At 46.2% G+C, this 57,671-nt stretch carries 40 protein-coding genes, 1 tRNA gene and 5 pseudogenes (2 of these 46 running past the window's edge); 31 read left to right on the forward strand and 15 right to left on the reverse strand.

Going from position 1 to position 57,671, the window contains the following annotated elements:
• On the forward strand, nucleotides 1-1,721 hold the 3' portion of the coding sequence (locus D0A34_08590; protein ID UNU18924.1) for a polysaccharide biosynthesis tyrosine autokinase. The gene continues 637 nt to the left of window position 1, outside the view; only the last 1,721 of its 2,358 coding nucleotides appear in the window; the start codon falls outside the window, past its left edge; the stop codon is at nucleotides 1,719-1,721.
• Between the two features lie 215 nt (nucleotides 1,722-1,936).
• Here D0A34_08590 and D0A34_08595 read toward each other — a convergent pair whose 3' ends face one another.
• Nucleotides 1,937-4,396: a CBS domain-containing protein gene (locus tag D0A34_08595; GenBank protein UNU18925.1), complete on the reverse strand. Its 2,460-nt coding sequence runs from the start codon at nucleotides 4,394-4,396 to the stop codon at nucleotides 1,937-1,939.
• 268 nt (nucleotides 4,397-4,664) lie between these two features.
• On the opposite strand from D0A34_08595, the gene D0A34_08600 reads away from it, so the two are divergent.
• From D0A34_08600 to D0A34_08660, 13 genes are all read left to right on the forward strand, one after another.
• Nucleotides 4,665-5,339, forward strand: a complete 675-nt coding sequence (locus D0A34_08600) for a HEAT repeat domain-containing protein (protein ID UNU18926.1) — start codon at nucleotides 4,665-4,667, stop codon at nucleotides 5,337-5,339.
• Between the two features lie 177 nt (nucleotides 5,340-5,516).
• Complete coding sequence (locus D0A34_08605) at nucleotides 5,517-5,771, forward strand: hypothetical protein (protein UNU18927.1); 255 nt, start codon at nucleotides 5,517-5,519, stop codon at nucleotides 5,769-5,771.
• A gap of 237 nt (nucleotides 5,772-6,008) precedes the next feature.
• The gene (locus D0A34_08610; GenBank protein UNU18928.1) at nucleotides 6,009-7,124 is read left to right on the forward strand and encodes an inorganic phosphate transporter; all 1,116 of its coding nucleotides are present in this window, start codon (nucleotides 6,009-6,011) and stop codon (nucleotides 7,122-7,124) included.
• Nucleotides 7,125-7,263: 139 nt separating this feature from the next.
• Nucleotides 7,264-7,605, forward strand: a complete 342-nt coding sequence (locus D0A34_08615) for an ArsR family transcriptional regulator (GenBank protein ID UNU18929.1) — start codon at nucleotides 7,264-7,266, stop codon at nucleotides 7,603-7,605.
• A 104-nt stretch (nucleotides 7,606-7,709) separates the two neighbouring features.
• Entirely contained in the window at nucleotides 7,710-8,414 is a 705-nt protein-coding gene (locus tag D0A34_08620) for an aquaporin (GenBank protein ID UNU18930.1), read from the forward strand.
• A 7-nt stretch (nucleotides 8,415-8,421) separates the two neighbouring features.
• Nucleotides 8,422-9,081 (forward strand): arsenical resistance protein ArsH, encoded by a 660-nt coding sequence (arsH, locus tag D0A34_08625; GenBank protein UNU18931.1) that lies wholly within the window; start codon nucleotides 8,422-8,424, stop codon nucleotides 9,079-9,081.
• Between the two features lie 57 nt (nucleotides 9,082-9,138).
• Nucleotides 9,139-9,534: an arsenate reductase, glutathione/glutaredoxin type gene (gene arsC / locus D0A34_08630; GenBank protein UNU18932.1), complete on the forward strand. Its 396-nt coding sequence runs from the start codon at nucleotides 9,139-9,141 to the stop codon at nucleotides 9,532-9,534.
• A gap of 230 nt (nucleotides 9,535-9,764) precedes the next feature.
• The gene (locus tag D0A34_08635; protein UNU22223.1) at nucleotides 9,765-10,751 is read left to right on the forward strand and encodes a radical SAM/Cys-rich domain protein; all 987 of its coding nucleotides are present in this window, start codon (nucleotides 9,765-9,767) and stop codon (nucleotides 10,749-10,751) included.
• A 154-nt stretch (nucleotides 10,752-10,905) separates the two neighbouring features.
• The gene (locus D0A34_08640; protein ID UNU18933.1) at nucleotides 10,906-11,631 is read left to right on the forward strand and encodes a TVP38/TMEM64 family protein; all 726 of its coding nucleotides are present in this window, start codon (nucleotides 10,906-10,908) and stop codon (nucleotides 11,629-11,631) included.
• 295 nt (nucleotides 11,632-11,926) lie between these two features.
• The gene (locus D0A34_08645; protein UNU18934.1) at nucleotides 11,927-14,491 is read left to right on the forward strand and encodes a GAF domain-containing protein; all 2,565 of its coding nucleotides are present in this window, start codon (nucleotides 11,927-11,929) and stop codon (nucleotides 14,489-14,491) included.
• A gap of 233 nt (nucleotides 14,492-14,724) precedes the next feature.
• Nucleotides 14,725-15,624 (forward strand): class I SAM-dependent methyltransferase, encoded by a 900-nt coding sequence (locus D0A34_08650; GenBank protein ID UNU18935.1) that lies wholly within the window; start codon nucleotides 14,725-14,727, stop codon nucleotides 15,622-15,624.
• Between the two features lie 64 nt (nucleotides 15,625-15,688).
• The gene (locus D0A34_08655) at nucleotides 15,689-16,417 is read left to right on the forward strand and encodes an HAD family phosphatase (GenBank protein UNU18936.1); all 729 of its coding nucleotides are present in this window, start codon (nucleotides 15,689-15,691) and stop codon (nucleotides 16,415-16,417) included.
• A gap of 120 nt (nucleotides 16,418-16,537) precedes the next feature.
• A tRNA-Ala gene (locus D0A34_08660) sits at nucleotides 16,538-16,610 on the forward strand.
• A gap of 62 nt (nucleotides 16,611-16,672) precedes the next feature.
• Here D0A34_08660 and D0A34_08665 read toward each other — a convergent pair.
• The 3 genes and pseudogenes from D0A34_08665 to D0A34_08675 form a co-directional block, all read right to left on the reverse strand.
• Nucleotides 16,673-18,586, reverse strand: coding sequence for a HAMP domain-containing protein (locus D0A34_08665; protein UNU18937.1), 1,914 nt, complete (start codon nucleotides 18,584-18,586; stop codon nucleotides 16,673-16,675).
• A gap of 148 nt (nucleotides 18,587-18,734) precedes the next feature.
• Complete coding sequence (phnD, locus tag D0A34_08670) at nucleotides 18,735-19,625, reverse strand: phosphate/phosphite/phosphonate ABC transporter substrate-binding protein (protein UNU18938.1); 891 nt, start codon at nucleotides 19,623-19,625, stop codon at nucleotides 18,735-18,737.
• Between the two features lie 132 nt (nucleotides 19,626-19,757).
• A pseudogene (locus D0A34_08675) lies at nucleotides 19,758-20,185 on the reverse strand (hypothetical protein).
• Nucleotides 20,186-20,813: 628 nt separating this feature from the next.
• Between D0A34_08675 and urtA the strand changes: the two are divergent.
• The 6 genes from urtA to urtE all read left to right on the forward strand — a co-directional run bounded on the left by urtA (nucleotide 20,814) and on the right by urtE (nucleotide 27,351).
• Nucleotides 20,814-22,133, forward strand: a complete 1,320-nt coding sequence (gene urtA, locus D0A34_08680; protein UNU18939.1) for an urea ABC transporter substrate-binding protein — start codon at nucleotides 20,814-20,816, stop codon at nucleotides 22,131-22,133.
• A 279-nt stretch (nucleotides 22,134-22,412) separates the two neighbouring features.
• Nucleotides 22,413-23,567: a branched-chain amino acid ABC transporter permease gene (locus D0A34_08685; protein ID UNU18940.1), complete on the forward strand. Its 1,155-nt coding sequence runs from the start codon at nucleotides 22,413-22,415 to the stop codon at nucleotides 23,565-23,567.
• Between the two features lie 27 nt (nucleotides 23,568-23,594).
• On the forward strand, nucleotides 23,595-24,737 hold the full coding sequence (gene urtC, locus D0A34_08690; protein UNU18941.1) for an urea ABC transporter permease subunit UrtC: 1,143 nt from the start codon (nucleotides 23,595-23,597) through the stop codon (nucleotides 24,735-24,737).
• Nucleotides 24,738-24,927: 190 nt separating this feature from the next.
• Nucleotides 24,928-25,650 carry a TIGR00266 family protein gene (locus D0A34_08695; protein UNU18942.1) on the forward strand — a complete coding sequence of 241 codons (723 nt, stop codon included), beginning with the start codon at nucleotides 24,928-24,930 and terminating at the stop codon, nucleotides 25,648-25,650.
• Nucleotides 25,651-25,785: 135 nt separating this feature from the next.
• Nucleotides 25,786-26,532: an urea ABC transporter ATP-binding protein UrtD gene (gene urtD, locus D0A34_08700; GenBank protein ID UNU18943.1), complete on the forward strand. Its 747-nt coding sequence runs from the start codon at nucleotides 25,786-25,788 to the stop codon at nucleotides 26,530-26,532.
• Between the two features lie 120 nt (nucleotides 26,533-26,652).
• Nucleotides 26,653-27,351, forward strand: a complete 699-nt coding sequence (urtE, locus tag D0A34_08705; GenBank protein ID UNU22224.1) for an urea ABC transporter ATP-binding subunit UrtE — start codon at nucleotides 26,653-26,655, stop codon at nucleotides 27,349-27,351.
• Between the two features lie 311 nt (nucleotides 27,352-27,662).
• Here urtE and D0A34_08710 read toward each other — a convergent pair whose 3' ends face one another.
• From D0A34_08710 to D0A34_08735, 6 genes and pseudogenes are all read right to left on the reverse strand, one after another.
• A complete protein-coding gene (locus D0A34_08710; GenBank protein ID UNU18944.1) occupies nucleotides 27,663-28,439 on the reverse strand; it encodes a pentapeptide repeat-containing protein in 777 nt (258 codons plus the stop codon).
• Between the two features lie 66 nt (nucleotides 28,440-28,505).
• On the reverse strand, nucleotides 28,506-28,982 hold the full coding sequence (locus D0A34_08715) for a chemotaxis protein CheW (GenBank protein ID UNU18945.1): 477 nt from the start codon (nucleotides 28,980-28,982) through the stop codon (nucleotides 28,506-28,508).
• A 217-nt stretch (nucleotides 28,983-29,199) separates the two neighbouring features.
• The gene (locus tag D0A34_08720) at nucleotides 29,200-32,061 is read right to left on the reverse strand and encodes a hybrid sensor histidine kinase/response regulator (GenBank protein UNU18946.1); all 2,862 of its coding nucleotides are present in this window, start codon (nucleotides 32,059-32,061) and stop codon (nucleotides 29,200-29,202) included.
• Between the two features lie 229 nt (nucleotides 32,062-32,290).
• The gene (locus D0A34_08725) at nucleotides 32,291-38,083 is read right to left on the reverse strand and encodes a PAS domain S-box protein (GenBank protein ID UNU22225.1); all 5,793 of its coding nucleotides are present in this window, start codon (nucleotides 38,081-38,083) and stop codon (nucleotides 32,291-32,293) included.
• Nucleotides 38,084-38,173: 90 nt separating this feature from the next.
• Nucleotides 38,174-38,677: a chemotaxis protein CheW gene (locus D0A34_08730; protein ID UNU18947.1), complete on the reverse strand. Its 504-nt coding sequence runs from the start codon at nucleotides 38,675-38,677 to the stop codon at nucleotides 38,174-38,176.
• A 257-nt stretch (nucleotides 38,678-38,934) separates the two neighbouring features.
• A pseudogene (locus D0A34_08735) lies at nucleotides 38,935-39,301 on the reverse strand (response regulator).
• Nucleotides 39,302-40,217: 916 nt separating this feature from the next.
• Here D0A34_08735 and D0A34_08740 point away from each other — a divergent pair.
• Together D0A34_08740 and D0A34_08745 are read left to right on the forward strand one after the other, a co-directional pair.
• Nucleotides 40,218-40,952, forward strand: a complete 735-nt coding sequence (locus D0A34_08740; GenBank protein ID UNU18948.1) for a phosphoadenylyl-sulfate reductase — start codon at nucleotides 40,218-40,220, stop codon at nucleotides 40,950-40,952.
• Between the two features lie 294 nt (nucleotides 40,953-41,246).
• The gene (locus tag D0A34_08745; protein UNU18949.1) at nucleotides 41,247-42,224 is read left to right on the forward strand and encodes a class II fructose-bisphosphate aldolase; all 978 of its coding nucleotides are present in this window, start codon (nucleotides 41,247-41,249) and stop codon (nucleotides 42,222-42,224) included.
• A gap of 55 nt (nucleotides 42,225-42,279) precedes the next feature.
• Here the strand turns inward: D0A34_08745 and D0A34_08750 are convergent.
• A pseudogene (locus tag D0A34_08750) lies at nucleotides 42,280-43,117 on the reverse strand (Uma2 family endonuclease).
• Between the two features lie 162 nt (nucleotides 43,118-43,279).
• Between D0A34_08750 and D0A34_08755 the strand changes: the two are divergent.
• The 3 genes from D0A34_08755 (at nucleotide 43,280) to D0A34_08765 (ending at nucleotide 46,918) form a co-directional block, all read left to right on the forward strand.
• The gene (locus tag D0A34_08755) at nucleotides 43,280-45,490 is read left to right on the forward strand and encodes an RNA-binding transcriptional accessory protein (GenBank protein ID UNU18950.1); all 2,211 of its coding nucleotides are present in this window, start codon (nucleotides 43,280-43,282) and stop codon (nucleotides 45,488-45,490) included.
• Nucleotides 45,491-45,668: 178 nt separating this feature from the next.
• Entirely contained in the window at nucleotides 45,669-46,469 is an 801-nt protein-coding gene (locus tag D0A34_08760; protein ID UNU18951.1) for a glutathione gamma-glutamylcysteinyltransferase, read from the forward strand.
• A gap of 134 nt (nucleotides 46,470-46,603) precedes the next feature.
• Nucleotides 46,604-46,918, forward strand: a complete 315-nt coding sequence (locus D0A34_08765; protein ID UNU18952.1) for a hypothetical protein — start codon at nucleotides 46,604-46,606, stop codon at nucleotides 46,916-46,918.
• A gap of 181 nt (nucleotides 46,919-47,099) precedes the next feature.
• Here the strand turns inward: D0A34_08765 and D0A34_08770 are convergent, their stop codons facing one another.
• On the reverse strand, nucleotides 47,100-47,564 hold the full coding sequence (locus tag D0A34_08770) for a hypothetical protein (protein ID UNU18953.1): 465 nt from the start codon (nucleotides 47,562-47,564) through the stop codon (nucleotides 47,100-47,102).
• Between the two features lie 202 nt (nucleotides 47,565-47,766).
• Between D0A34_08770 and D0A34_08775 the strand changes: the two are divergent.
• Nucleotides 47,767-48,472, forward strand: a pseudogene (locus tag D0A34_08775) (site-specific integrase).
• 323 nt (nucleotides 48,473-48,795) lie between these two features.
• Here D0A34_08775 and D0A34_08780 read toward each other — a convergent pair.
• Complete coding sequence (locus tag D0A34_08780; GenBank protein ID UNU18954.1) at nucleotides 48,796-50,022, reverse strand: zeaxanthin epoxidase; 1,227 nt, start codon at nucleotides 50,020-50,022, stop codon at nucleotides 48,796-48,798.
• Between the two features lie 481 nt (nucleotides 50,023-50,503).
• Between D0A34_08780 and D0A34_08785 the strand changes: the two genes are divergently transcribed.
• From D0A34_08785 to katG, 4 genes are all read left to right on the forward strand, one after another.
• The gene (locus D0A34_08785; protein ID UNU18955.1) at nucleotides 50,504-50,854 is read left to right on the forward strand and encodes a hypothetical protein; all 351 of its coding nucleotides are present in this window, start codon (nucleotides 50,504-50,506) and stop codon (nucleotides 50,852-50,854) included.
• A 102-nt stretch (nucleotides 50,855-50,956) separates the two neighbouring features.
• Nucleotides 50,957-51,877 carry a GIY-YIG nuclease family protein gene (locus D0A34_08790; GenBank protein ID UNU18956.1) on the forward strand — a complete coding sequence of 307 codons (921 nt, stop codon included), beginning with the start codon at nucleotides 50,957-50,959 and terminating at the stop codon, nucleotides 51,875-51,877.
• A gap of 172 nt (nucleotides 51,878-52,049) precedes the next feature.
• A complete protein-coding gene (locus D0A34_08795; protein ID UNU18957.1) occupies nucleotides 52,050-52,277 on the forward strand; it encodes a hypothetical protein in 228 nt (75 codons plus the stop codon).
• Between the two features lie 9 nt (nucleotides 52,278-52,286).
• The gene (gene katG, locus D0A34_08800; protein ID UNU18958.1) at nucleotides 52,287-54,515 is read left to right on the forward strand and encodes a catalase/peroxidase HPI; all 2,229 of its coding nucleotides are present in this window, start codon (nucleotides 52,287-52,289) and stop codon (nucleotides 54,513-54,515) included.
• Between the two features lie 233 nt (nucleotides 54,516-54,748).
• Here the strand turns inward: katG and D0A34_08805 are convergent.
• Nucleotides 54,749-54,853, reverse strand: a pseudogene (locus D0A34_08805) (IS1 family transposase).
• A 231-nt stretch (nucleotides 54,854-55,084) separates the two neighbouring features.
• Between D0A34_08805 and D0A34_08810 the strand changes: the two are divergent.
• Nucleotides 55,085-55,996 (forward strand): phytanoyl-CoA dioxygenase, encoded by a 912-nt coding sequence (locus tag D0A34_08810; protein UNU22226.1) that lies wholly within the window; start codon nucleotides 55,085-55,087, stop codon nucleotides 55,994-55,996.
• An 814-nt stretch (nucleotides 55,997-56,810) separates the two neighbouring features.
• Here the strand turns inward: D0A34_08810 and D0A34_08815 are convergent.
• On the reverse strand, nucleotides 56,811-57,671 hold the end of the coding sequence (locus D0A34_08815; GenBank protein UNU18959.1) for a GAF domain-containing protein. Its footprint extends 4,476 nt past the window's final position; 861 of the gene's 5,337 nt are visible here — the last part of the coding sequence; its start codon lies off the right edge, out of view; the stop codon is at nucleotides 56,811-56,813.

Genomic DNA, 57,671 nt, shown 5'->3' on the forward strand with positions numbered 1-57,671 from the left:
AAGACCAGCTTCCGGGACTCAATAAGCGCGTAAACAAGCTGCAATCGGAGTTACAGGTGATACAGCAGCAGCAACAGATTACCGATCCTAAAGAACAAGGCGCGCAATTGATCGAGCAAGTTCGCACTGTAGAAACTTTAGAGTTAGAAACTCAAAGGCTACTGCAAGAACAGAAAACGCTGTACGCTAACTTGCAAAAACAATTAGATTTTACACCCAATGAAGCTATTGCCGCTTCAGCTTTAAGCGAAGAACCTCAATATAAAGAGTTGCTGACCAAGGTTAAGGAAGTAGAAGGTCAGATTGCTGTAGAAACAGCTCGTTTTAAATCTGCTAACCCTATAGTGGAAGCTTTAGAGCGTAAGCGGGCAAATTTAGTAGCTTTGCTCAACCAGCAAACTGATCGAATTTTGGGGCAAAACTTAGTAGGCACCCAAGCTAATTCTAAAGTCCAGAATTTTCAAAATTCTATTCGCATAGGCTTGATTAAACAATTGGTTGATACTGCTAACCAAGTTGAAGTCTTAGAAGCTCGCCTTCAAGCAATCACCCAAACTAAAAACAATTTAAACACAAAAGCAACAGCATTCCCCAGCATAGCCCGCCGCTACAACGAGCTGCAACAGCAATTAGAAGTAGCCGGCCGCACCCGCGATCAACTTTTAACCCAGCGGGAAACTCTGCGCGTCCAAGCAGCTCAAAGCCAAGTACCTTGGGAAATAATTTCTGAACCACGGATACCGCGAGATGAGAAGGGCCAGTTGATGACAGTTCCATCGAAAGCTAAAAACAAATTTTTGATGGCAGTTGTTGGAGCGCTAGTTTTGGGTCTGGGAGCTGCTATCCTAATTGAAAAGTTACGCAATATTTTCTACTCTCCTGATGACGTTAAAGATGCGGTTGAAGCACCTTTATTGGGAGCAATTCCTCTTGACAAAAATGCTAGAAAATTGCCGCCTTCTATTGCTAAGGCCTATGCTTATCTTGAAGGAAAAGAGGGTAATAGGAAAAATGCTGCGGAATTTATAGAAGCTTTTGACTCTCTTTATACTAATATCCGCTTTCTTTCTTCAAATCGAACGATTAGCTCTTTGGCAATTGGTTCGGCTACAGTTGGCGAAGGCAAATCTACCGTTGCTTTAAACTTAGCTCACGTGGCAGCGCTGGCGGGTCAGCGAGTGCTGTTAGTAGACGCGAATTTGCATTCCCCCAGCCTGCACTTGCTGTTGGAACTGCCTAATGTCAAGGGATTGAGCAACTTGCTCGACAATAAAAACGAACCCCATGAAATTATCCAACCATCGCATCTAGCAGATAATCTTTTTGTATTAACTGCCGGTCTCCCGGAGCCTGGTACTGCCAGACGGCTTGCATCATCTCAGATGCAGTATTTAATGGAAGAACTTCAGGCAAAATTTGACTTAGTTATCTACGATACGCCACCGCTGGCGGACAGTAAAGATGCGAATTTTTTAGCGGCGCGCACCGATGGCATACTGATGGTTGTAGCACTTCGCCAGGTTCCCTTTTCTTTAGTCCAAAAAGTTTTCAGTCAATTAGAAAATTTTGGCATACCATGCTTGGGCACAGTTGCGAATCATGCCACTAAACGCAAGAAGTACCCAGCATCTAGATCACCAGTTGTTGAAGATAAAAATGAATATTTGAATTTGGTACCAGCACCGTCTCGTATCCGCAAACTAGCTCCTAAAAAAGAGTGACACCCAAAAAAGCTGACCCCCAAAAAATGAATACCAGCCCCCGACAGGAGTCATGGAACTCCCAAAATTTTAGACTCTTGTTCAAGCTCCCAGATTCGTCTGTGGAGTAAATCGAAAATCTAAAATCGTTCGACTGAGCGCGAGTTGACTAAGCGCTCGCCGAACCTCTTAGGTCGAAGTCTAAGATCTAAAATCTAAAATTGAGTGATGGCGGACTAATTTCCATCCGGGTTGGTAGGAAATGTGACGGTAAAATTAGTCCAGCCATTCCTGCTTTCAACCTCAATTTTTCCCTGCAACTGTTCGACAAGTTTTTGAACCAAAGCTAAACCCAAACCTGTACCTCCTTGTTTCCAAGGATCGGCGTTGGGAACTCGATAAAATTTCTCAAAAATTCGAGGCAATTCCTCTATGGAAATGGACGATTGATTGCTGAGTGTAAATTGGATTTCTGAAGCCACAGCACTTGCTTGTCGCGAATTTGTCCTTTGTCCTTCTTGTTCCCAGTCTCCGTTTTTGCACTCAACTTTCAGAAAAATTTCGCCGTCATTGGCAGTATATTTGCAGGCATTGTTGAGGAGTTCGGCTAAAATTCGTCCCAAACTAGCGCGGTTGGAACTGATCGTGGGGAGGTGGCGATCACACTCTACTCGCAAATCCTGGTGGCGGTCGTGGGCCCGGGTGTAAAACGGGTCGATAATAGTAGGCAGCCAGACTTCTAAGTTTACTGGTTCGAGGTCGATCGGACAAGTTGCGGCTTCGAGCCGCTGTAAATCTAGCAAAGCATTAATCAAATCTGTTTCTCTAGTACATTCTGTTTCTAAAATTTCTAGATAAATCTGGCGTCGATCTGGTGTGGGAGAAATTCTCAACATATGAATAGCCATTTTTATATTAGCTAAAGGCGTCCGCAGTTCGTGAGAAACCGTGCTGAGAAATTCATCTTTGAGGACGTTTAAATGCTGGAGTTCGTGAACTTTTTGCTGCAATTCGGCGGTGCGTTCTTGGACTTGGCGTTCGAGGTCGGTGTTGAGATTTTGGACTTGCTGATAGAGTTGGGCTTGCTGAATGGCGATCGCGATTTGAGTTGCCAGTTGCAGCAGCAAATCCACTTCCGAAGGTTGCCACTGACGGGATTGGGAACACTGATGGACACACATCATCCCCCACAAATTGCCGTCTTGCAAAATTGGTACAATCAAATAAGCTTTGATTTGCGCTTGCTGGAACCGGGCATATTTTTCGGCGCTCAAACAGGCTTGGTCGAGATCCGGAACCGCATAAATTTCCTGTTCGATCACAGAAGCAGATTCTTGCCAGATATTATCCGGCATGATTTCTCCCAAGATTGAAGACCAATTTTCGGCAACGGATTCTGCCACTACAATGCCGTAATTGCTGGACTCTAAATGCAGGATTGCTACTCGGTCAGCTTGCAAAACTTGGCGGACTTCATCGACGCTGGCGTTGAGAATTTCTTCGAGGTTTAAGGATTGGTGAATCCGCAAGGAAATGTGAGTTAACAGCCGATCGCGCTGCAATTGTTCATGGAGTTTTGCAGTCCGTTCCCGCACCTGCTGTTCCAGTTTGGCGTTGCGGCTTTGCAACAGTTCCACTTTTTCGGCTTGGAGTTGATAAACCGACTGCTGCAACTGTTTGACAACTCGGTACATTTCGGTGGGGTCGAGGACTCTGAGCAAGCTGGTCTGAGTAATAATTCCCAACAGTTCTCCGCGCCCCCCGCACACGACCAACCGCTGCACTTGTTGCTGCTGCATTTCTTTGTGGGCCATCCACAGGGAATCGGAAGGTTGAAGAAATTGCAGGGGAGTTCTCATGACTTTTTGAGCTGGGGTTTGCTCGAAATTTAGTTCGAGAAACTGTGCTTGCACGATGTCGTATTCGGTAAGAATTCCCAGGGGTTGGTGAAAGGAATAGTGAAAAATGGAGGTATAGTCATCTTTGGGCTTCTCCATTGTTAATTCTTTGTTTTTTGTGATGACTACGCAACTGACTTGATGCTCTGACATCAGTTCGGTTATACTCTGCAGCGAGGCGGTGTGGGGTGCTGTAATTGGCGTAGTCATCAATTCTGCTACCCGTCGCAATTTGAGAATGTTTGAAGGCTGCAATACTTGGCGAATTCTTTCCCGCGTCAGCACTCCTACCAAGTGGCCCAATTGATTGACGATCGGCAAATAGCGAATCTTGTGCTGGCGAAATAAGGATAAAGCGGTAAACACGTCTTGGTCATCGGATTCTGTGAGGGAGACCGAAACCGGGGACATCACTTCAGAAATGGGTATTTTGTGCAGGGCTACTTTGTGCTGGGTGTCTATTTTGCCAGAAGCTATCAGCCTCACTAAGTCGGCGGGAGTTAATATGCCGATTAACAATCCGCGACTGGGGTTGTCGGATAAGTTCCCTGTGGTAATAGTCTGCTGGTTCTGCACGACGAGCACGCAGCGGGCCCGCACCTTGTCCGGCGGGGACGTTTCGGTCATCCCCCCCCGGTCTGAGGGTACAGGTGTTTTGACTAGGGGACAACTGTTTTGCAACTGACTCATCAGGGCGATCGCCGCTGCTAAGGAAGTTTCTGGCCCGGCAGTTAGGGGGTAGCGGTCGATCGCTTGTTCTAAGGCTGAGGAGTAAAAGGGCGGGTGGTAAAACGGCATAGTTGATTGCAGGTTGTCAGAGGGCGGCTAACTATCGGGCAAAGCCTTAGGGAACGGCACAAACACCTCGCCTGTGCTTGGGATTTAAATAATAAACTTTCTCATTGATTATTTCCACGCAATCTGAGCTTGAGATTAATGGTGCCACTAATTCGCAATCTCACGGATCTCAAATCCTTGGGCGGTTTTTACTGCCTGCTTTTCTCCAGAGACTCTCCTATAATCAAAATAACCCGAATGTAAAGTTTTACTACAAGATTTATCCATAATGACAACTTTAAGCTTAGAGCAAATTGCAGCCAAGTTAGAAAGCCAAAATTCAGCCGATCGAATGGTGGCTTTGGCCAACTTGCGGAACGTGCCTGCTGCAGAGGCGGTGCCTTTGATTAAAAAGGTGTTGAACGACGAAAGTTTGCAAGTGCGATCGATGGCTGTGTTTGCTCTCGGGGTCAAACCGACAGCAGAGTGCTATCCTATTTTAGTCAAATTGCTAGAAACAGACCCGGATTACGGCATTCGCGCTGACGCTGCGGGTGCTTTGGGCTATCTGGAAGATATCAGAGCTTTTGATGCTTTGGTGCGGGCTTTTTACGAAGATACTCAATGGCTGGTGCGCTTCAGTGCTGCTGTTTCTCTGGGAAATCTCAAAGATCCCCGGGCTCGTGACGTGCTGCTAAAAGCTCTCGACAGCGAGCAAGTGGTGATCCAGCAGGCGGCAATTTCGGCTTTGGGGGAAATTAAGGAAATTGGGGCGATCGATCGCATCCTCAATTTTGCTCAGTCGGAAGATTGGCTGATTCGCCAGAGGCTGGCTGAAGCTTTGGGCAATTTGCCGAGTGTTAAGAGCGTTTCGGCTTTGAAATACTTAGAAAAAGATAGTAATTCTCAAGTATCTAAGGCGGCAACAATTTCTCTTGATCGCCTGTCAAAAGCAGAAGCGTGACCTAAAACTTTTAGTATGTTGAAAAACCCGGTTTATTCAATAAACCGGGTTAATCCGTATTTTAGCAATCTTAATGAAATTTATAGAGTATTCCGTAAAACCAGAATGTATTATTTAAGCTGCGAGGCTAAATCGCAAGTTAAAATAGTTGTCGATCTCCTTTAACCCAAACTAATCATGAATCAAGCGCCCAATCCCTTTAACTCAAATCCCTCCAATCCCCTAGACCCCTTGGAGCAAGAAGTTGACGATCAAGGTGAAGCATTGCCGAGACAGTACCACCCGGCAACTAAAAAAACTCTGCAAAAAGTCTTTATTATCCTGGTAGTTGTCGGGGCAATTATTGGGGGAATTCTGTCTATAGGGGTGATTTCGCTGATGCAGAAGGCAGGACTGACAGATGTGCCGGCAAGGGTACAGAATCCTAAGTGAATGGGTGGGTTGAGCGTACCTGAAGCGATCGCCCAGCCTTAATTATAATATCGTTCAATATCGTGCCCATGTTGCTGGCGCGAAATTAAGATGCGATCGCTCGCCTAGTACCCCAATAAATCTTAATATTTTCATTATTTTATTTGATGCCACTGTGTCTATACAATCAAATTCGGTGCTGTAGCGGCCCGGATCAAAAACAGTTTTAAATAAACCACACTTATTCTGAGTAAGAGAATGTTACTTATTGCCCTATTTATCGCCACCTTTTTTTTAGCATACTGCAATGGTGCTAATGATAATTTTAAAGGCGTGGCGACACTGTTTGGTAGTCAGACCACGAACTATAAAACAGCAATTGGTTGGGCAACTATCACAACTTTTGCAGGTTCAATATTTTCTATTTTTTTAGCAGAAACGCTGGTAAAAAGCTTTTCGGGAAAAGGGCTAGTTCCAGACGAGATCGCCAATGGTCAAGATTTTCATTTGGCAGTCGCGATCGCTGCGGGTTTAACCGTTATTCTTGCTACCTTAACTGGATTCCCCATTTCCACAACTCACGGTCTTACAGGTGCCCTTAGCGGTGCAGGTTTAGTAGCAATTGGTACTCAAGTTAATTTTACTGCCTTGCAGAAAAATTTTCTAATGCCTTTGTTGCTAAGTCCCATGATTGCGATTCTATTAGGAGCTTTAATTTATGCGCTGTCTCGCTACCTGCGAGTTTATTTAGGAATCCAGAAAGAATGGTGTATTTGCGCTGGTCAAACTCAACAGATTATTCCGATTCCCCAGCCCGATGCAACTAACATACTTAAGTGCATCACAACCGCTGATGTCGCCGTCGATTCTCTAGATAAATGCACGCAAAGGTACCTGGGAAATTTCTTACAAATCCCCAGCCAAAAGTTAGTGGATGTTTGCCATTTTATGAGTGCGGGAATCGTCAGTTTTGCCAGAGGATTGAACGATACGCCGAAAATTGTTTCGCTCATGTTAGTCGGTCAATCAATATCAGTTCAGTGGGGAAGTTTAGCAGTAGCTTTGGGAATGGCGCTCGGCGGTTTATTGAATGCTAAAAAAGTTGCCGAAACCATGAGCAAAAAGCTGACCGCAATGAATACCGGTCAAGGGCTGGTGGCAAACTTAGTGACTGGATTTTTAGTTATTGCTGCCAGTCGTTATGGGCTTCCAGTTTCTACTACCCATGTTTCGGTAGGTTCAATTTTTGGTGTTGGATTGATTTCAAAAAAAGCTAATGTGCGCGTTTTCTATCAGATTCTACTATCATGGATTTTGACCTTGCCAATTGCTGCGGCAATCAGCGGCTGTGGTTACTGGGTGTTGCATCGGTAAAAGAATTAATCGTTAGTCCTAGAACAGAAAGAGTTCGCAGTTGATTTGGGATTGTCATCAAATGATAACCTGATCAAATCTAACGGTAAAAACAAGAAATCGCGCCGGGAGTTTTTGAATAAAAATTTAAGGGTAATTTATGGTTAAAAATTCTCCGATCGCGCCGCCTGTTGCAGATAAATTGATTGGTGCTGGCTTTCACGCTCTTTCCGATCCTTTGCGGCTTCAGATTTTGGAGTTGCTGCGGGAACAGGAGTTGTGCGTGTGTGATTTGTGCGATCGGCTCAACGTCACTCAGTCTAAACTCTCTTTTCACCTCAAAGCCTTGAAGGATGCAGCTTTAGTCCGCAGCCGCCAAGAAGGCCGCTGGATTTACTACAGCCTCAATTTAGCTCAGTTTGTCGCCCTCGAACAGTACCTCGCCGAATACCGCCGTTTCAGCCAGATCCTGCCGGCGCGCCCCTGTTCCGACGCGGGTTAACCTATCAACATTTCTTAATCACTCAAATATTGAGATGGATTGTTAGATGATTGACATATCAATTTTTTTTGATATGATGTGATGGAACCAATTAGTTGAGAGCGATGGATGCAACAGCTCATCGGTTAGCTTGTGCTCGGCCAGATTGCAGGCGAGAGACGATCGCGGAATTTCTAGGTACATTTATTTTGGTTTTTGCCGGCACCGGTGCGGTGATGGTTAACAAAACTAGCGCTGGTTCCGTAACTCATTTAGGCGTCAGTTTTGTATTTGGTGCAGTAGTAACTGCGATGATTTACGCCCTAGGACACATCAGCGGCGCACACTTTAATCCGGCCGTAACTTTAGGGTTTTGGGCGAGCGGTTTTTTCCCAAAATATAAAGTTTTGCCTTACGTTTTAGCGCAGTGTGCGGGTGCAATTGCAGCCTCTCAACTGCTGCTAATTACTTTAGGTGAAGTAGCAAATCTCGGTGCAACTATCCCTCTCAATGGTAACTGGTTGCAGTCTCTCATTTTAGAAACAGTTTTGACCTTTATCTTAATGTTTGTTATCCTCGGTTCGGGATTAGATAGACGCGCTCACATCGGCTTTGCCGGGATAGCAATTGGGTTAACTGTAGGGTTAGAAGCGGCATTTATGGGGCCAATTACCGGAGCGAGCATGAATCCGGCACGATCGCTCGGTCCTGCTTTAATTGGCAGCATTTGGGAACACCATTGGGTTTATTGGGTGGCTCCTATTTGGGGAGCACAATTAGCAGTCGCAGTTTATCGGGAACTGTCTAACGGATTTCGGGATTTTAATTGAAAGTAGCATGACAAGTTTTACGCACAAACCGAGAATTTTGTTTCTATACGGCTCTTTGAGAGAGCGTTCTTACAGCCGCTTGTTGGCGGAAGAATCGGCGAGAATTATTGAGGGTTTCGGTGCCGAAGTTCGATTTTTCAATCCTCTGGAATTGCCGATTTACGGCAGCGTTCCCGATACGCATCCCAAGGTTCAGGAATTGCGGGAATTGAGCCTGTGGTCGGAGGGTCAAGTGTGGTCGAGCCCAGAAATGCACGGCAATATTACCGGCATTATGAAAAATCAAATTGACTGGATTCCTTTAAGTATAGGGGCTGTCAGACCGACTCAAGGCAGAACTTTGGCGGTGATGCAAGTCAGCGGTGGTTCGCAATCTTTTAATGCTGTCAATACTTTGAGAATTTTGGGGCGGTGGATGCGGATGTTTACGATTCCGAATCAGTCTTCGGTTGCTAAGGCTTATCAGGAATTTAATGAAGATGGGACGATGAAGGATTCGCCTTATCGCGATCGCGCGATCGACGTGATGGAGGAACTGTACAAGTTTACCCTGCTGTTGCGGGAGCAAGCCGACTATTTGACCGATCGCTACAGCGAACGCAAGGAACAAGCAGCTAAAGAGGCGATCGCACTAGCAAATCGCGCCCTTGAATTACCGGCCCCTTAGAAACCCCTGGAACCCCGACAACAACCCATAACCAACAACTCACAACCAACAAAAACCATGAAAAAAGTAATGTTTGTTTGCAAAAGAAACTCCTGCAGATCGCAAATGGCAGAAGGATTTGCTAAAACCATCGGAGCCGGAAAGATTGGAGTCACCAGTTCCGGGTTAGAATCAAGCAGGGTTCATCCGACAGCAATTCAAGTCATGTCAGAAATCGGCATTGATATCACCGATCAAACATCAAACCCATTAAGCGAATTTAATGCAGAAGACTACGACGCCGTAATTTCTCTGTGTGGCTGCGGCGTGAATTTACCCGAAGCGTGGGTATTGCGAGAAGTGTTTGAAGATTGGCAACTCGACGACCCCGACGGACAACCCATAGAAACTTTTCACCGCGTTCGAGATGAAATTAAAGCACGAGTTGAAACATTAGTTGACTCTCTCAAGTAAGATTAAGTAGACGGGCGGGCAGGATGCCCACCCCACAAGAAAATTAACTTTTGTGGGACAGGCATCTTGCCTGTTCTTAAGAATGGTGCAAGATGTGAGTTTCAATTAACTTTGTTGCTAATCATTCAAATTAGTCACTGTCGCATCCAAAGAATTAGTGCTAAATTATGAGAGGCGTTCCGCCGGAACGCCTCTACATTCGTTGCGAGCACAAACCAAAAGGTGAGCAAATGATTCAGACAGCAGTCACGCCTTTCAAAAACAAAATTAACTCAGCTTTAACTAAAAAGCAGATTACAGTTTTACAAATTAATCTCGGCAAACGCTGCAACCTTGCTTGCACTCACTGCCACGTAGAAGCTAGCCCGAAACGAACAGAAGAACTTTCCCCGGAAATTTGCGACCAATTAATTGAAATCATTCGCCGCTTTCCTCAAATTAAAACAGTTGACCTCACCGGCGGTGCTCCCGAAATGCTTTACGGTTTTAAACCGCTAGCGGAAGCTGCCAGGGCTGCAGGTAAAGAGGTAATTATTCGTTCTAATTTGACGATTTACTTTGAAAAAGGTTTTGAAGATATTCCCGAATATTGCGCGCAGCACCAGCTCAGAATTGTGGCGTCGCTTCCCTGCTACCAAGCTGACAATGTGGACAAAATGCGCGGCAACGGTGTTTTTGACAGTTCGATTCGGGCGCTGCAAAAGCTAAATCAGTTGGGATACGGGAAAAACCCCAATTTAATTGTAGATTTGGTGTACAATCCACAAGTGCCGACAACAGACAAGTTTTCGCTAACACCGGAACAAGGCAAGTTAGAGCAAGATTACAAGATTTATTTAGCCGAACAGTTTGGGATTTGTTTTAATCAATTGTTCGCGATTACTAATTTGCCCGTGGGACGGACTAAGTTTCATTTGGAACATAAGAAACTGCACAAGCCTTATCTCGGGTTTTTGGAGGAGAATTTTAACCCCGGTACTCTGGAACATTTAATGTGCCGTAACGAATTGTCGATCGACTATTTGGGCAATGTCTACGACTGCGATTTTAACCAAATGGAAAATTTGCCCGCGAAAACTGGCAGCGGGGAAAAGATAACTGTTGCTAAATTGCTCGAATCTGGCAGTTTAGATGTGATTCAAGAGGTGCAAACTGCTGCTTATTGTTATGGCTGTACGGCAGGTTGCGGTTCTAGCTGCGGCGGTACTTTGATTTGAGAAGGAAGAAGGAAGAAGGAAGAAGGAAGAAGGAAGAAGGAAGAAGGAAGAAACTATGCTCTTGGGCCCGATTCCCGATTCCCGATTCCCGATTCCCCATGCTTTTGGGCCCAATGCCCCATGCCCATATTATTGAGAGTGGAGAGTTGAGGTAATGAATGATTCGCGATCGCCCGATGAAAATCCGCCAAGATCAAACAGGTGGAAGCTGATTTTAGGGATTGGTTTAGCTGTGGCTTTAATTGCTGCGACCAAGTTTTTGGACTTTCAAGGAATTTTGAAAAATGCGCTGGAGTCGATCGCGAGTCTCGGCCCTTGGGGCCCGGCAGCTTTTATTCTAATTTACATTGTAGCAACAGTTCTATTTATCCCTGGTTCTTTGCTGACTCTCGGTTCTGGCGTTTTGTTTGGAGTCGTTGGCGGTTCGGTTTGTGTTTCGATCGGCTCGGTTTTAGGGGCAACTGGCGCTTTTTTAACAGGAAGGTATTTAACTCGCGACTGGGTTTCCAAACAGATAGAGGGCAATCAAAAATTTAAGGCGATCGACTCCGCAGTTGCTTCTGAAGGATGGAAAATTGTGCTGCTGACGCGGCTTTCTCCCATTTTTCCGTTTAATTTGCTTAACTATGCTTTCGGAGTCACGCAGGTATCTTTAAAAGACTATTTTTTGGCATCTTGGATCGGCATGATTCCGGGAACTGTCATGTATGTTTATCTCGGTTCCCTGGCCGGGAGTTTGGCTGCACTTGGATCGCAAGGGCGATCGCGCACTGCTGCTGAGTGGGCTCTCTACGGCATTGGTTTGCTAGCAACGATCGCCCTCACCGTTTATGCAACCCGCTTGGCTAAGAGAGCTTTAGACGAAAAAATTTCCCATTGAAACCACAGCACAAATTGGTAAAATTGTCCAGAGGGTTTTGCCCATACATTATAATACATTGCTAATTTAAAAAACTCCGTATTTTCTCTGTGTTATTTACAATTATTTTGTTATACAAACAAGATAGATATTAAAGATATCGTAAAGCACTAACCTCAAGTAGGTAAATTGAAGGTCGAAATATAAAATTGATGCCAAAATAGAAGGCGATCGCGCGATCAGAATAAGAATTGTTTGCAGTCACGAATGCAAGTCATACCATTTTAAATTTGAGATTTGAGATTTGAAATTCGGAATGACTGATGACTACCAGGGTTGGGATCACCGGCCTACAGTTGCATTATTTTCTGAAACTGGTCTCACGACTTGCCTGATCTTAATTCTGCCGAATGACCAATACCGTTTGATGAATTTGATTCGGAGAGAACATTTGATGATGCAAAACCCAGCAAATCAAGCCGGATCTGTGTCTGCGCCGCCGCCACACCAAACAAAAAACCTGCGCCACTTTTGGGAAAACATCAGCAATTCTGCTCAATCGCGGTGGCAGCAAGCGCACAGTCTTTGGCAGCACAGACGGCAGCGCCGCCATTTGCTGACCCTGCTAATTCTGGCCACCACGGCTTTAACCATTAGCACAACTGCTTGCATCAGCTATTTTTTTGTGCGTGGACTAATCCTCGACAATTTAAAGCAAATAGCACTATTAAAACTAGAAAAAGGTACCGACGAAATCGACCGCTGGCTCAGCAGCCGCAAAGCAGAAATAGAAACCATTGCTTACGATCCTACGGTTAGGACTATCAATTGGAAATTAGTCGAACCCAGGTTGCAAGGAGAAATATACAGGTTAAAAGAGTATTTCATCCTGTCATTAACTCAACCCGACGGCTCATTTATCAACACTCTAGGCAACCGGGCGAACAACAAAGACCGCCAACACTTTCAAAAAGCAATGGCAGGGCAGCTCAACGTTTCCGACCCGCTGATCGGCCGCAGTACAAAAGTTCCGACGATCATCATTTCAGCTCCTATTTGGACCTTACCCCCCGCTCCAAATCAAGTAATGGGAGTCCTTTCGGGCAGCATTAAATTAGACCGAGTAACATCTGTCGCTAACAGCTTGCTGTACGGTTCTGACAGTTATGCTTTTGCGCTCAATTCACAAGGAGTGCCAATTGTTCATCCCAACAGTAACTTAATCGGAAATATCGATCGGCCGACCCCAAGCTTCTTAAAGTCACAAGACCCCGCGCTTTCCACAATTGCGCGACAGATGATCGACCGCCAGACGAAAATTGAACTGGTAAAAATAGATAATAAATGGGTGTATGTGGCCTATACTCCCCTCAAGGAAGTTAACTGGTCGATGGCTTTAGTAATTCCCCGCGAAAATATTGAATCCCAACTGCAAGCATTAAATTTGCTGACATCGGTCGTCGCCGGACTGCTCGGCCCAGCAATGCTAGCAGCAATATGGCTAATTTATTCCTCTGAAAACAATCGCGCTCAAGCGGAGCGAGAAGCCATGCTCAACCGGATTGCTGGACGCATTCGCGCTTCCCTGGAATTAGACCAAATCGTGCAAAGCACAGTCGAAGAAATAGTAAGTTTGCTGCACCTAGAACGGGCGGCTTTTGGCTGGTACAAACCACAAGAAAAAATGTTACAAATCCTATGGGAATGTTGCCCATCTGATTGTTCGACGCCCGCTAAAAAGTTTGAGTCTTACTTGGTCGGAAATTTGTCAATACCGAGTGACCAATGCGAGCCCATTATTCTTTCGAGGGACACTTGGGCGGAGGGTGCAGCTCAAGCGAGCGAAATTAAACCTAATAGCTATTTAGCCGTTCCTGTCCACACTCAAAACCAGCCGCAGGGTTATTTAATTTGCAGCCACGTTACTCATTGGCTTTGGAGCAAGGAGCAAATCCAACTCTTAAAAGCTGTAGCAGACCAACTGGCGATCGCAATTACTCAAGCTCACCTTTACAGTCAAACCCAAGACCAAGTAAAACTCCTTAATAGTGCCTTAAATGAACTGAAAAAGACTCAAACTCATTTAGTGCAGAGCGAAAAAATGTCATCACTAGGTCAAATGGTAGCTGGGATAGCGCACGAAATCAACAACCCGGTTAACTTCATTTCGGCTAATTTACCTCACACCAGCAAATATACTAAAAATTTATTAGAATTGGTGAGTTTATACAAACAAAAGTTCCCCGAAGTCCCCCCAGAAATCGCAGACTTTACCGAAGAAATCGAGTTAGACTTTATCGAGGAAGATTTGCCCCATATATTGGATTCTATGAAAATAGGAACCGAACGCATTCGCAGCATCGTTCTTTCTTTGCGTAACTTTTCTCGCCTCGATGAATCGGACAAAAAGCAGGCGGATATTCACGAGGGTATAGAAAATACCTTGCTGTTGCTCTCCAACCGCATCAAAAATAGAATTTATATAGTCAAGAAATACGGAAAAGTGCCTTCAGTTGAGTGCTATCCGTCTCAGCTCAATCAGGTTTTTATGAACTTGCTGAGCAATGCGATAGATGCCTTGAACGAGATCGATCGCCTAGATAAAATCATTACAATTTCCACGGGAGTAGTTCGCGAAAATGGCGGTAAATTTCTGAAAGTGGCGATCGCCGACAACGGCCCCGGCATTCCCGACAGCGTTAAAGACAAAATTTATAACCCATTTTTTACTACTAAACCAGTGGGCCAAGGTACTGGTTTGGGGTTAGCAATTAGCTACAAGATTGTAGTGGATGGACACGGCGGCAGCATCAAAATTTCTCAACCTCCGGGCGGCGGCACGGAGTTTTTGGTAAAAATTCCTATTAGTAACGGGAAGTAATACCATTTTAGATTTTAGAATGGGTAATGACTGATGAAATAATGTTCGGAGCTTGTCTCTAGTTGCATTTATTTTTGAAACTGGTATAAGAAGGAAGTGGGAAAGGAAGCCTACGGATTTTGTAGCGCAGGTAACGGATACAGGGAAGACAAAAGAGGGGCTCAACAGTTTTAATTAATGCTAAATTTACGGCCGTTGGCTAAAATTAGAAGAGTTTTTGTTAAAGGTGTTTTATGGCTGTTGGCAAGGATACAATTTTCGAGCGCTTTTTGTCGCCCCTGATTCGACTGGCGATCGACGAACAAGCACTGAAACGACTCTACGAAGGTATCGACTGGGAAACAGCGGGCGATCGCTACCGACAACCCGACTTAGTTTATCCCGAATATTACACCAGCCAAAACTTTCACGGCATTAAACGCGGCTACCTCAACCCCAGTGCCGCCGTTTCCTACGATCCAATCACGCAATATGTTTTGCCTCCCCACGAAACAGTCGTCAGGCAAGGCTTAATTGACGCTGTGCGGGTGAAACCGCGCCGAATCATCGATTTGGGATGCGGCACCGGTTCGACAACCCTCATGCTCAAGCAAGCCTTTCCCGAAGCGGAAGTTGTCGGCTTGGACTTGTCGCCTTATATGCTGGTAGTTGCCGACATGAAAGCGCAAAAAGCCGGCTTAAATATCGAGTGGTTGCACGGAAATGCCGAAAGCGTTGCTTTTGGCGATGCCAGCTTCGATTTAGTCGCAGCTTCCTTGTTGTTTCACGAGACGCCACCTGCTGTATCGCGGGCAATTTTACGAGAAAGCTTCCGACTCCTGAAGGTTGGGGGACAAGTGGCAATTTTGGACGGAAATCAAAAAACTTTGCGGCAGACAGAGTGGCTGACTGATATCTTTGAGGAGCCTTATATTAAGTCTTACGCCGCTGGTAGCCTCGATGCTTGGGCGGGGGCGGCTGGATTCGCGGCGGTGCAAACTCACGAACACTGGTGGGTGAATCAGGTGACGCAGGGCGTGAAACCTTTGCCGGGGGAAGATTTGGAACAGATGCGAGTGGCAAGGGGGTGGAATTTGGGCGATCGAACTCCTGATTTTGATGGCGATTTACCAGGCATTCCAGCTCCTGCTTGATCTATTAACTGTTGTCTGTTAATGGTTAACTGTTAGCAAACTAATGACTAATGACTCATGACTAATGACTCTAAAAGCAGTTTTATTTGATTTTAATGGCGTGATTGTTAATGACGAGCCAATTCACGAGAAAATAATCGATCAATTGATGCTCGATGAAAATCTCCAGCTCAAACGTGGGGAGTTTCGAGAAGTTTGTTTGGGAAGGAGCGATCGCGCTTGCATTACCGCACTGCTGGAGCGCCGGGGACGATTTCTGACAGAAACATACCTCGATCGGCTGCTGCGGCGCAAGGCCCAAGCTTACAAAGCTCAAATAGATACTTTGGAGAAACTGCCTATTTATCCGGGTTTGCCAGAATTTATTGACAAAATTCGGGTCACTGGACTGAAAATGGCCGTAGTTAGCGGGGCAATGCGATCGGAGATAGAATTGGTGTTACATCGGGTCGGTTTGGCAGCAAACTTTGAGTTCATTGTCGCAGGCGACGACTTGACGGCGAGCAAACCAGCACCCGACGGCTATCTATTGGCTGTGGAACTTTTCAACCAGAAATATCCCGACTTTAACCTGCAACCGATCGAGTGTTTGGCGGTGGAAGATACTTTTGCGGGGATTGAAGCGGCGAAAAAAGCGGGGATTCAGGTAGCGGGTGTGACTCACACTTACCCGTTTCACATGATCCAGCGCCAAGCTAATTGGACGGTGGACTATTTTGCTGATGTAGAGTTGGACAGAGTGGCGCAAGTTTGCTCGATCGCCCCCACTGAGCCGGCCGCGGAAAACACTTGACGTTTTTAGCAATTACGTGCTAGTGTAGGTGACGGTCTGGGAACCTGAGAGCAAGCAAGACCTGTAAGCCTTTTAGATTCGGCAATCCCGCATCTAAAATGCTAAATTAAAACTCAATCAGGGGAATTAGCTCAGTTGGTAGAGCGCTGCGATCGCACCGCAGAGGCCAGCGGTTCGAGTCCGCTATTCTCCATAGGTCAAATAACAAATTATGTGTCGTCGTTAACACATTAATCTCCTCATAATAGACAATATCTAGCTTCTAGTTTGAGAGGAGGCAGGAAGTGTGATGGCAAACTCTGCTCCCCCTCTCAAAGATGAAATTACCTCTATTTTCCCCCGATGTTTTTCCACAATCTGGTAGCAAATTGCCAGGCCAATACCCGTCCCTTTTCCTGGTTCTTTAGTTGTGAAAAATGGGTCAAATAGCTTGCTTTGGATTGCGAGTGAAATGCCAGGGCCGTTATCGCTAATTCGCACCAGAATTTGGCTACTGTCCAACTTTTGCGTCTGAATGAAAATCTGAGGAATTTTACTTTTTTTAGAGTTATCCCCTGAGTCTTCGAGTGCATCTATCGCATTTACTAGAATATTCATAAATACTTGATTTAGCTGCGCTGGATAACACTCTATTTCTGGCAATTCTCCATATTTTTTTACAACTTCAATTCCCTGCTTGAGGCGACTGTTCAAAATCAATAGTGTATTGTCAATGCCTTCATGGATATCAACTAATTTCATTTGAGCTTCATCTAAGCGAGAGAAGTTTCGCAAAGACAAAACTATTTGCCGGATGCGTTCTGAACCTATTTTCATAGATTCAAGCAGTTTGAGTAAATCCTCTGTGATAAAGTCTAGTTCTATCTCTGCGATTTCTTCTGCGATCGCCTCTGTGGGTTGCGGGTATTCCTCCTGATAGAGACGAATTAACTTTAACAAATCTATAATATACTGGGTGGCGTATTCTAGGTTGCCGTGAATAAAGTTAACAGGGTTGTTTATTTCATGGGCTACCCCTGCCACCATCTGCCCTAAACTCGACATTTTTTCGGTTTGAATTAACTGGGTTTGGGTGTGTTTGAGTTCGTGAAGGGCTGCTGTAAGTTCTTCTGTTCTTTGTTCTACTCGCTCTTCCAAAGTTTGGCGAGCCTGTTCTAATTCATGGGTGTATTCTGCTACCCATTCAACTAATTGATTGATGGATTTGGCTAAGGTTCCCACTTCATCTTCTGTGGTGACAGGTACTTGCAAATCAAAATTTGCTTGTTGAGTAATAGTTTTAGCTACGGTGGTTACCGCTTGGAGAGGAAGGGCGATCGCCCGGCTGGTACAGATGGCTAGAAAAATAGCGATCGCGACTGACACTAACATACTCACTACGATGATTTGCACTCGCAAGTCCTCAGCTTTATTAAAATTAATGTACGCTTCTCTCTGCTGTGCCTTAGCTACTTGTGTCATCAAGCTCAAACTCTCTGACAGCCGATCAAACTTCACATCGAGCTTAACTGCTTTATCCCCTCTAATTAAATCCAATACTTGCTGCTGTGCATCTTTAACTTCCTCTGGTTTTAATGAGGAGGTATCTATTTGTTGCCAAAAAGATTTGAGCAATTGAGAATACGAATCTGTCGCAGTTGTGTAACCGTTTAACAGTTCCTTTAATTCAGAAGAATTTACTGCTAATTCTGTGGAATGTTCTTTCGTAAAAAAAGCTAGTTCTGCAATATTTTTTTGGACTACATCCACATCTTTCAAGAACTTAGCAGTTTCATATTCAAACCAGATTGAATCTCCCAAAACAGAGATTAAGCGTTTGGGATGTGACTGCACTGCTTGCACGGAATATTCTAAATCTCTGAGCAAATGTTGTTGCTCATCAGCGAAGGTTAGAGCTTGGAAAGCTTGCTTTTGGTAATAGTCTCCACAGATCATTCCCCCTGTGGTTCCTAGTACGGCTATTCCAATTGCTAGCGAGTAGCCATAAGTAATTTTTTTGGCAATGCTTAAGCCAGAAATGAAGCGGTTAATGGCAGTCAAGGGAGTTTTTTTGATAGAATTGTTGATGTCGCGAGTTCCTTCCGTGACAGCGGCTTTATTTTTCCGTCTATTTAGGGTAAGATGGTGGAATTTTACCGCCCCATTTTCTCCCTGTTCAAATTTTTGCATACTGCCAACCTGAGCTAAATTTTAACAATTTTATTAGTAAATGCACGTAAATAAAGTCTCTTATTCGTAGTAGGAACCCTATTCTCTAGAGTTTAGGAATTAAGGACTAAATCTCTACTACAAATTCGGTATTAAATAAAATTTAATCTTAAAAGACATTACCCTGACCAGTGGCTTTATAAGCTTCACGAATCATGTTATAGTCACTGTCGTTTGCTGGCACCAGTTTAGCTCCTTGATACTTATCATTAGCTTTACCAAGTAAAAGTGCTTCAATTAGCTTGTCTTGATTTTCTACCAGGCGAGTGCGGATTTTTTCCACAAGAGTATTAGGCAGGTTGCTACTAGCAACAAACAAGTCACTAGGTAAGGGTAGCCCTGTGGCAATAATCCGAAAATCCTTGGTCGATAAACCGTCTATTTTGAGCAAATCTTTGTATCTATTCACACCAATTCCTAAGGCATCAACTTGTTGTTTTTTAAGAGCCTGCAAACCCTTTTTTCCCAACATTGAGATTTGGAAGTCGGATTGGGGATTTAAGCCAGAATCCATGAGAATTTTAATCGGGCCTAGATGACCACCAGTTGCACCTATTTCCCACATAGCTATTTTTTTACCTTTCAACTGTGCTGCGGACTTAATCTCGCTATTAGCACGAACAAGAATAAGCGAGTGATAGTTGGGGCGGGTGATGGCAATAATGGGAACAGCATTTGTCCGCGCCCGCATAATCACATATTCAGATGGCCCTGTTAGAGCTAATTTTAGCTGACCCGACTGGAGAGCTACGGCTGCTGCTATATAGTTATCTACTGGGAACAATTCAATCTTTTTCTTCAAAACTTCCCCAAGAACAGTCCGAAATGCTTGATAATTTTGTTGTAAATCTTCTGCTCCCTGAATATCAGTTACGGCAAATTCAAGGGTTTCTGGTTCACTGACGGCCAAATTGGAAAAACTGCGATTAGATTGATTTACTGTTGTAGAACAGCTTGCTACAAACAATAGGGAGAACCCAACAAAAGGCCGCCTCTTCATAATTTTTAGGAATGTTAGTGGCAGTTGAAAATTTCATAACTATTATAAGCTATTTGGAATAAGCTGTGATTAAAAGAGATTATCCATTGGTTAAACCTCTGTGCGGAAAAATCTTTAATAAAATTTTTATCGCTAGGTGTTCGGGTTGGGAGCGTAAGGCAGCGGATATTGTAAACCTAACTCCTTAAACGCTGCCCGTGGTAAGTGACAGGAATCGCAAAGGCCGCAAGCAACCTCACCGTCGGGGTAACAGGACCAAGTTTTTTCCCAATGCGCTCCTCAATTATTGCCTACTTTAATGATTTCTGTCTTTTTTAGCTCAATCAGCGGTGTTGAGATAGAAATTGCCTCGCCTTCTCTCCCTTGTTTTGTCCTTAGCTCAAATACTTCTTTCATGGCTTGAATATAATCGGGGCGACAGTCCCGATAGCCGGAATAATTTAAAGCGTTGAGGCCAATGAAATGCGATCGGCGGTAAGACTTTCGGCCCAGGCGAGGCCAAAACTTAGGAAAATTGTATGGCGAGTGGGAACGTAGGTGATGAAGATGTTTTCGGACATTTGATCGAGGGTGCGATCGCGCCCAAAAAGCGTCTGGGTGTCCTGCAAGGGTTTTCAAGGGAGCGATCGCCTCAACGGAGAGGGATCGATCGGGTACAATCCCGTATCATCAGCACGCCTCCACAGCAATTTGATTTTCTAATCAAGATTTTAAGCTGTTTTCTCAAAAAACGATGCTTAATTGGTGAGACGCTGCCCTAATTTTTGCCAGTCCCGTTTTTTAAGAAGCAACAGAGAATTTGTGAAAAGTTTAAATAGCGACAACGAGCGTGTTAAAGTCACTGGTGTACTTTTTTGGTAAAAAAAGATGCTACAATCCATATATAGCAAGGACTTCAGATGCTCGGAGTGATACGGCATTAATTTTTTAAAGAGACCAATAATTTGTTATTCGACAATCAGGGTGATTTACACAAGTCCGATCGTACTCAAAGCGCAGTGCGATCGCCACCCGTTTTGAGAGACTGTACTGTAAATTGTCGAAAATTGTTTTTAAACTTTAATTTACTTAATAATAAAATTTGTATCCAAAAATACAACTATCTTATTAAGGGAGTCTTAATATCAAGTCGCTATGTGTTATTATTCTCAATCATCTGACTCATCTATTCAAGAGTAACAAGAAAAAATGACAAAGCGATTCGATCGGCGGAAATTTATTTTATACAGTTCTGCTACCCTAACATCAAGTTTATTTCTCAAAGCTTGTAGAACTCCAACTCCAATAGCAACTCCCGCCGCTTCTCCCACATCAACAGGAACTACACCAGCAGCAACCGGGGGCGGAAACACGATCAAAGTAGGAATTTTGCATTCCTTGAGCGGCACGATGTCAATTAGCGAAAAAAGCGTTGTCGATGCCGAACAATTAGCGATCGAAGAAATTAATAAAGCTGGTGGCGTCCTCGGAAAACAAATCGAAGCAGTCGTAGAAGATGGCAACTCAGACTGGCCGACTTTTGCCGAAAAAGCCAAAAAATTGATTGACCAAGATAAAGTTGTCGCCGTCTTCGGCTGCTGGACATCCGCCAGCCGCAAAGCAGTATTGCCAGTATTTGAAGAAAAAAATCATATGCTCTGGTATCCCGTACAATACGAGGGTCAAGAGTGTTCCAAAAACATTTTCTACACCGGGGCTGCGCCGAACCAGCAAATCGAACCAGCAGTTGACTGGCTGCTAGAAAATAAAGGCAAAAAATTCTTCTTAGTCGGGTCTGACTACGTTTTCCCCCGCACGGCAAATACCATTATCAAGGCACAGCTAGCAGCCAAAGGCGGCGAATTAGTTGGGGAAGATTACATTCCTTTGGGCGGGACAGAAGTCACGCCAATTATTACTAAAATTAAGGCAGCTTTGCCAGACGGGGGCGTCATTTTCAATTCCCTCAACGGCGACAGCAACGTAGCATTTTTCAAACAGTTGCAGGGTGCAGGTTTGGGGCCGGACAAATATCCGTCAATGTCTGTCAGTATTGCTGAAGAAGAAGTAAAGGCGATCGGCGTAGAATATCTTAAAGGCCATTACGCCGCCTGGAATTACTTCATGACTGTGGAATCTCCGGCCAATACAAAATTTGTGCAAGCTTTCAAAGCAAAATACGGCAACGATAGAGTGACTAACGACCCGATGGAAGCAGCTTACATCATGGTTTACCTGTGGAAGCAAGCCGTCGAAAAAGCAGGGACAGCCGATGATTTGGAAAAAGTGCGGGCAGCAGCTTTGGGTCAAACCTTTGACGCGCCAGGGGGCACAGTAACGATGGATGTTAACCATCACCTTTCTAAATTTGTGCGGTTGGGCGAAGTGAGAGACGACGGTTTGTTTAACATCGCTTTTGCTACGCCCGAAGCAGTGAAGCCGATTCCTTGGAATCAGTTTGTCGCTGAAACAAAAGGCTTGGGTTGCGATTGGTCAGACCCCGCCAAAGGTGGAAAATTCAAAGCTTGATAAGTAGGTAATACCAATTTGGTTAACGTTAACAACGTATCTTTTATCCCCCCTTAATAAGGGGGGACAAGAGCGTTATTGCGTCACCCCTACTCCCTTAATAAGGGGGAACTGGAATCTTCAAAGTCCCCCTTATTAAGGGGTATTTAGGGGAATCTAAATACTGAATGTAAGCATTTTTTATAGAAAAGTTGACGATTAAGTTGACACAAATGGGGTAAAATCCGCCCCTCATTATCCGCGAACAAAGTTAACCGACTTAATGCAGGAGTAACAAAATTGGCGATATTAGACGGTTTATTTAATGGCCTTAGCATCGGCGCTGTTTTACTAATTGCTGCCCTGGGATTAGCGATTATTTTCGGGCTGATGGGCGTGATTAATATGGCTCATGGCGAGTTGATGATGCTGGGGGCCTATACAACTTTCGTAGTGCAAAATGTCTTCAAAGGTATGGGAGGATTCGCTTTTGAAACCTATATTTTATTTGCGATTCCCCTAGCTTTTTTATTAGCTGCATTGGTAGGATTAATTCTCGAACGCGGAGTGATTCGCTATCTTTACGGGCGGCCGCTAGAAACTCTGCTGGCAACTTGGGGTGTAAGTTTAATTTTGCAGCAGTTTGTCCGCAGCGTTAGTTGGGTGCTGGTCATTGGGCTTGCGGTGTTTTGTTTGCTGTTTTTTGGCGGTTTGCGGGTGCTGAAATCTCGCCTGGATTTCGATCGCCTTCGCAGCAAAATTCTCGCCATAATTTTGCCTTTATCTTTGGGTATTGCCTGGGCGGTGAGCGCCTTTTTAGGGCAAACTTACAAACTGGCAGTAACTCAACCTTGGTTTGGCGCTCAAAATGTGGACGTAACTGCACCGCAATGGTTGCGGGGTGGCATACCGCTGGGCAATTTTCAGTTGCCCTACGCCCGAATTTTTATTATTGTCCTGACCGGAATTTGTTTGGCGGGAATTTACCTATTTTTGCAAAAGTCTGTGTGGGGATTGCGGATTAGAGCCGTGACGCAAAATCGCAGCATGAGCGCGTGTTTGGGAATTCCTACCGAACAAGTGGACGCGCTGACTTTTGCTTTGGGTTCGGGGTTGGCTGGTGTGGCTGGGTGCGCGATTAGTTTGATCGGTTCGGTAGGGTCAAATACCGGACAAAATTATATAGTCGATACCTTTATGGTGGTGGTTGTGGGCGGTGTCGGCAAGATTGTGGGGAGTGTAGTTGCTGCGATCGCGATCGGCACTGCCAATTACCTGATCGGTTCTGGAACCTTAGCCATAATGTTCGCTCCTGTCAAGCCTTTAGCCGACTTCTTCACATTTTTCGCCACAACCAGCATGGCAAAAGTAATGGTATTCGCCTTAATTATGGCTTTTCTGCAAGTGAAGCCGGGAGGGATTTTCCCGCAAAAAGGGCGGACGGTAGAAAATTAAAAATTATAACTGCGAGCGTAGCGAAAAATGCAGAACAAACATCAAAAACCCTGGTTAAAAGAAGCGGCAATTGTCAGCGCGATCGCCCTCACATTCATATTACTCATCCCAGGGATACTCCCCGACGTTCGGCTCAATCAATTGGGGCGATTTTTGGCACTAGCAATTGCCGCCCTCGGCATAGACTTGATTTGGGGATACACGGGTTTGCTGAGTCTCGGACACGGCGTATTTTTTGCGATCGGCGGCTACGCTTTCGCCATGCACCTAAAACTGCAAATTCCCCCAACCGCCAGCAGTCAATTGCCAGAATTTATGAACCTCTACGGCGTTACCGAACTCCCCTGGTTTTGGCAACCATTTTATTCATTTCCTTTCTCAGCATTAGCAGTAGTTCTCATCCCCGCCATCTTGGGCGCACTTTTAGGTTATTTAGTATTCCGCAATCGAATTCGAGGCGTTTACTTTTCAATTCTTACCCAAGCAGCCACCATTGTATTTTTCAACTTCTTTAACGGTCAGCAAAAACTAATTAACGGCACTAACGGACTCACCGACTTTAAAACCCTGTTCGGAGCCACAGTCAATGACCGAGATACTCAATATATTTTCTACATTCTCACCATATTATTTCTAGCAGCAACTTACGCCCTCTGCCGGTGGTTGACCAGCGGGCGTTTCGGCCGCCTGCTAGTAGCCATTCGCGACGACGAAGTGCGGCTGCGTTTCTCAGGTTACAATCCCACAGGATATAAAGTTTTAGTCTTTGCAATTTCCGCCGGTTTAGCCGGGATTGCAGGCGCATTATTTACCGTACAAACCGGAATCATTTCGCCAAAAGCAATGGATATTGCCTTTTCAATTGAAATGGTAATCTGGGTCGCAGTGGGAGGTCGTGCCACATTATCGGGAGCAATATTGGGAACACTGCTAGTCAACTTTGGTAAAAGTTTCTTGAGCGAACAATTCCCCGAAGTTTGGCTGTTTTTCCAAGGTGCGCTATTCCTCATAGTAGTCACAGTGCTGCCCGACGGCTTAGTCGGATGGCTGCAACATCAAGGTTTCGACCAAATCCGCAGTTTGTTCAGAAGACCGAAGTACGCATCTACTTACCCCAGCCTGGAACAAGACCCCCAAGTGCAGCTCGAAAAAGAAGAACTTGAACATTGAGTGCAAAAATATCGTGTAATTTATAAGTAGGCTGACATAAATAAATGTCACCTACAACAGACAAACAAAGCAATCGCAATAGACGTGGCAAACGCTGCATTTATCTCTGTCTGAGGAAACGTAATATATATGTCCACCTACTTAGATCTCCGTAGCAAGTAGCTTCGTTCTTTAACTTGAGGGGCAACATATGGCAGATATTATTGACTACAAAATCTACGGCGACGATTTGCAACTCATCGAGATTGAACTCGACCCCAAAGAAGGCGTCAGGGCTGAAGCTGGAACCATGACATACATGGAAGGCGACATCCAAATGCAAACATCCACAGGCGGCGGCTTATTTCAGGGTTTCAAACGGATGCTGACAGGAGCGGGTTTTTTTATTACCACCTTTGTCAACGCCGGAAATCGTAAGGCCCGCGTCGCTTTTGCCGCGCCCTATCCGGGTAAAGTAATTCCCCTAGATTTAGGCCAACTTGGCGGTAAATTTTTGTGTCAAAAAGACTCATTTCTCTGTGCGGCCAACGGCATTGAAATTGAGGTAGCATTCACCAAGCGGCTGGGTGCCGGTTTCTTTGGCGGAGAAGGTTTTATTCTGCAAAAATTGCAGGGTGACGGGCTAGCTTTTGTTCATGCGGGAGGAACAATAGTTGAGAAAAATTTGGGAGTTGGCGAAGTGTTGCGGGCGGACACTGGTTGTTTGGTAGCTTTTGCGCCGACTGTAGATTACGATATTCAGTTTGTGGGCGGGTTTAAAAATGCTCTATTTGGCGGCGAAGGGTTGTTTTTAGTCAAGCTAACCGGACCTGGAAAAGTGTATTTGCAAAGTCTGCCGCTCTCGAAGTTAGCGGAGCGAATTATGGCTGCCGCTCCATCTCCAGTGTCGAGCAGCTCTAGCAGTTTGACTTGAGAGTAAACGGTCAGCAAAAAGTAGTAAGTATGGTGTCAGGGAAGGGGAAAGAATCTCCTGAAAAAGCGAGGATATTTGCCTTCCGCACCTACAAAAGGTATGGGTTGTTGTCCATTAGTGAGTAAAGTGTTAATTATGAATGGAAAAGTATTAGAAATAGAAAACTTGACTGTTAGTTTTGATGGTTTTAAAGCCATTAACGGTTTAAATTTTAGTATGGATGCGGGCGAACTGCGAGTTATTATTGGTCCCAATGGTGCGGGCAAAACAACTTTTCTCGATTCAATTACCGGGAAGGTGCAGCCGACAGAGGGCAGGGTATTATTTAAGGGACAAAATTTACGCAAGTTGTCGGAAGATAGGATTTCGCGCTTGGGAATTGGTCGCAAGTTTCAGACACCGCGAGTTTACTTAAATTTAACGCCACGCGAAAATTTGGAATTGTCTTGCAGCCGCCACAAAAATGTTTTTTCGACTTTGTTTAAGCCTGCTTCTGCTGCTGAAAAACGCACGGTTGCGGGTTTGTTAGAAACAATTGGTTTAGTTGCTAAAGCTGATGTTTTGGCGGGTTTGCTTTCTCACGGGGAAAAGCAATGGTTGGAAATTGGAATGTTGGTGGCTCAATCTCCTGATTTGTTGTTGGTAGATGAACCTGTGGCGGGTTTGACGGATGAGGAAACGATGTTAACTGGAGAGTTGCTAATTTCGCTGGCCGAAAGTCATTCGGTGTTGGTAATTGAACACGATATGGAGTTTGTGCGGCAAATTGCGCGGCAGGTTACGGTGTTGCATCAGGGTGCGGTTTTGTGTGAGGGGACTATGGATGAGGTGCAAAATGACGATCGCGTAATTGAGGTATATTTGGGCAAACCGGAAGAGTAAGAAGAAGGAAGAAGGAAGAAGGAAGAAGGAAGAAGGAAGAAGGAAGAAGGAAGAAGGAAGAAGGAAGAAGTTATTTGTTAGTTGCTACCAATTTCCATGCCCAATTACCAATTAAAAACTATGCTACAAGTCTCTAATTTGAATGTTTATTACGGCGAAAGCCACATTTTGCGTGATGTCGATTTAAGCGTAAATGCGGGGCAAATGGTTTGCTTGATCGGCCGCAATGGTGTCGGCAAAACTACTATGCTAAAAACGATTATGGGGTTGCTGCAACCGCGCAGTGGCACTATTGCTTTTGGCGGAGAATCTATTGTTTCTAAGTTGACTCACCAGCGGGCTAGATTAGGAATTGGTTATGTGCCTCAAGGGCGTGAAATTATTCCACGTTTGACGGTTAAAGAAAATTTATTGTTAGGTTTGGAAGCGAAACCCACAAAAATCAAAAATCCTGAAGTTCCTGATGAAATTTTTGATTTATTTCCTGTTTTGAAAACTATGCTCGATCGCCTGGGAGGTGATTTGAGCGGGGGACAGCAGCAGCAGTTAGCTATTGCTAGGGCTTTGATGGGTGAGCCGCAGTTGCTGGTTTTGGATGAGCCTACGGAGGGGATTCAACCGTCTATTATTTTAGACATAGAAGCTGCGGTGCGCCGTGTGGTTGCGACTAGGGGAATTTCTGTTTTGTTGGTGGAGCAACATTTGCATTTTGTGCGGCAAGCTGACTGGTATTATGCTATGCAAAAAGGCGGAATTGTGGCTTCTGGAAGCACTAGCGAATTAAGTGATGAGGTGATTCAGAGGTTTTTGGCTGTTTGATTCAGAAGGAAGTTCGGCAACGGATTCTGTAACGGATGTAACGGATGGAAGGAAGAAGGAAGAGGGAAGAGGGAAACGAGGAAACGAGGCAGAGTCTCTAGATATTTATTCCCAGGCTGTGCCTGGGAACAAGGAATCAAAAAACTTCTCTTCAGTCCCCGTAGGCGGACAAAAGTTTGACAATAAGCGATTTCAATCGCCCAGGAAACGAGGCATTTTCCTTCTTCCTTCTTCCTTCTTCCTTCTTCCTGACATCCGTTACATCCGTTACATCCGTTACAGAATCCGTTGCCGAACTTCCTTCTGCTATATTATTGATTTTTCCTGCCGTCTGGCATTGTGGTGCCGGCCATACTTGCTCGATCGATACTCGCACCATCTATATTAGCATTGCGGAGGTTGGCATCGGAAAGATTGGCATCTCTCAAGTCGGAAAATCGCAGGTCTGCACCGTCTAGATTTGTCTTTGTCAAGTTAGCTTTTCTGAGGTTAGCGTTGCTGATTCTCGCTCCTACTAATTCGGCTCCGCTTAAGTTTGTGCGAGCTAGATTGGTGTTGACAAAATCTGAGATATCGAAGCGACTACCGCTGAGGTTGGCATCTGATAAATCTGCTCCTGTAAGGATGGGATTTTTTAAGTTAATGTTAACTAATTTTACGGCTCGGAGGTCGCAGCGGGGACAGCTTTGAGTTAGCAGCAGCATTTCGACGTTGGCGTTGATTAGGTCGATTTGTTGTTGGGAGAAATTTTCGGCAAATTCTGGGGAGACGTAGCCGAGGTTTTTGGGGTCGTCTGCTTTTGGTTGGGGTGTTTGGATTGGTTGGGGTGTTGGGATTGGTTGGGGTGTTTGGATTGGTTGGGGTGTTTGTGGTTGGGGTGTTTGTGGTTGGGGTGTTGGGATTGGTTGGGGTGTTGGGATGGGTTGAGGTGTTTGGAGGGGTTGGGGTGTTTGGATTGGTTGAGGTGTTGGGATTGGTTGGGGTGTTTCTATTTGCCCGATCGCACTTAGTTGTAGCCCCACCTTCGGCAGTTCGAGAGTTCCTGCAAAAATTAGTAGGGCGATCGACATGATTGTGAGTTTTTTCATAAATCAATAAGTTTTTGTTTGCAAAAATACCATTTATAGGGTATAATACCTCGAAAAGTGAACACCCTACATTTCGCTAAGTAAATCAAAATTCAGATAAAAAACTTCGGAACCATCAGGTGCGCGAATTAACTTTTCTATTACCGAAGGCAGTTGCTGTTGACGGTACAATTGGGGAATCTCGCAGAAGCTTTCTTCGGTAATTTCCAAAATTTTTGGCATATCAGGAATGGGAATCCCCAACCGATCGCTTTTATTTAAGGTACAAATAATTAGGTATTTGCACTCAGCACTGCTCGGACTGCTGGGAAATATTGTGGATAAATTAATTATGGTAATCAGTTCTTCTTGATGCCGCAATAAACTATTACCGCTAGGTAAAATACCGTAGGCATTAAAGTTTTTAACAATGCGCTCCACTCGTTCAATAGGAACAGCATAGTAAATATTTCCTAGTTCAAAGGAAACAATTTTTTTAGGGGCAATTCTAACATTACCTTGTTTCTTGCTCCGAAATCGGCGATTGTAATTGGCGTGAGTCATTGGATTTTAGATTTTAGATTTTAGATTGAAAAGTTATTAGTTGATTGAATATTTTAGATTGAAGATTATTTGATTAAAAATTGAAAATTATTGATTTTAGTAGGTGAGTCGGCTGCGTATATTCCCTCTATCCTCTATAATTCGCGTGTTCAATTACTTTTTGCCTAAGTTTTGTTTGAGATTAGGGATTATTTGATTGGAAAATTGAGATTGTGAATTAAATTATTGATTGGTGGATTAATTTGGGGATAGCTTGTAAAAGTTGGGCTTCGCTGTAAGGTTTGGTGAAGTATTGATTTGCGCCTAATTCCATTGCCATTTGCCGATGTTTTTCCCCGCTACGGGATGTCAGCATGGCTACGGGAATCTTAGCAAAGCGCTCGGTCGATCTGATCGATCGCAACAATTCAAATCCATCCATCCGGGGCATTTCAATATCGACGATCGCCAAACTGCAAGCAAGACCATTTTGCAACTTTTCCAGGGCATCCACACCGTCTTTAGCCTGTACCACCCGGTAGCGAGCACGAGTCAGCGTCAGAGACAGCAACTGGCGAATTGTATAGGAATCATCCACTACCAAAATCTGCGGTGACTGACTCGAACTCGCCGGTATCTCCTGCACTTTACCGGAGACAGCGGCGATCGAACTATTTACCCCAGGTTGGCCCACCAAATCATCCACATCCAGAATATTCACCACGCGCCCGTCCCCCAAAATCGTAGTCCCCAAAACGCCGCGAGGCTTGGAGAGAGGCGGTGGCAAAGGTTTAACCACAATTTCCTGCTGACCGATCAGCCGTTCCACGGCCACCGCCAGCATTCCTTCGGTAGAAGCCAAAACCAGGACGGGAATTTCGTCTTGGGTCAAAGGGTCAGGAGACGGGGCATCCGGCCCGAGGACGGTGTATTCGAGCAAATCTTGCATCCTCACCAAACGAATAAATTCCTCCCGCCACCACAGCATCGGCTGATTGCCGGCGATGTGAACTTCCGAGGCTTTAATGTGCAGAATTTCCTCGACTGCATCCAGTGGCACTGCTATTTTATTGTGATCGGTCTTCACCATCAAAGCATCAGTAATCGACAGTAGCAGTGGCAGTTTAATGATAAAACTCGTACCTTTTCCGAGGCGAGAGTCTACCTTCACAGTCCCCCGCACAGTCCGCAAATTTGTTCGCACCACGTCAAGCCCGACTCCCCGCCCCGAAAGGTCGCTGACGCCTTCTGTAGTGCTGAAACCCGGCCAAAACAGAAAATCGTAGAGTTCGGTAATGGAAAATTCTTGAGCTTGCTCCTCCGTGGCGAAACCCTTTGTGACAACTTTACGGCGGATGATTTCCGGGTCAATGCCTTTGCCGTCATCGGCGACAGTAATAATAGTTTGGCCACCTTGGTGGCGGGCTTCTATTTCTATTTGACCGCTGGCCGGCTTGCCGCTTGCTTTCCGAACATCGGGCATTTCGATGCCGTGGTCGAAAGCGTTTCTCACTAAGTGTATTAAGGGGTCGCGCAAAGCGTCGAGCAAACTTTCGTCAATTTTGGTATCTCTTCCCACTAGCAGCAGGTTGACATCTTTATCGTATGTGAGACACATCTCCCGCAGGGCTCTGGGCAAGTGATCGACGGCGCGACTGAAACTCACGACTCGCAACTGCATGACGCGGCTGCGTAGTTGTTCGGTAATGCGGCGCAGTTGGTCGGTACTGCGCTCGAATTTCATGGCTAAGGTGTCTAATTTGGTGGCGGAGTGAGAAATTGCTTGGGCAGTTTCGATGACTTCTGCGGCTGTCGAGTGGAACTCTGTATAACGATCCATCTCTAAGATATCGAAGTGAGCATGGGCAGGAGAGGATTTGCCGTTAGCAATCATTGGGAATTCTGTTTCTGCTGCTGCAAGTTTTCCCAATCCAGAGTTCCCGTTTCCCCCCCTCCACTCTGCAAAGCTCAGTCTGTCGTATTCTTCTCGCAACTGACCGCCGAATTGGCTCAAATCTACGATATTGCGGCGGATGCGCTTGACTTCGCCACGCAGTTCGGATTCTTGAAGTTCTAAATTTGTACGGTTGATGACTAATTCCCCGACTAGATTCACCAATTCAGTTAAGCGTTCTAAGTCTACCCGGATTGTCGGCCTTTGTGGGTTGGGGACTGGGAGAGTCGAGGAGGGGGGGACTGTCGGGGAGGGGGAGGGGGAGATTTCCTGGACTGTCGGGGAGGGGGAGGGGGAGATGCCCGGGGGAGTCGGGGAGTCGGGGAGTCGGGGGGAGTCGGGGGGAGTCGGGGAGGGGGAGGTTTCGGGTTGGGCGATCGCCCTTCCTTCCAATATTTGTTGGCGTGCGGTTTGCAAGTTTTGGGCGATCGCCCAACCCTCGGATTGCAACCGTTGTAGAGTCAAGTCGGGAGAGTCGATCAAAGTGCTGAGGGCTGCGGCGATTTCCCCCAAATCCGGCAATAGCAGCATTCCAGCCAAACCGGAAAGTTGGTAGTAAACCTGGTTGAGGGCGGTGACGCTTTTTGCCAAATCTGCCTCGGAAGCTTGGGAAAGCTCGGTTTCTAGGCGATTGAAGAGTGCCGGCACTTGGTGTTCAAAAATCTGTTTCAGGGTATCCGGGGCGGCAGATTGGCTGACTGCGGGGACTGGGGACTGTTCTGACTTGCCGTACTTGGCCTGGAACTGATCGAAAATTTGGGCGATCGCCTCCAAGTTTTGCGTTTGATCCGGAGTTGTGACACCCGAGTGTTGAACTGATTCGATCGTAATCTTTTTGAGAGCATCCACCCCCTGCAGCAAAACACTCACCGTAGTCGGTTCCAGGGCTGACAAGTCTGTGCGATCGCGCAAAATGACAAAACAGTCCTCCAGCGTATGAGCTGCGACAGACACGTTTTGAAAGCCCAACATAGAACCCGCACCTTTAATCGAGTGAGCCGCCCGAAACATTTCTTTAACTGCTGCTTGTCGCTCTTTCAAACCCGCAGATTCCATCGCCAGTAGGTTCGTCTCCATCGACTGGAGAAACTCTTCGCATTCTGCGGTAAAAGCATCTATTAATTCGTTTAAATCGTCATCATTCATATTAGTTTGTTGTCTGTTGACTGTTAACTGTTGGCAGTTTTTTTATATATGTCCCGTTATTTAACTGTAATTGTTGTCAGGGTGGGTTCACGATTATCTATAAATTCGCATTCAGGATATTTGTCAACCCGCCCCGACAACAACGATAGTTATTAGTGATTCGTATAACAGTCAACAGAGAACAGTTAACTGTCAACTCTCAACAGTCAACTGTCAACTGTCAACTGAACTAACTGCGGAAATTCGCCACCGACTTTTGCAATTGGCCCAGAGAACCAGACAGCTCGTCCAAAGATGCTTTGACATCCGCACCTTTTTGTGCAGTCGTGTTAGCAATCTCGTTGACTTGCTGCATACTGTTAGCAATTCCCTCAGCCGAAACAGTTTGCTTGGCAGATGCGATAGTAATATTCTGCACCAAAGCATTCATTTCTCGACTAACTTCGATGATGGCATTGAGGTGAGTTTTAGCTTCGCTTGCCAGCTTAGTACCTTCCACTACCTCCAGCGTCCCGGATTCCATTGCCTTCATCACGCGGCTGATTTCTTCTTGAATTGTACCGACAATTTCCGAGATTTCCTCAGTAGCGCCGGCGGATCTTTCTGCTAATTTCCGCACTTCTTCGGCTACAACTGCAAAGCCTAAACCTTGTTCGCCGGCTCGCGCCGCCTCAATAGTAGCATTGAGAGCTAATAAATTAGTTTGCGAAGCAAGTTGAGAAATCGAAGTCACAATTTTGCCAATTTGCTGCGAAGATTCGCCCAAACGCTTCATCATTTTTGAGGTAGAGGCGATCGTCAACCGCAGCCCGTTAATGCCTTCGACAGCTCGATCGACCGCCATACCGCCGACTTCAGCCGTTTGAGAAGACTGCTGAGCCACTGTTTCAGCCCGCACCGAAACATCTCGCACGTCGCGGATCGAATTCACAATCCGCTCGATTTCGCGCATGATGGCAGATATTTTTGCTGCTTGAATTTCTGCCTGTTGGGTGAGTTGACTGGTATTGTTAATTGACTCGTCGGTGGCAGATGTTACCTGTTCGGCTAAATTTTGAATTCCCGTTACCACTTTCCGCAGAGAACCGATTAAGAAGTTGAAAGAGTCGGCGACAGCACCTAAAACGTCGTTAGTCACTTCCGCCCTGACTGTCAAGTCGCCTTGAGCCGCGCCTTTAATTTCTCCCAACAATTTAACGACTTGCTGAGTCAGAGAATCAGCTTCAGCTTTACGTTCGGCTGCCAGTTTTCCTAGTCGTTCTTCTGCTTCTTTGCGCTCCGTGATATCAAAGCGAATGGCGATATATTTGACTATTGTGCCGGTGGTATCAAAAATGGGAGAGATCGTCGAATCTACCCAGTAAAACGAGCCATCTTTGCGTCGGTTTTTGACTTCCCCTTTCCACACTAAACCGCGAGAAATTGTCACCCACATTTCTTCAAAAAATGATTTGGGATGGTAGCCGGAATTGACGAGGCGGTGGTTGCGGTGCAGGAGTTCTCCTATGTTGTAACCGGAGATTTCAAGGAATCTGTTGTTGACGTAGGAAATTATGCCTTGGACATCAGTTTCGCTGACGATCGCAGCTTCGTCTAGGGCATTTTGCCGCGTTTTGAGTTCTTGCAGCAAGCGTTCCTGTGTCTCTGCCAACTGCTGCATTCGCTGCTGGGAGGCTCTTTGTTCGGTGACGTTGCGACAAACGACTACGCCGCCTTTAAGCGCCCCCGTTTCGTCTTTGAGCGGCCGGCCGTTAACTTTCACCCACAGACCCTCAGGCTTGCCTGCGTGGCGGGTGAAAAGGTCTACGTCGTCAAAGGATTCTCCTCGAACCGTGCGCGCTAAAGGTATTTCGGCTGGGGGATAGGGAGTTACCGTATCGGGCAAGAATAAACCGTATTTTGCCGACCATTCGTTGGGAAGAGTCTCTGTCGAACCCATGCCAAAGATATCTTCGGCGGCGGGGTTGAACAAAAGAAAATTGTTATTTTCGTCGGCAGCAATTATGCCGTCGCCAATGCTGTTTATTAGCAGTTCCAGGAGATTGCTTTGCTGCCGAAATTGGTCTTCGGAACGGGCTAATTGGGCTGTTGTTTCTTGTAATTGATTAAGTGCCTGTTTGTTTTCAGTAACGTCCCGAGCGACTGCATACATGAGCTTTTGTTCGGTTACAGGTCGCACTTTCCACGACAGCCACCTGTAGGAACCGTCTTTGCAGCGGTAGCGATTTTCATAAGACTTTAATTCGGAGCCGCCGGCTACTTTTTCCGCTTGTTCTAGGGTTGATTCGCGATCGTCTGGATGGACTAAATCGATATAATAGTTGTCTTCGAGTTCAAGCGGCGCGTAGCCGAGAGTTTTTTCCCAAGCGGGATTGATGCGCTTGAATTTGCCTTCAAAATCTATAATACAAACCAAGTCTAGGGAAAGAGTAAAAAATCGATCGCGCTCTAATTCTGCTTTTTTGCGATCGGTAATTTCGATCCCCACAACCCCGATACCGATTGGTTTGCCGTCAGATCCGGGCAAAGGAAAGTATGACGCCAGCCAATCTCGGAGGACGCCCGGTTCGTTGAAGAATGATCCCGACACCTCAACGTTTAACAAGGGTTGGTTGGTGGCGAGAATCTGCTGCAACATCGGCACTTGGGTATCGACCATTTCGGGTATAACTTCCCTCACCGTCTTACCGAAGTGTTCGGCAACTGAGACGCCGGTGGTTGCCGCTAATTTCTCGTTGACTTGCACGAAGCGCAACTGCTCGTCAAAAATACACATTGAGGTGGGGGCGGCTGCGAAAAATGCGTCAAAGCGACTTTGACGCAAAACTAATTCTCGTTCTAGGGCTTTGCGATCGCTGATGTCGCGACCTTCTGGAATTAGCAGCACGACTTTGCCGCTCTCGTCTTTGATGGGTTTGATGGAGAAGTCAACGGTTACTACTGCACCGCCTGCAACTAGCACGTCCACTTCGTAGCGGACTACCTCGCCGGCGGCTGCAGAGACGATCGCTTCTCGTATCTGTTGCTTGGTTTCTGGGGAAATCTGCCACCACAGGGTTTCGGAAAACTGAGCGCCTATTATTTCTTCGCTCAGCAGGCCTGCGGCGGCCAGGGCTGTTTGGTTGGCTTCCAAAACGGTGCCGTCCGGTTTGAGCAGACCTATGAATTGGAACGATTGGTCGAAAATGGCTCGGAATAGTCTTTCGCGATCGCGCAGCATCTCTTCTGCGCGTTTGCGATCGCTGATGTCGCGAGTAACTGTTGCGAACCCGATAGGCTCGCCGGTTTCTGGGTGTTTGACTGTAAATAGGGTGAAGTCAACCGGAAAGTCTTCGCCGGTTTGAAAGTTCCTCAAGCGGAATTCACCCTGCCAAAAACCGTCACGCACAGTAGCCGGCACGATTTCTTCTTTGAAAATCTTAGCATCTTCTACTGAGAAGAAGTCATACATACTTTTGCTTCTGACTTCTTCAATATTGTGTAATCCTACTTGTTTAATTCCAGCGGCATTCAGGTATGTTCCCTGTCCCTCCAGGGTTGCCGTGCCGATAAAATCCGAGCTGCTTTCTACGATCGCAATCAATCTTTGCTTTTCGATTTCGGCTTGCTTGCGCTCCGTGATATCGTTGTTAGTTTCTAAAATTGCTTTGGGTTTTCCCTGTTCGTCTCGCTGCAAATTCCAGCGGCTGAATACGGTGATTTTAGTGTCATAATTGGTGGTGTGAGTTATTTCTCCTTCCCAATAATCCTGCTCTTCTAACTGTGCCCATATAGCTGCTAAAGGCTGGGAAAAAGTGCTGTGTAATAGAATATGGGTGAGTTTCCCCAAGGCTTCTTTTTTTGTCCAGCCGTACATCCGTTCGGCTCCCTGATTCCAATAATTAATCGTGCCGTCCATATCGCGAACGATCAAGGCGTCGCTTGCCAGGTCAAGCATTTGCAAGTTCTGCTGCAAGGCTTCTTCTATGCGCTTGCTTTCTGTAATGTTGCGGGCGATAGTTGACAGAAATTCAATTTCTCCATTCTCGGATTTGTGAGCAATAATTACTTGAGAAACTGGTATTTCTTTGCCGTCTAAAGTTCGCCACATTGCCTCGCCACTCCACGCCCCCTCCCGGCAAGCTGCGGGGATGCCGACGTTGATAAGAGTGTCGATACTTTTGGGCGATGTCAGGTCGGAAATGCTGAATCCGGCTAAATCTGCGTTTTCGCCAACTCTCAACATTTCTCGGGCTGCGCGGTTGAGATAAATGGTGCGCTGTTGGGAGTCGGCGATGCCTACCCAGTCTGTTGTGGTTTCTAAAATTGCTTTGAACCGCAATAGTTCTTCTTCAGATTTGCGGCGCTGTGTGATGTCGCGCGCCAACCCGAGCATTCCTAAAATGTTGCCTTCTGCATCTTTGAGAGGCAATTTCAGGGTGTCAAAGCTGTGTACTTTGCCGTCGGCTAAGGTGGCTAAGTCGTTGGAGTTCGAGGCTAGATGGTTGTCTGCCCGGAAGTTTTGGATTTGGTTCTGGGAATCGGTTTGGGCCTGGAAGCTGCCAAAGATTCGATCGACCGATATGCCGATTTCTGCGTCGTCTTTGCCGATAATTTCTGCTTGAGTTTTGCCGAAGGCGGTGGCGAAACCTGCATTGACTAGGGTATAGCGCGAATTTCGATCTTTGACGAAGATGCAGTCTGGGGTAGCGTCAATCACTGTCCGCAGCAAGTTTTGGGAGCTTTCTACTTCTGCGAGTGTCTGGCGCAGTTGTTCTTCCATTTGCACGCGCTTGGTGATATCTCTCATCGAGGAAACGAGAAATTTCCTGCCGTCGGTATCTACAAAAGTAGATTTTTTGGCGGAGAGAAAGCGGGTGTTTCCTGCTGGATCTTGGATAGTTTTTTGGATTTCGATGCTGGTATTTGTCAAGAAAACTAATTCGTCTTTTTCTCGATATTTCTCTGCTTCCTCTTTGGGCAAAAACTGGTCGTAGCAGTTGCCAATTAGTTCTTCTCTGCTGTGACCTATGTATTGACAAAACGCATCATTTAATTTTATCCAGCGGTGCTGTTGATCTTTGACGTAAAGCGGGTCGGGGATGCTGTTGAGGATGTTGTTTAAGAATTGTTCTGAGGCTTTTAATTGCTCTTGGGCTGCGGTGCGATCGAGAATTTCCTGTTCCAATTGTGTGTTAGTTTGCAGGAGCTGCTCGGTTCTTTCATTCACTCGCTGCTCTAGTTCTGCGCTTAGCTGCTGCAAGGCGGATTCGGCCTGTTTGCGCTTGGTAATCTCCCGGCCTTCGGCGAGGATTTGAAATACTTCTCCTGTTGCATTTAACAGCGGCTTAAACGACAAGTCAATTACTGTTACCTGGTTGTTAGCTCCGGTGATTTCGTATTCTTCCCGGACAAAATTTCCGGCAGAAACTTGTTGAATGTTCGTTTTTAGGCGCTGCTGGTTGGTTGGGGATGATGCCCACCCTGGTGTCAGCCAAAATTTCAGCCCCTGCACTTCGGATGCTGGGAAATCCCCCCATTTTAGGGCTGTCTGATTGGCTTCGATCAGAGTACCGTCTGCCTCCAATAATGCGATCGCTTGAAAAGCTTGGTCGAAGATTGCGTGAAATCGCTGGGTAGTTTCGCTCAGCGCTTGTTCTGTTTCTTTTTTAGCGTTAAGGATGCGGGTGGAACCTACTAAGAAGCCGTAGCGGTTGGACAAACTCAAAAAAGCGATCGCCGCAATTACAGTGATCCAATCGAACACAGTTTGCACCACCGGAGAGTGCGGCAGTCCTAGGTATTCGGCAGCGTGGCCGCTGTGGCCGAAAGCGCAAGTCCAAAATATGCCTGCTGTGACTATGGCGAAGATGTCGAACCCGAATTGACGGTTTCGCCACAGAGCTAAGCTGATTAGCCAGGCGATGGCAAAGTAACAACCAGAAATGATGACATTAGCAGCCCCAGCTACCAGCGATGGCGACAAGTCAGGCAATGTCAGGGTGAAAGTTGTTGCGAGCCAGGTATAGAGAAGTTTGAGCATAAAATTAAGCATGGGCAAATCGGATGCGGGCGATCGTTAGTTAAATTTATAGATGCAAAGCCGTTGCAGACTTATGTGTAGGGTGGATTTTTACCAGCGTTCGGAATTGGCGATCGCTTCTACATCGACAATCATTAGCAAGCGTCCTTCGGAATTGTACAGACCTTTTAAGAATGGAGCTAGGTCGGGACTCACATCTAGTGCTGAGACAATGCGATCGGGATGGAGAGGTAAAACTCCTTCGACGTGGGAGACGGCTAATCCCAGGCGGATTCTCGACAACAATCTCACGTCTCGTGGATCGGGCGCTTCTACAACTAAGATGCGGCTGTTTGGGTGGTAGATGTCAACCGACTCAATACCCACGAACAGTCCGAAGTCTGCTGCTGCTAAGATTTCGCCCCGCAAGTTGGTTAATCCCAGCAAAAATGGCAGGGTGTTGGGAACCAGGGAAATCGGTTGTTCCTTGAGCGAAAGGACTTCCCGCACTGCCTCTAATTCTATGCCGAACAGACTGTCTCCTTGACCGAACAGGAGAAATTGCTTTGTTATACTGGTCTGATTCCCCCCAGCTAGGGGAGCCGTTATTTTCATGGCTTATTTTTAGTTTATACTGTAGCTTACAAATTAGAAGTTTGCTTTGACTCTAAAGTCGATCGCCGATCTAGTTTTTTTGCATCAGTTTTGGTGCGTCAAATGTTTCTGTTAAATAAATCGCCGGTTGGCCACTAAGCAGGTTGCTATCATTAAATATAAAACTTTTCTGGGTTTCAAAAACCCAGTTTTTTTTAAAAAAGGGAGTTTGTCGGTATAATATTTTTTAGAAACCTGCCGATAACTTTATATTCGGATTACGGGGAAAGCAGACGCTGCACTATGTGGACGAGTTGCTGAGGTTCAAAGGGTTTGCTAACGTAAGCGTCGGCGCCTAAATCAGTTCCCCAAGCTTTATCGATCTCGGTGTTTTTATGAGTACAAAATACTATGGGCAATTTAGCAGTTGCGCGATCGCCCCGCAATTCTCTGATCACTTCAAACCCGTTCATTCGTGGCATCACTACATCTAAAACGACGAGAGCCGGATGGGTTTTGCGGATCATGGCGATCGCTTCTTCGCCGTCGCCTGCCCGGATCACATCCAGTCCCGGCATCTTGAAGAATGCGGCAGATGATTTCTAGTTCGCTCTTAACATCGTCCACTACTAAAATTTTTGACATGATTCCACACTTCCTGGCTGTTATTGACAGCGGACTACGTTTATTCAGAAGCTGGCGCGACCGGCGGCGATGAGACTAGACCGCTTTGCGGACAAATTAATGTACTTCTAAATACAATATAGCCGATCGTATGGCTGAAGGTTAGCTGTCCCTGATAAAAACCGATAAAAATTTACTTTGCTAACGGAATCCCTCTGAATAAATTAATCGGCAATTAGTAATTTATCAGTGGTAATTCGCCGTTTGGAAACCAACAGGTCTTAGTAGAAGCATTGATCGCAAGACCAAAGCCGGATTTTGTATGATATTGTTTTAGCTTTATTCCCCCTCACCTAGTTTAGAGCATTGCCTAAACAATGCAGGCTATTTTTTTAATTAGCGCCCTTAACAGCAATTTCAAAGTAGCTATAGCGGTCTTATTAGTGGTATTGAGGGAATTTTTTTTAGTTAAAAACAGCACAATATCGCTTACTAACCGCTATTATTTTATTAATGAGACAGGTCAAAATTGAGGATTGTAACACAGACATTTAAATAATTTTATTGTCTATAATTTATAATTGGGGGGCAAATTCAATGGATCGCGTGGCAGTCCCATATTACCCAGTAGAGGAGTGTTGGGTTCACCCAAACTACTACCAGCAGCCGATCGCCATCCTTGAGCTTGGTTGTGAACCCAGCAGCAAACACTGCTGGAAGATGCGATCAATAGATTTTAGATTTTAGAATTGAAGAAAGCGCTCCCACTGATAAATCCGGGGGCTGGTGATGAGCATTCAGAGCTTTTTCCTCGCTTCACGGATGAATCCGGGGGCCCCGGACGACATTGCTTGATTGTCAAATTAGTCGGTGAGGGAGAGACGGCGATCGGCTATAATAAAGGGCTAGAGGAAAAGAACACTGAAAACCCGAACATATGGTTGCCATCCAAAGAAATCTCAACATTGCCGCGCTAGAAGCAGAATACAGTCAAAAAACACCGCGAGACATTCTCAAATTTGCCCTAGAAAATTTTGACAATATCTCCATTTCTTTCAGCGGGGCTGAAGATGTAGTTCTGATCGATATTGCCTCAAAAATTACCAAAAACTTCCGCGTTTTCACCCTAGACACCGGACGCTTGCACTCAGAAACTTATCAGTTTTTGGATCAAGTCAGAAAACATTACGGCATTAAATTAGAAGTAATGTTTCCCGATGCCGCAGAAGTACAAGCCCTAGTAGATGAAAAGGGATTGTTTAGTTTTTATCAAGACGGTCACAAAGAATGCTGCGGCGTGCGGAAAGTCAAGCCGCTGCGCCGCAAACTGAATACTCTCGATGCTTGGATTACCGGTCAACGCAAAGACCAAAGTCCCAGTACCCGCAACCATATTCCGGTTATTGAAGTTGACACTGCATTCTCCACTCCCGACCATGAATTAATTAAATTCAACCCCTTAGCAAACTGGTCTTCGGCAGAGGTTTGGGAATACATTCGCGCTTTGGATGTGCCTTACAACAAGTTGCACGAACGCGGTTTTGTAAGTATTGGTTGCGAACCTTGTACGAGGCCGGTATTGCCGAACCAACACGAACGCGAAGGCCGCTGGTGGTGGGAAGAAGCGACCGTAAAAGAGTGCGGTTTGCACGCTGGTAACGCGCAAACATAGTAAATCACTTAAGGAGTAAGGTGCGCTAGGCGCACCAAACAAATAGTAGGGTGCGCCTAGCGCACCTTACCCAAGAATAAAAGCACTTCACATAAATCGTAGCCGAAGAATTCGCAATTAAAATAAACACAAATTAAGATGAGCTTGCCCTAGAACTTTGAGAGAATGCTCGACATTCAGAATAAATGCTAGCGGAAGAATTCGCAATTAAAATAAACACAAATTAAGCTGAGCTTGCCCTAAAACTTTGATAGAATGATCAACATTCAGAAAAGTTTTTAAAGTAGGTACTATATGCTCGCCTCTACTAGGGAATTGCTGAACACGGCCTTGAGAAGTGGTTATGCGATCGGCGCTTTTAACGTTTACAACCTCGAAGGAGTAACAGCCGTCATCAATGCCGCAGAAGCCCTGCACAGTCCTGCTATACTGCAACTTCACCCCAGCGCCCTCCTATACGGAAAATCGCCTTTAGTCGGGCTGTGCATCAAAGCGGCCCGCAAATCTTTAGTGCCGATCGCAGTACACTTAGATCACGGCACCTCAGAAAAAGACATTCACATCGGTCTAGCCGCCGGCATTAAATCAATTATGGCAGACGGTTCTCCTTTGCCATACGAACAAAACTTAATATTTAGCCGGGAAATGACTAAATTAGCCCACGCTAACGGTGCGGCAGTTGAAGCAGAAATCGGCAGAATTAGTGGCAGGGAAAACGGTTTGACAATCGATGAGAAAGCTGCAAAAATGACCGATCCAGTGGCAGCAGTAGAGTTTATCAAAGAAACTAAGGTGGATTTTTTAGCCGTAACAATTGGTAACGTTCACGGCAAATATCTCAGTGAACCAAAACTAGATTTTCCTCGTTTGGAAAAAATCCGTGCTGCTGTTTCAGTGCCGTTAGTAATGCACGGTGCTAGCGGTTTGCCGGAATCAATGATTCATCAATGTATTGAATTCGGAGTATCGAAATTTAATGTGAATACAGAAGTTCGCGAAGCTTATATGGACGTGTTAAAAAGTAGCATTTCTGAGGCACATCCCGATTTGTTGGAAATAATGGAAAAAGCTATCGATGCCATGCGATGGGTCATTTCTGACAAACTGCAACTTTTCGGTTCTGTCGGTAAAGCTTATTTGCATCACTCTGTCGATACGCATAACTTGACCGCAAAGAGTACCAGCAACAAACAAACAAGCCGCAACCAATCAAATTTTGATCAAATGTTAAAGCCTGTGTATAGTGAGGCCTTCAGTCTTATGTTGAAGTAAAAAAAAACTAAAGTCCTGACTGCGAACCAGTTTTTAGTCAGGACTTCAGTCCTCTCTAACCATTTAAAAATCGATCGGGATTGATGCCAGATTCCCGCAGCCGCCGAATTAAAGACTGCAATTGAGCTTCCGCTGACTCGACCCGCTGCCGTTGCTGTTCCGCTTCAGTCAGAATCCAATTGCCATCAACATCATACCAGCGCAGCCACAGTCGATCGATTTCCTGAAACTCTGCCACAAACCCAAGCCCAAACTTAGGCCAGCAATCCACACTCGCGACTAGGGCAATTCTAATTTTTGATAGTGTCCGCCCTTCAATTCCAACACTCGCAATTTGTTAGTATAGCGACTGAAAACGGCATAAACACGAACCCGCAAACATTTGCTCGTAAACATCCCATTTTCTCGGCGGTTCCTCCTTCGTCTCCGGCTCCAAAACTTGCCCGTTACCCGAAGCGTTTCCCGACTGAAGTAGCAACTTTTTTTTCATCGGTATTTTCGCCTAAATCTTCTTTTTCTGTTCCCGGCGAAAGCAGTTCTACAATTACCAAAGGATTCACCCCTTCCGGTCAAGTAACGTAACTCATCCGCAGTTCTGAGCGATCCTAAAGTCGGGGAACTCCCACAACTCGAAACCAATCGGGCCGCTGGTGCCACAGAGTATCATGCACATCCTAATAAAGGTTCATGTCAGTGCCGCTAAATATCTCAGAAGCTCGATAATTCCGAGGTCGAAACGTCAGGCTCAACAACTGCGGCTGCAAATCGTGAAATTCCTCCCGCAAACCAGGTTCCTCCGGGTCTTCGCTGGGTAAATCGTACATCGTCGGCAGCGTTTCTCTGGGCGATCGCGGCGGCTCTGTTTGCGACACAGGATATTTAAAAGGCAACATATAATATTGAGGAATGATTGCATTTATGCTAACATCATTTTAATACTTGCAGGACGAGCGCCAACACCCTGTAAAACGTTTATGGCAAACTTTTCTTCCTCTCTTTTGTGAAGTCAATCTCACCTCTTAAATCTCAAATCGACTGATCCGAAATTCTGCACTATGATCGACATTCCTCAACTGATTGCTCAAGAACTTTCCATTAATCTGTCTCAAGTCAATAATGCTCTGGAACTTTTCGCCGAGGGAGCAACTATTCCGTTTATTGCCCGCTACCGCAAAGAACGCACGGATTTGTTGAATGAAATTCAATTGCGAGATATCTCCGATCGCTTCACGTATCTGACGGAAATTGAAGACCGCAAAAAGTCGATTTTAGAGACGATTAGCTCTCAGGGGAAACTCACTGAAGAACTGCAAGCGAAAATCGAATCGTGTTTGCAAAAAAACGAACTAGAAGACCTTTATCTGCCTTACAAACCAAAGCGGCGGACGCGAGCGACAATTGCTAGGGAAAAAGGTTTGGAACCGCTGGCAATTTTTATCAAATCTCTGAACTTACCGACGGCTAAACCAGCAGATTTGGAGGCGGAAGCAGCTAAATACATTTCGGAAGAAAAGGGCGTTAAAACAGCAGAAGAAGCTCTTAAAGGTGCTGCGGATATTTTGGCGGAAGCGGTTTCGGAAAAAGCAGAATTGCGGGCTTATTTGCGAGAGTTTTTGATGAAAACAGGAGTTTTTGTCTCGAAAATTAAAGATGATTTCCCGGAAGGAAGCACTAAATTTGAAATGTACCGCAATTATCAAGTTGCAGCGAGAAGCGTTCAATCGCACAATATGTTAGCGCTGTTTCGGGGGGAAACGGAAGGAGTCTTAGATTTGGAACTGGCGTTTGATGAATCCGCAGTGATGGCTTATTTGGAAGCTCAGGAAATTAGAACTAGGATACCGGAAGTTAAAGAGTTTTATCGATCGACTTTGAAGGATGCCTTCAACCGACTGATGAAGACTTCCTTAATTACAGAAGTACGATCGCACAACAAAGCCGTCGCTGATATCGAGTCGATCGCCACTTTTGAAACCAACCTCCGCGAGTTGCTGCTGTCGGCGCCGGCGGGCATGAAACCCACATTGGCGATCGATCCGGGATTTCGCACGGGCTGCAAAGTTTCCGCCCTCGATGAAACCGGGCAATTTTTAGAATATCAAGCAATTTTTCCCCACCAAGCGGCCGCTCAGCGCCAGCAAGCTGGTAAAATTGTCAAGCATTTAATTGAAAAATATAAAATTGAATTAATCGCGATCGGCAACGGTACAGCTTCGCGGGAAACAGACGAATTTGTTTCGGAAGTATTGGCAGAAATGGACAGGAAACCGATTAAAGTCATGGTGAATGAATCCGGTGCATCGATTTATTCAGCAAGCGAAGTGGCGATCGCCGAATTTCCAGACCTCGACATCACCGTTCGTGGCGCAGTCAGCATCGGACGGCGCTTGCAAGACCCCCTCGCCGAACTCGTGAAAATCGACCCGAAATCAATAGGAGTCGGTCAATACCAGCACGATGTTGACCAAAAACTGCTCAAAAAGAAACTCGATGAAACAGTCGAAAGCTGCGTGAATTATGTCGGAGTAGACTTAAACACAGCCTCCAAAGAACTGCTGACCTTTGTGTCAGGAATGACGGCAACAGTGGCCAAAAATATCGTCAATTACCGCAACGAAAACGGCGCATTTAAAAATCGTCGCCAGCTCCTGAAAGTTCCCAAACTAGGACCAAAAGCTTTTGAACAAGCAGCCGGATTTCTCCGCATTCGCGGCGGCGAAAACCCCCTGGACAATACCGCAGTTCATCCCGAAAGTTATCCTGTAGTGCAGGCGATCGCCAAGGATTTAGACTTGCCGCTGACAGGAATAACACAAATATCGGAAAAAATCAAGGCTGTAAACATCAAGAAATATGTCACAGAAAAAGTGGGAGAACCAACACTCAGAGACATTATTTCCGAACTAGAAAAACCGGGAAGAGACCCGCGCGCCGAGTTTAAGTATGCCACTTTCCAAGCAGGAATCAAAGAAATCTCCGACTTGCAAGTTGGCATGGAATTAGAAGGCATAATCACGAATGTAGCTAACTTTGGAGCCTTTGTTGATGTGGGAGTGCACCAAGATGGTTTGGTTCACGTTTCTCAATTAGCCGATCGATTCGTAGATGACCCCAAACAGATTGTTAAAGTCGGACAAGTTGTGAAAGTGCGGGTTTTGGAGGTGAATGAGAAGTTAAAGCGGGTTAGTTTGACGATGAAGCTGCAAGAAAAACAGCAACCGCAAAATGGCAATAGCGCGAGGCTTCCGGCCCCGCGCCGTCGTTAAAACTAGGGCTGAAAGCTGAAAAAGGGCGATCGGCTATAATTGTGTAATCCTCACCAACCTCAAAATTATACGGTTGCAAGTAAAGGTTTACCCTTGCGACTAATCTAGAAAGAGGCGTGTTATACGATCGCCCCTATTAATCTTGAGTTTTTAGAGATTTTAATTAATTTAGAAATATTTGGACTGCTTTTTTCAACCCACTCTTCTTGATAGAGATGATATCGACTTAAATCACAAGTCGAGAAATCACCGATGGCGAGGGCGACTAATAAAAGCTGGAGGGGGTATTCTACTAATCGTTGGCACAGGTTTAAGCGTTATTACCTGGAAAGTCTTCTCACCACCTTCTGTTGAGCGGCTACCACTTCCCAAAACTTTGGTTTCCCTAGAATCACCCTTCGGACAACAGCTATTGAGCCAGAGCAAGAGCAAACAGGATTTTCAACCGCTTAGCACCCACATTGAAACTCAAAAACGTCCCGCCTATTGTGGTGTGGCTAGTAGTGTGATGGTTCTGAATGCACTCGGCAGCAAAAAACAGGGATATCGCCCCCTCACCCAAGACACCTTTTTTGACGGTCAAACCCAGAGCATCCGTTCTTCTTATGCCGTCACTTTTTCGGGCATGACTCTTGATGAATTAGCGGCTTTGCTCAGAAGTCACAACGTCAAAGTTGAGGTCTATTATGCGTCGGAGACAACACTTAACCAATTTCGTACCCAAGCTAAAGCTAACCTTGCCCGTTCCGGCGACTATATAATCGTGAACTACCAACGATCTGTTTTGGGTCAGGGTAAAAGCGGGCATATTTCTCCCCTCGCTGCCTATCACGAGCCAAGCGATCGGTTTCTGATTGAAGACGTAGCCAGTTATAAATATCCGCCTGTATGCGCTTCTACGGAGACTCTTTGGAAAGCGATGAATACTACTGATTCAATTTCCAAAAAGACACGTGGCTATCTAGTTGTGCGTCAGTAAAAAAGAGAATTAGGCATTGAATAGGTTCCCATTCAATCACTTACTAAAAAATGACAAAACTGCGAGTGCGAGCAAAAGCAGTTGGAGTATTATGCTATTTTTGATTTGAACTTTATCCGTTTTGGAAAAGCATTATGTCTAAACTTTTTGCCGTTGTTGTAGCAACCATTCCAGAGTATTACGACTACAAAAACGCTCACCCAGAACACGACCCAAATCAACTAGCTTGGTTTCGCGAGCAACAGGAGAAAGGAATACTACTGTGTTGTGGCCCGTTTTTTCCCTATGATGGAACGGGACTTTGGGTGATTCAGGCAGAAAATGTGGAAGAAGCTCAAACAATTGTTAGCAGCAGCCCCCGGGCACGGGATGGTATGTTAGCGGAATCTACCAGAGTAGTGGAGTGGCAGGTGCATATTGGGTGCGAGCGTTTTGGGCATAGTAAATAGGTAGGGGCTATATTTGCACTTACTCATTCACCTCCAAAGAAGAACCATTGGGCTTGCGCCGTGATAAATGTATATTCCCTCCCCCTAAGCCGCCGAGCGATCGCGGAATAAGAAAATATAGACAGCGCCATTGCGAACTCAGGTTGATACTACATATTTTGAATCACAACTCATCCACGCCTTACCAAAATTTACCGTGGTGTGAAATAGGAGTATCCTTGCGTAAGGCTACAATCCATAGGCAATACTCGTACCCAGCCGCCAAGTGTGGATTGACTTGGCAAACTACCTCATATTGATCAAGTTTATCAACATCGCAAAAGTTCAGCCACTGGAATTCCCAGAGACTTTCGGTATTGGGACAATCATTTACCTGAATAACCACCTCTTCGTTTGCGAATTTTTTAAACGTAGTTGATTTTATGTCAAGTAGATAAGCTTTGACTGCTGACCCAATTGAACTAAAGTTGTTGAGAACCCGAATTGCTGCTTTTCCGAGAGTTGGATTAAGTCCATTCGCATCACCAGAAATGTACACCTCCACGTAATCAAAAGGATTTGGCCCTGTCGAAGCAGCCCCAACCCAGTATCCATCACTCTCGATATAATTAAAATCCTCGCAAAAGCTTTCTAGGTTTTCGAGCATGACTTTATAAATTTCCACAGCAAATATTACCCTAAGCCAAAGTTTAACTATTTAAACACGCTATAGCTATCAACACCCGAACTGCCATCGCCCTTCCAAAACTTGCTGATTCTTAGAACGCTACATTAAGAAATACCCCCGGCCGATGCAGCAATGCAGTAAGTGCGGCAAACTTTCTGGTGTCGGGTCGAGTACACCAAACATGAAGATAGAACGGCACGGGCAAACCAAAATACTCACGCAACAGGAAATGGAGCTTTTGTTCAACAAAGGTTTGCAAACCTCACGCGATCGCACGCTCTTGGGGATTTGTCTCTAACACTCCCTGTCGCACTGCCGAAGCTTGTTCGCTGATGGTCAAGCATATCTACACGAACTCTGGCGCTGTCGGCTCTACAATTAACTTCCGCTTTCGCCAACACCAAAGGCAAACTCCAAACCAGGACGATTCCGGTCATTGAAGATTTGTGATCGTTCCTAATATCTTGGCATTCCCGCGCCGGCGAGACTTACTTATTCGTCGGCTGCCACCCTTCCCACCATTGGAAGCATTTGCACCCCGACTCAGCGGACAAGGTTTTGAGAGAAGCGTTCGATCGCGCCGGCATCAAGGGAGCCTCCACCCACAGTTTTAGGAGAACGGCCCTGACCCAGATGAGCAACGCGGGTATCCCGCTGCGGATTATTCAAGAAATCAGCGGTCACAACAACCTCCAACAATTGCAGCACTACTTAGAGGTGAAGCCGGATCAAGAGTCAGAGGAGCGATCGCCTCTCTTTCCATGCTTTCCTACAGGGGGAAAAAGGTATTTCCCCACGTACAGGCTGAATTGCCCGCTGTGCCGTTAGCAAGAGAGCAACTGTCACAACCCCTATCCGACGCGGCTGAAGAAATTCCCGACTGGTGACGAGCAATTTTAGATTTTAGATTTTAGATTTTGGATTAACAGTCACGCATCCCAACTCGAATGACGCTCGCTTTACTCACGCCCGCCAGAACTTCTCACCTCTAGATTTGTTACAATTCTCGATCGTGTGGAGCGGGTGCACCTGCGAAACCTGCTGAAAGGAGAACTTAAGGGCGATGCGGCTAAAATACGGCGTTGCTCTCTTGGCGGCTCCTTGGGGGGCATTGATGGAGTGGCGCGAAGAAAAACTAAAAACATCGCTACAAAGAAGTTAATTACCGCATTGGGAAAGGTGAGTATTTCACCTTTCCTCGCCCTCAAGCTTATTCTGAAGGATTTGTACGGGCCGGATTCCATTGAGGTTGATAATCAAACAACCACTTGAACTGCAAATCAGCCAACCTTGTAGGAGTGAGCTTGTAGATGGCGTTCCGCAACAAACATCCGATCGCCGTATCCGCCTGTGCTAATTTGCCTATTTGTCTGGAACTATTGAATACGCGAGTAACTCGCTGAGTGCGGCTGGCTTCAAACTGCCGCAATAGGGAAGGAACAGTATCGCCACCAGTTCGGCTAGTAAATAGCAGTGAAGCTAGTTCAAAAGAGTCTTCCACCGCCATACAGCCCCCTTGACCGATACTCGGTTGAACTGGGTGCGCGGCATCCCCGATTAAGGTAACTCGCCCTTGCCCCCATTGGGTTCCCAGCGGTGGCCGATCTACAATATCATCTCGGTAAATCTTCTCCCCGTCGAGAGCTTCGATGATAGCTGGTACTGGGTCAGCATAGCCTTTAAACAGGGAGCGCAAGGCATTCAAGGAACCGCCCAGCGCATCGTCATTACCGCCCACTGGGGTGTTGTTGAAAGCATAGAAAGCAAACCCACCGCCACCGACATCGAAGTAGCCAAAGCGAGTGCCCTGACCCCAGAATTCGGCCCAACTGTATTGTGAATCGAGCGGTAAGCCAGAGCCATCAAAGTAGCCTCTCCAGCAGCAAGTCCCACTGTACGCAGGGTCCTCTAACCGTTCCCTACCGTTCAACCTAGCCCGTACCTTGGAGTAAAGACCATCAGCACCTACTAAGACCTCACCCTCAGCAGTGCGACCGTCAGAGAACAATACCCGAATGCCGTTGTCCGTGTCCTCAAATTCCTCAAAGGCAACGTCCGTCCGCACTGTTCCCTCTGGCAAGGCTTCCAATAAAATCTGCTGAAGTTCAGGTCGCAGGAGGCACACACCCAAGTCATCTTCGTCTATGAATTGAGGAGCGTTAATGTAGAGGGGTTTCCCTTTTTGGTCAAAAAACCCACCTTTAAGGATCTTGCCTCCCAAATGGTAAAAGCGCTGATAAATCTGCCCTGATTGCAAGAGCTTGTAGACGCGCAAAGCATTGCGTTGGATGAATATGCCTCCGGGTCCTGAGAGCATAGCATCCAAACCGCGCTTCTCGTATAGTTCAACTGCAATGCCGGCATCGAGACAGGCACGGGCTAGGGTCAGACCGCCAATTCCACCGCCGATGATAATTACCTTTGATATTGAAGTCATATTATTGAGTGAGCTGTACAACATGAAAAAATTTAGGCAATTGACTGGTGAGGGGGATGAACCTTTCAAAACAACTGCCTGAAGAAGGGAAATTGGTGAGGAATTACCAACTGACTCGCTGTGTTCAAATAGCCGAATTTTAAATTTTTATCGACTGCTACTAGCTTCACTGAAACTCCAGGCAATTTCAAACGAAGGCTCTACAAGAAATTGTCCCGTCCTCTCAGAACGCTCTGCCGAAGGCTCATCAATAAGTAACAACATCCAACTAAAGGCGGGGAATTAGAGCAATTGAAGGTGCTGTGGAAAGAGTACGGCAGGATTGAGCGCTCCATTTCCAGAGATTCGATCGACTTGCTATGGCGGTGGTTGGGATTGCTAGAATCACAGGGATCTCGCTTTCTGGGCGATTGCATTCCCTGATTGGGTCGCCGATACAGAACACTTTGTAATTGCAGCGCCAAACCTCATGACACCATCTATGGACTTGGTTTACGAAGAAACCTACAAAAACCAGTCGATTAAAATTTATTGTTTCAGTCAGTTTGCGCCTGGTGGAGTTGGCTCTTCTCACTTCTGGGCCATTATTGATGATTACAGATTGCCTGGAAATTGTGATGGCCGCTCCCATAATCCTTTTTGTGCTTCGGAGGATGCAGAAAATGCGCCAACTCCCGAGCATTCGTCGGCACTTGCAGCAGCCAAAGCTTATTGCGACACAAGAGTGAAGCCAAGCGAGCAACGCGGGGACGAACTACTTTCCCTCACCCTATTCTACCGGAAAGTTAAAACCTTGCTGGGCCAATTTTTCTCTTCGCTGGTAAAAAGGTGAAGCTGCAACAGAAAACTGCTAAAGTGATAGAATGAGCGCTCGAGATAGTCAATAAAAGCGGGTGCATCTTCAAACCCTGCTTTGAAGAGAATTTTGATACATATGTGGCTTAAATACGGCGTTGCTCTCAGTGGCGAACTGACGGGCATTGATGAAGTTGGGCGCGGAAAAACTAACCTCGCTTGTCTTTACTGCGGTGGCGGACTGACAGCAAAAAAGGGTTCGGTGAAAGAACATCACTTCGCGCACACCGGCGAAACTTGCAAGTTCGTCAGCCAGCGTATTCAAACCAAAGCATTTCCATCGTTGCCCCTCTACGATAATTTCAACATCCAGCTTAAGGGTGATGAATTAGAAAAATTAAAAGTGCTGTGGAAAGAATACGGCGCACAGGGCTACGCTATTCCCAAAGACTTGGTAAACTTTCGGTGGCAGTTGAAAGGATTGCTAGAGTCGGAGGGATCTGGCTCTTATCAGTTTACCGACCTGGGTAAAATCCCAGTGGGTGCGCTTCCCCTGGCGTTGTTCAACCGAGTCCAAGAACCACTGCTGCTATCAGAGTTAATCAAGTTGGAAGGCTCTGTAGAAATTGCCGAAGCTGCGGGGTTATCTTGCTTGGAGGAACGATTGGCTGATTTGCAGATTTATCGAGCACAGCTTCGCCGGATTCTGGTGAACTCGCTCTATTTCCTTGAGGTGAAAGCGGACGGGAGCTGCTTCTATAAAATTGGAATTACCACTCGATCGATCGAGGAACGCATCGCCGAAGTGCAGCGGGATGTGAGAGCGCATTACTCGAATGTCGCTGTCAGCTTGCTGGGATTGTGGGAACACCGGGGGAATGTGGAACTGTACTTCAAACACCGATATCAACCCTTTAACTACCGGATTGGCAAGCTGACGGAATATTTTCAATTTCCAAACGTCAAAGTCGTGCTGCAAGATTTGTGTGAGATGAAACCCAAAATTCTGAGTGATGTTGAGGTCGATGTTCTCAGCTTGTGCGATCGAAGCCGCGGGTAATGCTTTCCAACCGCTTGACGATTCGTTTCCTTTTCTGTGCGAGCCTTTTTCAGGTTCTTTTCCAAACGACGCAGGTCAGATTCTCTGCGTACATCACTCTCAACTACTAACCACAAAAAAATTTTGGATAAATTAACCCTAGGTGTAACGACTAGGGCTGTCTCAGCATCATGTGAGCTTTGTGGAAAGCGACCGCGCTCAACCTGAGGGCGTACAGGCTCACTCTTGGGTTATTAGTAATAACCGTTTGTTTCAAATTACAAATCTATTGTTTCAAATCATAACGTTGATTATCTTTCTCTTAGATTATTTGCTCATCGATTATCCCAGTAATTACCATAATGCTATTGGTTGGCAATACCCGCAGTACATCAAAAAACCTACCCACACACCTCGATAGGAAAATACTATGAGCAACGGAAGTGGATGCCCATTTACGGGCGGCGGTCAGAAATCTCAGCCTCGTCATATGCCGTCAAACCGAGACTGGTGGCCGCATTATTTGAATCTGAGCATCCTCCACCAGCACACCCCCCAGGCCAATCCTATGGGTGAGGAATTCAACTACGCTGAGGAGTTCAAGAGTCTTGACTTAGCTGCCTTGAGGGCAGATATCTACGAGCTGATGACCACCTCCCAGGACTGGTGGCCAGCCGACTACGGCCATTATGGGCCGCTCTTCATCCGCATGGCTTGGCACAGCGCCGGCACATATCGTATTGGCGACGGTCGCGGCGGCGCGGGTTCGGGTAGCCAGCGGTTTGAGCCTCTCAACAGTTGGCCAGACAATGCGAACCTCGATAAGGCGCGCATGTTGCTTTGGCCAATCAAGCAGAAATATGGCAAGAAAATTTCGTGGGCCGACCTCATGATCTTCGCTGGCAACTGCGCGCTTGAGTCGATGGGTTTCAAGACGTTGGGTTTTGCTGGTGGGCGCGTGGATGTCTGGCAGCCAGAGGAAGACATCTACTGGGGTTCTGAGAAAGCTTGGCTCAGCAATGAGCGTTACGAAGGCGATCGGGTGCTCCTGAATCCTCTCGCCGCCGTTCAGATGGGACTGATCTACGTGAACCCGGAAGGACCAGACGGCGAGCCCGATCCGGTCGGCTCAGGGCGCGATATTCGCGAAACCTTTGGTCGGATGGCGATGAACGACGAGGAGACAGTCGCGCTCACAGCCGGTGGGCACACGTTCGGCAAATGTCACGGTGCGGGCGAGGCGACGCACGTAGGGGCTGATCCTGGGGGTGCCACCATCATCGATCAGGGCCTCGGCTGGAAGAACGCCTTTAACACGGGTGTCGGCGTCGATGCGATCACCAGCGGTATCGAAGGCGCATGGACTCCCACTCCGACGCAGTGGGACAACAGCTATCTCGAAACCCTGTTCAAATATGACTGGGAGCTGACGAAAAGCCCCGCTGGCGCGTGGCAATGGAAGCCCAAGGGCGACGCTGGTGCGGGTACGGTACCCGACGCGCACGATCCGTCGAAACGGCACGCCCCCATGATGACCACGGCGGACATGGCGATGAAGATGGACCCCATCTACAACCAGATTGCGCGACGTTACCACGACAACCCGGATGAGTTTGCCGAGGCGTTCGCCAAGGCGTGGTTCAAGCTGACGCACCGCGACATGGGTCCCCGCTCACGCTATCTCGGGCCGGAGGTGCCCCAGGAAGAGTTCTTGTGGCAAGATCCCATTCCCGCAGTCGATCATGAATTGATTGATGAGCAGGACATTGCTGCCCTCAAGGGCAAGATTCTTGCTTCGGGACTGTCTGTCTCCCAACTGGTTTCGACTGCTTGGGCGTCGGCGTCAACGTTCCGCTGCTCCGATATGCGCGGTGGAGCGAACGGGGGGCGCATTCGTCTCGCGCCGCAGAAGGATTGGGAAGTCAACCAGCCAGAGCAGTTGGCAACAGTGCTGCAAACCTTGGAGGGAATTCAACAGGAGTTCAACAGCTCCCAGTCTGGCGGCAAGCGGGTTTCGCTCGCTGACCTTATCGTTCTGGGCGGATGCGCGGGCATTGAGCAAGCGGCGAAAAATGCCGGTCACGACGTGACGGTTCCCTTCAAGCCGGGACGCACGGATGCGCTGCAAGAGAAAACGGATGTCGAGTCCTTCGCCGTGCTTGAGCCGACTGCGGACGGGTTCCGCAACTACACGAGCGGCAAACACAGCGAATCGCTGGAAGAGTTGCTGGTTGATCGGGCGCAACTACTGAGTCTCTCAGCTCCTCAGATGACGGCTCTCTTGGGCGGCTTGCGCGTTCTGGGTGCAAACTTTGGAGGATTTAAACACGGTGTCTTTACCCATCGGCCAGAGACGTTGACCAATGACTTCTTCGTGAACCTGCTCGACCTGGGTACGACGTGGAAGGCGACCTCTGAAGATGAGTATGAGTTCGAGGGGAGCGATCGCAAAACAGGCGACCTGAAGTGGACTGCTACCCGTGTTGACCTCATCTTCGGCTCAAACTCTCAGCTCCGCGCCCTGGCGGAAGTCTATGGATGTGTGGACTCGCAGCAGAAGTTTGTCAATGACTTTGTGGCGGCGTGGGACAAGGTGATGAACCTTGACCGCTATGACCTTCGCACAGTCTTAGCGAAAACCTCTGCGAGGAGTTTCTAGGCGTAACTTCAACCGATCGTCGATCGAGGCTACGTTAACCCGCGGCAATCCTAAATGCGGGTAGAAGCTAGAGACAAAAATGAGAGCGGCGTTTCAACTTGTCTTGAACCACCGCTCTGGGCTTTAGGCCCTGATGCCAAAGCTGTTTAGAAACATGAACGCGAGATTAGTCACGTTGTAAGATGTGCCAATGGTATCGGAGTAGTAGTAAATATTATGTACTGATTGAATATTTATTGCCTCAAAGTCGAGTTGTAAAGATGGACAAAATACCAAATAGCACCAATATGGTTTTCTAACTTTTTAGAAAATGAGAGAGTCTTTCTTACAAGATGTGACATTAGGTTAATGCTGGATAAGATCGATATAGGAGATAATATTCAGCAAAAGTGACAGATAACACCCAAGAACCCGGACTTAACCTGCAAAGTTTCTGTTTAATCCCTTAAAATTAGGGTGTTATCCAGCAGATACGACGGATAATCCTGGAAAGTAAAGGTATTATCCAGCACATCTGTTGAATACTGAAGTTTCTACTGTCCCGGCTTAAACTGGTAGCCACGATGCTAATTAGACAAGCAAAAACAGCCCTAAGTTCCCTAGGTTATGAACTAGATTGCCGTGAGGAGGCTTTTGGTTATCTAAGGGATTCCTCCGATGTACTCGGACAGCCAGAGCAATTGCGACGGAGGATGCAACAAGACGGTTACTTATACTTAAAAGCCTTTCTTAACTCTCAAGAGGTTTGGCAAGCTCGTCAGGAAATTGCAGCTTGTTTAGCTGCTGAGGGAAGCTTGGAACTTGACAGCCCTGTTCTAGATTGCATCGCTAAACCTGGATTAAACATACATTTCCGTCCCGATTTAGCAAGCAGGAGTTCAACACTGAAAACACTGCTTTATTCGGGACGGATGATGGAATTTTTTGGAATTTTTTTAGGCGGTCAAGTCCGGCATTACGATTACACCTGGCTTAGAGCCGTCGCCCCAGGAAAAGGAACTTACGCTCATTGTGACATTGTGTATATGGGACGAGGAACTGACAAGCTTTACACGGCTTGGACTCCCTTAGGCGATATTCCTTGGGAATCAGGCGGGTTAATGATTTTGGAAAATTCTCATCATCTAGAAACTATTAAAAATACCTATGGATGTAAAGATGTCGATCGCTATTGTGCCAACAGAAAAACGGCCCCTTTGTATGCCTCCAATCAAAAAGGGTGGGATGGAGCCTTATCCAAAAACCCGGTTTCTTTGCGCTGTAAATACGGAGGACGTTGGTTGAGTTCCGAATTCGAGGCTGGAGATGTTCTGATTTTTGGTATGTTTACCATTCATGCCAGTTTAGATAACCATTCTCCTTCTATTCGACTCTCCTCGGACAGCCGTTATCAATTGGCATCGGAACCAGTGGATGAAAGGTGGGTTGGCAGTAACCCTATTGGTCACTCTACTGCTGCTAAGCAAGGTCAGATTTGCTAGAAGAAGACTTTAGTATTGAGTCTTGTCGTCGAAGGTAGAAGCAAAAATCAAAAATTATCGACTGTGCCAGTTCAAAGGGCAGAATGTGGGTTCAAATGCAGCGGATAGACCGAAACGCTTTCTGCTTCGTTTCAAGTTCTCTGCCGCCGCTGAACCCGACCGTTAGAGCGCTATATATCCGACCTCAGCTACAGGTTGCAATCAAATAAAGGCTAATCATTGGAGGTTCTAATTGGAACTTCACGAGAATTGCAGGTACGACCAATGCTTGGAGACTGAAGTGGGACTGCTAGATTCACAGTGTGAAATCTGATGCAAGCGATCGCATTCTATCCTTCAACTTAATGCGATCGCCCGCTCTATTAAAAGAAACAGGTTTTAGGAGAGCTAAAGAGAGGCAAACAAGCTCCCAGCTATAAGTCAATACGGTTCAGTTAAGCTCGATCTCCCTGGCACCCCCCTCCCGGGGGGGACAAGAACTTACTCAAAGTCCCCCTTCTTAAGGGGGATGCGAGGGGGATCTTCGAGGAATAAATAGTTTTAACCCAAGCGTATTGAGCTATAAGTCGGCTCAAAAAGCTTTAAGACGATTAATCGAATTGGCTACTATAACAACGACAGCAACAACCCCTTCCGAGGAATACATAGATAACTTCCCTTTCCCGTATATTACTGGGATAAGGATTTTTTGTGAGTAAAGTCAATGATTGTTGCATTCCCGGAAACGGCTCACCGGAGGCAGTTAATTGTGAAGTTCGCCAACAGTATCAATTGCTACTCAAACCCCGATTTCAAGATTTGAGCTAACGCATCCTTAGTCCCGATCGCGTTGAGTGCAGCGCTGTTGATAAATTTGAGCTGCTTTATCTGTAGGATTGCGGCGCAGGCACTCAGCAAATAATCGCTCAGCATCTCTAAGCTTTTGCAAATGGTAGAGTATCAAAGCTTCTTCAAATAGCGTTCTAGTGGCTACCTTACCCTCATAAGTCTCAGGCGGATCGGCATCGAAAACTTCAAAAATCGATACCGCTTTTGATTTTCCCTTAACTTTTACGCGATCGATAAGACGGATAGCAAACTGGTTAGAATCTGGCAAAGACTGGAAAGTTTGGTGACTAATTAACATCGAAATCCCATATTGCTTAGTCAAGCTTTCTATCCGCGAGGCTAAATTCACTGCATCGCTAATCACCGTGCTATCCATCCGGTTTTTCCCCCCCACCGTACCGAGTATTAAAGAACCTGTATTGATGCCAATGCCAATCTTAATCGGCACGTATCCAGAAGCGATGCGATGTTGATTATATTCGGCTAGACGACGCAGCATATCAATTCCTGCTTTCACTGCATTATCTGCCTCGCCACTAAATAGAGCCATAATTGCATCGCCAATATATTTATCAATAAATCCTTGAGTTTCAGTAATAGCTGGCTCCATGTGAGACAAATAGGAATTAATAAATTTGAAATTGTCTTGAGGGTTCATACTTTCCGATAAAGTTGTGAAGTCGCGAATATCGGAAAATAGTACCGACATTTCCTGTTGAACTTGGTCGCCTAATTTAACATCAATAATGCTCTTTTTATCCAAAATTTGGAGGAATTGACGGGGGACAAAGCGCTCAAAAGCTTGGTTGAGTTCGGTGAGATTATTGTAGAGACGGGCATTTTCAAT

The organism is Microcoleus vaginatus PCC 9802 (assembly GCA_022701275.1).
Classification (GTDB): Bacteria; Cyanobacteriota; Cyanobacteriia; order Cyanobacteriales; family Microcoleaceae; genus Microcoleus; species Microcoleus vaginatus_A.

Excerpts from the sequence above, each read along its gene's own strand:
- D0A34_08655 (UNU18936.1), top strand. The coding sequence starts at position 15,689 with ATGACTCTAAAAGCAGTTTTATTTGATTTTAATGGCGTGATTGTTAAT.
- D0A34_08595 (UNU18925.1), bottom strand. The coding sequence starts at position 4,396 with ATGCCGTTTTACCACCCGCCCTTTTACTCCTCAGCCTTAGAACAAGCG.
- D0A34_08710 (UNU18944.1), bottom strand. The coding sequence starts at position 28,439 with ATGAAAAAACTCACAATCATGTCGATCGCCCTACTAATTTTTGCAGGA.
- D0A34_08725 (UNU22225.1), bottom strand. The coding sequence starts at position 38,083 with ATGCTCAAACTTCTCTATACCTGGCTCGCAACAACTTTCACCCTGACA.
- D0A34_08620 (UNU18930.1), top strand. The coding sequence starts at position 7,710 with ATGGATGCAACAGCTCATCGGTTAGCTTGTGCTCGGCCAGATTGCAGG.
- arsH (UNU18931.1), top strand. The coding sequence starts at position 8,422 with ATGACAAGTTTTACGCACAAACCGAGAATTTTGTTTCTATACGGCTCT.
- D0A34_08615 (UNU18929.1), top strand. The coding sequence starts at position 7,264 with ATGGTTAAAAATTCTCCGATCGCGCCGCCTGTTGCAGATAAATTGATT.
- D0A34_08695 (UNU18942.1), top strand. The coding sequence starts at position 24,928 with ATGGCAGATATTATTGACTACAAAATCTACGGCGACGATTTGCAACTC.
- D0A34_08640 (UNU18933.1), top strand. The coding sequence starts at position 10,906 with ATGAATGATTCGCGATCGCCCGATGAAAATCCGCCAAGATCAAACAGG.
- urtE (UNU22224.1), top strand. The coding sequence starts at position 26,653 with ATGCTACAAGTCTCTAATTTGAATGTTTATTACGGCGAAAGCCACATT.
- D0A34_08605 (UNU18927.1), top strand. The coding sequence starts at position 5,517 with ATGAATCAAGCGCCCAATCCCTTTAACTCAAATCCCTCCAATCCCCTA.
- D0A34_08765 (UNU18952.1), top strand. The coding sequence starts at position 46,604 with ATGTCTAAACTTTTTGCCGTTGTTGTAGCAACCATTCCAGAGTATTAC.
- D0A34_08730 (UNU18947.1), bottom strand. The coding sequence starts at position 38,677 with ATGAAAATAACGGCTCCCCTAGCTGGGGGGAATCAGACCAGTATAACA.
- D0A34_08650 (UNU18935.1), top strand. The coding sequence starts at position 14,725 with ATGGCTGTTGGCAAGGATACAATTTTCGAGCGCTTTTTGTCGCCCCTG.
- phnD (UNU18938.1), bottom strand. The coding sequence starts at position 19,625 with ATGAAGAGGCGGCCTTTTGTTGGGTTCTCCCTATTGTTTGTAGCAAGC.
- D0A34_08715 (UNU18945.1), bottom strand. The coding sequence starts at position 28,982 with ATGACTCACGCCAATTACAATCGCCGATTTCGGAGCAAGAAACAAGGT.
- D0A34_08645 (UNU18934.1), top strand. The coding sequence starts at position 11,927 with ATGACTGATGACTACCAGGGTTGGGATCACCGGCCTACAGTTGCATTA.
- urtD (UNU18943.1), top strand. The coding sequence starts at position 25,786 with ATGAATGGAAAAGTATTAGAAATAGAAAACTTGACTGTTAGTTTTGAT.
- D0A34_08745 (UNU18949.1), top strand. The coding sequence starts at position 41,247 with ATGCTCGCCTCTACTAGGGAATTGCTGAACACGGCCTTGAGAAGTGGT.
- D0A34_08790 (UNU18956.1), top strand. The coding sequence starts at position 50,957 with ATGTGGCTTAAATACGGCGTTGCTCTCAGTGGCGAACTGACGGGCATT.
- D0A34_08780 (UNU18954.1), bottom strand. The coding sequence starts at position 50,022 with ATGACTTCAATATCAAAGGTAATTATCATCGGCGGTGGAATTGGCGGT.
- D0A34_08720 (UNU18946.1), bottom strand. The coding sequence starts at position 32,061 with ATGAATGATGACGATTTAAACGAATTAATAGATGCTTTTACCGCAGAA.
- D0A34_08610 (UNU18928.1), top strand. The coding sequence starts at position 6,009 with ATGTTACTTATTGCCCTATTTATCGCCACCTTTTTTTTAGCATACTGC.
- katG (UNU18958.1), top strand. The coding sequence starts at position 52,287 with ATGAGCAACGGAAGTGGATGCCCATTTACGGGCGGCGGTCAGAAATCT.
- D0A34_08740 (UNU18948.1), top strand. The coding sequence starts at position 40,218 with ATGGTTGCCATCCAAAGAAATCTCAACATTGCCGCGCTAGAAGCAGAA.
- D0A34_08785 (UNU18955.1), top strand. The coding sequence starts at position 50,504 with ATGGACTTGGTTTACGAAGAAACCTACAAAAACCAGTCGATTAAAATT.
- D0A34_08755 (UNU18950.1), top strand. The coding sequence starts at position 43,280 with ATGATCGACATTCCTCAACTGATTGCTCAAGAACTTTCCATTAATCTG.
- urtA (UNU18939.1), top strand. The coding sequence starts at position 20,814 with ATGACAAAGCGATTCGATCGGCGGAAATTTATTTTATACAGTTCTGCT.
- urtC (UNU18941.1), top strand. The coding sequence starts at position 23,595 with ATGCAGAACAAACATCAAAAACCCTGGTTAAAAGAAGCGGCAATTGTC.
- D0A34_08635 (UNU22223.1), top strand. The coding sequence starts at position 9,765 with ATGATTCAGACAGCAGTCACGCCTTTCAAAAACAAAATTAACTCAGCT.
- arsC (UNU18932.1), top strand. The coding sequence starts at position 9,139 with ATGAAAAAAGTAATGTTTGTTTGCAAAAGAAACTCCTGCAGATCGCAA.
- D0A34_08665 (UNU18937.1), bottom strand. The coding sequence starts at position 18,586 with ATGCAAAAATTTGAACAGGGAGAAAATGGGGCGGTAAAATTCCACCAT.
- D0A34_08770 (UNU18953.1), bottom strand. The coding sequence starts at position 47,564 with ATGCTCGAAAACCTAGAAAGCTTTTGCGAGGATTTTAATTATATCGAG.
- D0A34_08600 (UNU18926.1), top strand. The coding sequence starts at position 4,665 with ATGACAACTTTAAGCTTAGAGCAAATTGCAGCCAAGTTAGAAAGCCAA.